Consider the following 57,296-nt stretch of genomic DNA (forward strand, 5'->3'; position numbering starts at 1 on the left):
CCAGATCGGCCCCTGGCGCCGGTAGCGGCCGGGCACCGGGTCGCCGTCCGCGTACCAGCCGACGCCGAAGCCGTCCGCGTTGACCGTGCCGTACCGCTGGCGGCGCGGCGCCCAGGACTGGCGCACCAGGGAGTGCGGCGGCGCGGAGAGCACGGTCCCGAGGGCCACCGGATCGCCCACATAGGCGATATGACGGCACATCAGGCGTCCCTCGCGGTGCGGAACCCGGAGAAGATCTGGCGCCGCACCGGCAGGTCCCAGTTGCGGAACGTGCCCCGGCAGGCGACCTGGTCCACGGCGAACGAGCCGCCGCGCAGCACCTTGTGGCCCGGTCCGAAGAACACGTCCGAGTACTCCCGGTAGGGGAACGCCACGAAGCCCGGATAGGGCAGGAAGTCGCTGGAGGTCCACTCCCACACATCGCCGATCAGCTGACCCGCGCCGGAAGGCGCCCGGCCCGCCGGATACGCGCCGGCCCGGGCCGGGCGCAGATGGCGTTGGCCCAGATTGGCGTGCTCGGGTGTCGGGTCCGTATCGCCCCAGGGATAGCGCAGCGAACGCCCGGTGGCGGGATCGTGCCGGGCGGCCTTCTCCCACTCGATCTCGGTGGGCAGCCGCCTGCCCGCCCAGCGCGCGTACGCGTCCGCCTCGTACCAGCTGACGTGCAGAACCGGCTCGTCCTCGGGCACCGGCTCGGTCACCCCGAACCTGCGGCGCAGCCACTGCCCGGCGTCGCGGTGCCAGAACAGCGGTGCGGTCAGACCGTGTTCACGGACCATGTCCCAGCCCTCGGGCGCCCACCAGCGGGGGTCGGTGTACCCGCCGTCCGCCATGAACCGCTGATACGCGCCGCAGGTGACGGGCGAGGTGTCCAGATGGAACGCGGCCACCTCCCGCCGGTGCGCTGGCCGTTCGTTGTCCAGGGCCCACGGCTCGGCGGAGGTGCCCATGGTGAACGGGCCTGCCGGGACCAGGACTTCACCGGGCAGGGACCCGGCGTCGGTGGGATCGGGCGGCGCGGGTGCGGTCAGCGCGGCCGGGCCCGAGCGGAGCTGATGGGTGATCAGCATGGTCTCGTCGTGCTGCTGTTCGTGCTGGGCGATCATCCCGAAGGCGAACCCGGCCCGCTCCAGCGGCCGCCCGCCCTCGTGGAGCGGGGCGGCCTCCAGGATGTCCAGGGCCCTGCCCCGGACGTCGGAGGCGTACGTCCGCGCCTCGGCGGGCGCCAGCAGCGGCAGCGAGGGCCGTGCGGAGCGGGGGTGCTCGAAGGCGTCGTACAGCCCGTCTATCTCCGGGCGCAGCGCCTGCCGGCCGCCCACGGCCCGGAGCAGCCACTGCTCCTCCTGGTTGCCGATGTGGGCCAGGTCCCAGACGAGCGGGGACATCAAGGGGGAGTGCTGGGCGGTGAGTTCGCCGTCCTCCACGCTGTCGGTCAGGGTGGCGGTGCGCGCGCGGGCGGTCAGCAGCGCGTCGAGGGCGCGCCGGCGCAGCGCCTCGGGGTCGTGGCTGCCGGGGGCCGGCGGGAAGCCGTCCGCGGCGGGTGCGGAGGGGGCACGGTCGTCGGTCATGCTGAGGTCACCCTTCCGGAGTGCGGCGGAGCGGCCGGCCCGTTCGCGGGGCCGTCGGGGGAGCCCGTCAGCAGGGACAGGCCGGCGAGAGCGCCCGGTCGGAGCAGGTCGTCGGCCGGACATCGGCCCCGGGCCACATACCGGTCGTTGAAGGCCGCCACGGTGTTCCGCACCGGCTCACTCGCGCCCATCCGGTCCAGCGCGGTGAGCGCCGTCTCGAAGCAGACGACGGCCGCCGCCCTCAGCTCCGGATCGGCCAGGCCCTCGCGGGCGGCCGTCGTCCAGAGCGGGTTGCGCGGAGCGGCTGCGGAACCCGCCGACTCGGCCAAGGGCTTCACGGTGCGGTACACGGTCTCGGCGGCCTCCGGGTCGTCGAACAGGGCGGTGGCGACGGCGAGCGGCACCAGCCACCCGTCGGCGCCGCTCTGCGCGTCGATCATGCGCAGTTCGAGGTGCCCGCGCGGCCGGACCGGCGGGAAGAGGGTGGTGATGTGGTAGTCGAGATCGGCCTGGACCGGCGGGCGGGGCGCACCCGTGCGGATCCACTCCCGGAAGGTGAGGCCCTCCGGTACGTCCCAGGGGCCGTCCTCGCGGCGCACGCACATCACGGTCGTGTCCAGCACGTGCGAGGCCCACGCCTCGCGCGGCGGAAGTCCGCCGCCCGGCGCCAGCGTCCGTACGGGGTCGAGATCGGCCCACAGGGACTGCCGGGTGGACTTCCAGCCGGTCCGGCGGCCCTGCTGGAACGGCGAGTTGGCGAACGCGGCCACCAGGACGGCACCGAGCAGATGGGTGAGCTGCCAGCGCCGCCCGTAGCCGAGCGGTCCCGGCTCCTCCTCGCCCGCATCCAGACAGACCTGCACGGAGGCGGAGGTGCACATCATCGCCCGCCCGGCCGGACCTGCCCGGTCGAGCGCCGCCTCCATCGCGTCGTAACGCGGCTCGCGCAGCCTGCGGTGCGGCGTCTGCCACGGGTCCACGCCGAGCCCGACCGGTGCGAGCCCGGCCCGGCCGAGCGAACCGCGGACGGCGGCCAGATCCGCCGCGGTCGTCTCGATGCACTCCATCAGGGAGCCGGCCGGCTGTGAGCTGAGCTCCAGCTGCCCGCCCGGCTCGAACGTCAGTGCGGCGCTCAGGGGCAGTTCACGGAGCGCCGCGACCGCGCTGTCGAGCCGTTCCCCGTCGACGGGGACGGCGGGATGTTCCCGGTCATGGATGAGCCATTCGAGTTCCACCCCCACGATGCGAGGGGGACCCGTCTTGAAACATATGCCGCGCAGTAAATCCTGTGCCGCACCCTCGTCGAGGGGTGCGGTGTCCAGGCGTGGGCCGGGGCCGCCGGGTGTGTCCGAGGACATGGGGCGCCTCCTTCTCAGTTGCGTACCTACCACCCAAACCCGTACCCCGGGATCGCACAAGAGTGCCCCCGAGCCACCGGAAAAGCGGTTGCCGCCGCACCGCTTCCACGACCAGCATGCGCCGTACGCTGCACACCGGCGAGCGCCGGTCAGCTCCAGCCGTACCGCTCCCGCAGCCGCCCGGTGACGGAATCGAACCGGTCCCGGTCCAGCGCGCACGCCTCGCGCCGCATGCCGTCCTCGTGGACCCGCAGCACCCGGTCCAGATCGACCCAGGACTGCCGGCCGGAGCTGTCCCAGGGACCGGCCCCCAGCGCCACCCACTCGTGGTCCATGTCGTGCCGCTTGCTGGAGAGCTGGACGGCGAGCAGCGTCCCCGCCGGCTCCCGGGCCACGACGAGCACCGGCCGGTCCTTGCCGCGGCCGTCGTTCTCCTCGAACGGCACCCAGGTCCAGACGATCTCGCCCGGATCGGGGTCGCCGTCACGGTCGGGCGCGTACGAGGTGCGGACCGGGCCGACCTCGTGGGGATCGGCCTGGACGGTGGCGGTCGGACCGGTGCTGCCGGGAGGTACGGGCGGGCTGTCGGTGCGCTGTGCGCTGTGGTGGAACGTCATCGCAACACCGTAGGACGTGCACGGCCCGATCCCGGGAGCGGGTCCGCCGAACGGGGGCCGCGGCGAGCCGCCGCGGCCCGGCGCCCCCGGCGCAAAGCCCGGCCCGGCGGATCTGGAAGACTGCCGGACGCCATGAGCCAGTTACCCAAGCAGCCCGCCGAAGTCTCCGTCCCGACCAGCGCGGATGTCGCGCGCCTCGCCGGAGTCTCCCGGGCCACCGTGTCGTACGTCCTGAACAACAACGCCACCGTCCGGATCAGCGAACCGACCCGGCACCGCGTCAGGGAGGCCGCCACACAACTCGGTTACGTCCCGCACGCGGCCGCCCGCAGCCTGCGCGCCGGACACAGCCGCCTGGTGCTGCTGCCCTCCGGCCATATACCGGCGGGCCCGCTGCACCAGCGCTTCTTCCAGGAACTCCAGGCGGGACTGCGCCGCCTGGACTACACCGTCGTCCAGTACGGCAGCGCCGGCCTCGCCGACGACGAGGCGGTCCGGGCCTGGGCCGAACTGCGGCCTGTCGCCGTCGTCGTCCCTCCCGGCATCACCCTCACCCCGCACGGCACGGACGTCCTCACCCGCTCCGGCGCCAAGGCGGTGATCACGCTCGGCCCGGAGCCGGTGGAGGGCGCCCACGGACTGGTCATGGACCAACGGCGGGTCGGCGCCAGCGCCGTCGGCCACCTGCTGGCCCGGGGCCGCCGCCGCATCGGGGTGGTCATGCCCCGGGAACCCGGCCTGGAGCCGTTCTCGGGACCCCGCCTCACCGGGGCCCGGCAGACCGCGGAACCGGCCGGGGCCCACATCCTGCCCCTCCCGCTCCGCTACGACGAGGAGTCCGCGGCGGAGCTCGCGGAGCGCTGGCCGGAACTGGGCCTGGACGCCGTGTTCGCGTACAACGACGAGTACGCCATGCTCCTGATGCGGGCGCTCCAGGACACGGGCGTCGAGATACCCGGGGACACGGCGGTCGTCGGAGCGGACGACCTGCTGCTCGGCAGACTGCTGCGGCCCCGCCTCAGCACCGTCCGGATGGAGCTCGCCATGGAGCACGCGCTCGCCGAGACCATCGACCGCCTCGTCCACCACCCGGGCACCGCCCCCGTCCACCACGACCTGCTGCGCACCAGCGCCGTCCACCGCGAGTCCAGCTAGGCCCTGATCCGCCGGAGGCGTCCTGGACCGCCCCGGGCGCGACGACATGCGCGGTGACCGGCGGATGTCTAGCGTCGGGTCCATGAGTCATCCGCAGAGTTACGAGCTCCTCCTGATCCCCGACCACAGCAGGACGCGGACCGGAGCCCCCGGGCGGCCGATCCGCTCGGCGGTCGTGGCCGCCACCGGCGATACGGGGGCCTCGGGCTACCCCCGGTACGCGGGAGAGGGCATGGAGGCGGACATCGACCCGGAGACCCGCACGGTGGAGGCCGTGCTGATCGACGGCGACGAGCTGGACCCCGGCATGTCGGTCCAGGTCGCCGAGGGGAACCGCCCGACCGGCTGAACGGACAGCCGTACCCGGACACGACGGACGGCCGCTCCCGGGCACGACGGAAGGGCCCCGACCGCACGGCACCGCTTGTGCGGTGCCGGATCAGGTCCCTTCGGTTCGCGCCGTGCGCCGGTACGGCGGCTACTGGGGCTCCGGCTGTCCCTGCCCGGCCTCCGCCGCCCGCTTCTGCTCCTCCACGGACTTGCGGACCTCGTCCATGTCCAGCTTCCGGGCCTGGCCGATGACGTCCTCCAGGGCCGCCTCCGGCAGGGCGCCGGGCTGCGAGAACACCGCGACGTTGTCCCGGACGATCATCAGCGTCGGGATGGACCGGATCTCGAAGGCGGCCGCCAGCTCCTGCTGCGCCTCCGTGTCGACCTTCGCGAAGACCAGATCGGGGTGGCGCTCGGACGCCGAGTCGTAGACCGGCGCGAACTGTCGGCAGGGGCCGCACCAGGAAGCCCAGAAGTCGATCAGGACGAAGCCGTTGTCACTGACGACCTGATCGAAGTTTTCCTTGGTGAGCTCTACGGTGCTCATGCTTCAGATACCTCTTCCTGTGCCCGTTCGGACCTGTTCCGGCACAACGGTGACTGCACTTGCGCTATTCCGCCTGCCCATGTGGCCGGGGCGCACACTCACGAGGACACTGTTTCCATGACAGATGCAGCGACTGACGCGGTGGACGTTTCCGAGTACGACGTGGTGGTCATCGGTGCGGGTCCGGTGGGGGAGAACGTGGCCGACCGGGCCCGCGCCGCCGGGCTCAGCACGGCCGTGGTGGAGTCCGAGCTGATCGGCGGCGAATGCTCGTACTGGGCCTGCATGCCGAGCAAGGCCCTGCTGCGGCCGGTGGTCGCGCGCGCCGACGCCCGCCGCGTCCCGGGTCTGAGCGCCGCCGTGCAGGGCCCCCTCGACGTACAGGCCGTCCTCGCCCACCGGGACGACGAGGCCACCCACTGGAAGGACGACGGCCAGGTCGCCTGGCTGGAGAGCGTCGGAGCGGACATCTACCGCGGTACGGGACGCCTCACCGGCCCCCGCGCGGTGTCCGTCACCGCCCCCGACGGCACCGTGCACCGGCTCACCGCCCGGCACGCCGTCGCCGTGTGCACCGGCACCCGGGCCGTCGTCCCCGGCCTGCCCGGCATCGCCGAGGTCCGCCCCTGGACCAGCCGCGAGGCCACCAGCGCCAAGGAGGTGCCCGGCCGGCTCGTGGTCGTCGGCGGGGGAGTGGTCGGCGTGGAGATGGCGACCGTCTGGCAGGCGCTGGGCGCCGAGGTGACGCTGCTGATCCGCGGCAAGGGCCTGCTCCCGAAGATGGAGCCCTTCGCGGGCGAGCTGGTGGCCGAGGCGCTGAAGGAGGCCGGCGCCACCATCCGTACCGGCGTCTCCGTCACCGCCGTGCACCGGCCCGCACCGGACGCACCCGTCACCGTGGAGCTGGACGACGGCGGCCGGATCGAGGCCGACGAGATCCTCTTCGCCACGGGCCGGGCGCCGCGCACCGACGACCTGGGCCTGGAGACGGTCGGCCTGGAGCCCGGCTCCTGGCTCACGGTGGACGACAGCTGCCGCGTCGAGGGCACGACCTGGCTGTACGCGGTCGGGGACGTCAACCACCGCGCTCTCCTCACCCACCAGGGCAAGTACCAGGCCCGCATCGCGGGCGCCGCGATCGCCGCCCGCGCCCAGAAGGTCCCGCTCCTGGAGACGGACCGCTGGGGCGCCCACGCGGCCACCGCCGACCACGCGGCCGTCCCCCAGGTCGTCTTCACCGATCCCGAGGCCGCATCCGTCGGCCTGACCCTCGCCGAAGCCGAACACGCGGGCCACCGCGTCCGCGCCGTCGACTACGACCTCGCCTCGGTCTCCGGCTCCGGCCTGTACGCCGACGGCTACCGGGGCCGCGCGCGGATGATCGTGGACCTGGACCGGGAGATCCTGCTCGGCGTGACGTTCGTCGGCCCCGGAATCGGCGAACTCCTGCACTCCGCGACGATCGCGGTCGCGGGCGAGGTCCCCATCGACCGGCTGTGGCACGCGGTTCCGGCGTACCCGACGATCAGTGAGGTGTGGCTGCGGCTGCTGGAGACGTACAGGGGGTGAGCCCTGCCGGGTGGCCTGTTCAGGCGGCCTCCGCGGGCGCTGCTTCCTCCACACTGCGGGAGTCCGTGAGGCTCAGCGCGCCGGCCGTCGCGATCAGGCCGACGGCGACGGCGAGCACGGCGTAGGCGATCCGCTCACCGTGGAAGAAGGAGGCGACGAGGTCGCTGCTCCACACGCCGGCCGGGAGCTGGGTGGTGACCAGCGCGGCGATCAGCGTGCCGATGGTGGCGGTGCCGACGCTGGTGCCGACCTCCTGCGCGGTGTCGTTGAGCGCGGTGCCCATTGAGGTGCGGTTGGCGGGCATCGCGTCGACGAGCGCGACCGCACAGATCGTCATGACGGTCCGGAGTCCGATCGTCATGAGCACCATGCAGAGCGCGATGACGAGGTAGCCGTGCTCGACGCCCCAGGACAGTCCCGCCAGTGCGACGGCCAGGCAGGCCGCGCCCACCAGGCAGGCGACGCGGTGGCCGTAGCGGCGGGCCAGCCCCTCGGACACGGGCGTCGCCAGCAGCATGGTCACGATCAGCGGCAGGTTGGCGAGGCCGGCCCGTACGGGGCTCCAGCCGTACGCGTACTGGAAGTGGAGGATGAGCCCGAACATCACGCCGGCCATCGCGATGGACGTACCGATCTGCGCCACGATGGCGCCGCGGACCGTGCCGTCGGAGAACAGGCCGAGGTCCAGCATGGGGGCGGGGCTGCGGCGCTCGTGCCGGATGAAGGCGGTCGCGGCGACGACCGCGCCCGCGACCGAACCGATGGTGAGGACGGAGAGCCAGCCGTTCTCGACACCGCTGGTCAGGGCATAGCAGGCGAGCCCGATGGCGGCGAGGCTCAGCGCGGCGCCCGGTATGTCGAGCCGGTCGCGGGTCAGGTCCTCGGGCCGGTCGGCCGGGACGCCGAGTCGGACCCCGATCCAGGCGATCACCGCGATCGGGGCGTTGACGACCAGGAGCCACTCCCAGCGCACGTGGGCCAGGACTGTGCCGCCGATCAGCGGTCCGAGGATGAAGCCGGACATGCCGACGACGATCATCAGCGTCATGGCGCGCATCCGCAGCGCCTTGTCGTCGAAGAGGCGGAAGACCAGCGAGTTCGTGATCGGGGCCATCGCCGCGGCGGCGATGCCCAGCGCGGCGCGCAGGGCGATGAGCTCACCTGCGGTGGTGACCCAGACGACGCACAGGCTCAGCGCGCCGAACACGGCGAGCCCGACGAGCAGGACGCGGCGTCGGCCGAGCCGGTCGGCCATGGAGCCCGCGGTGAGCAGCAGACCGCCGAAGGTCAGCGAGTACGCGCCGGTGACCCATTGCAGCGCGGTGGTCCCGCCGCCGAGGTCGCGCCCGATGGTGGGCAGCGCGATCGACAGCAGGGTGTTGTCGACCATCTCCACGAAGAAGGCCAGGCAGAGGGCGGCGAGTGGGATCCACGCGGCGCGCAGGGAGGGATAGGTACGGGAGGCGGGGGGTTTCAGCATCGCGGTCGTCATGGCGGCGCTCCTTTCTATCGAACGCCGCTCGACTATCGAACGGTGTTCCATGCGGTACGATAGAACACCGTTCGATAGAGATGCAAACGAAGGGCAGAGGCCATGCCGCGCCACCAGAACCGTGGAGCCGCGGGCGGCCGCCGCCGGGCTTCGCACTCCATGGAGTCCGTGCTCACCGAGGCGGTGGCGCTGCTCGACGAGGCGGGTCCTTCGGCGCTGACGTTCCGGGCCCTCGCGCAGCGCCTCGGGGGCGGCGTCGCCAGCATCTACTGGTACGTCGCGAGCAAGGACGAGCTGCTCGACCGCGCCACCGATCACGTCATCGGCGGCGTCCTCGCCGACATCGAGGCGATCGAGCCCGGCGACGACCCGATCGACGACCTGCGCGTGATGTCACTGACCCTGTTCGACGCGATCCTGGTGCGGCCCTGGCTCGGGAACTACTTCATGCGCAACACCGACGTCCAGGGCAACGCCCTGCGCCTGTACGACACGCTGGGGCAGCCGACCCTCCGGCTGAAGCTCACCGCGCGCCAGCGGTTCCACGCCGTCTCGGCGATCACGACGGTCGTCGTCGGCTCTGCGGTCGACCTGGGGCAGGAACCGCCGCAGGAGGTTCTCGAGGGTGCAGTCGGCCGCGACGAGTTCCTCGGCCGCTTCGCCGCGACGTGGCGGGAGCTCGATGCCGACGACTTCCCCTTCGTGCACGAGATCGTCGACGAGTTCGACGGGCACGACGACATCGAGCAGTTCCGCGCCGCGCTGGACCTGACCCTCGCAGGGTTGCGCCTCCAGGCCGACGCCTGAACGATTCGCCCGGCCGACGCGAGGCCGGCCGTGCAGCGGCGGAGCGCCGGGCGGGGTGGAGCGATCGCCGAGGAACTCCCTTCCAGTACGCACCGTCGGGGAGTTCGGCGCCTATGACCAGGCTCAGTCTCCGTGCCGCCACACTCCGGGAAAGGACGACGAGTTCTCCGACCTCGTCGGTGACGGGCCGGTCCCGGAGGATCTCGCCCCTCACCGGGCACCGTACGCCGCTCTCGCCCGGCACTTGGCCCGGCGGAGGTGCGAGGTCAGCACTGACCGGCCCGAGCGGGCGGCGGCCTTCTGCGCGGAGACGAAGGAGTGGCCCCAAGGGAGTGGCCGGCCGGCATGAAGAAGTCCTGGCTCGGCCCGGCATCCTCCATGGAGTGGGCTCTGCAGTGCATCTGACGCATCGGAGCGTGCCAAAAGGTGTGCCTTCGCGGGGGCTGCCGAAGCAACGAATCTGACCCGTATGTCCACCTGTTTAGTCAGCATATTGACCTATTTAATGATCACGATCGCACATCGCTTCGAACCGGGCGCTTGATTCGGGTCAGGATCATGCATTGGGGGCGGTCAGAATGTAGGCAACTTGTAAGAACATGCAGTTAGTCGGAGGAATCGTGACAAGCAGTTGGGGGCGGCAGATACCGCCCCTCAGATCTACCGGTACTGCCCGCAAGGCCAGACGCATCGCAGTCGGTCTCACCGCTGTCCTGCTGGCGCAAACGGCGCTGGTGTCGACGGGATCCGGTGCGGCCTTCGCCGTCAGCCCCGCGGGAACGAGCACATCGGCTGCGGAGTCGGTCTTCGCTTCGCCCGGCTCCGCCCCGGCCGGAACGGAGAAGGCCGCGTCGACTGCCGACTCGGTGGCGGCCGGCCTGCTGATGGCCCGTCTGCAGAAGCGCCGGATCGAGGTGCTCCCGGAGCGTACGGCGACCACCACCACCTACGCCCTGCCCGATGGGTCGCTGGAAACCGCGCTGTACGCCGGGCCTGTACGCACCCGGGTGGACGGCCGCTGGAAGGACATCGACACCGCGCTGGTCGACTCCGGCCCCTCGCTGGAGCCCAAGGTCGCGGCCGCCGATGTACAACTCTCCGACGGCGGTGACAAATCGCTCGCCTCGGTGGCACGCGGCGACCACTCCTTCGGCATGCAGTGGTCCACGCCCCTGCCCACGCCCGAGGTGAAGGGCGACACGGCCTCCTACGACTTGGGCCGCGGCCAGACCCTCACCGTGACGGCGCTCTCCCAGGGCTTCTCGCAGAACGTCGTCCTGGACAAGCCGCCGGCCACAACCCCCGTCTACCGCATCCCTCTCGTGCTCGGCGGCGGTCTCAAGCTCTCCAAGGCGAGCACCGGCCGTCTGCTGCTCAAGGACACCGCGGGCAAGCTCGTGGCCGAGGCACCGGCACCGATGATGTGGGACGCGTCGGTGAATCCGGCGTCCGGCGAGTCAAAGCACCTGGCACCCGTGGCCACCACGGTCGAGACGGCCGCCGACGGCGCCCAGACCATCGTGCTGAAGCCCGACGCGGCCTACTTCGAGCAGGGCCTCACCTATCCGGTGACCGTCGACCCGACGTCCACCCTCGCGGCTTCCACCGACACCTGGGTGGCGACCAACTATTCCGACTCGCAAGTGTCCTCCACAGAGCTGAAGTCGGGCACGTACGACGCGGGCACGACCAAGGCCCGCTCGTACCTCAAGTTCGACGTGTCCCCGTTCAAGGGCAAGCGCGTCATCAGCAGCAAGCTGACGCTGTACTCGTACTACGCGTCGACGTGCGCCACGACCGGAGCGGGCACCCAGGTACGGCGGGTCACCTCCGCCTGGGACTCCTCGGCCATCACCTGGGGCGCCCAGCCTTCGACGACCGCCGACGGCGCGGTGACCAACAAGGCCGCACTGGGCTACAACTCCTCCTGCCCGGCCGGCGACATGTCCTTCGACGTCGCCCCCATCGTCCGGGCGTGGGCGGCGGGTTCGGCCAACCACGGCCTGCGCATCGCCGGGGTGAGCGAGACCGACTCGACGACCTGGCGCCGCTTCCGCTCGGCCAACTACGTCTCCGGGAACGGCTCCACCGAGCCGCACCTCACCGTGACGTACAACTCCTACCCGGCTGTTCCCACGGCCACGACCATCGTGCCGTCGGCCGTGAACAGCTACAACGGCAGGCGGTACGTCACCTCGCTCACGCCGATGCTGACGGCAGGGGTGAAGGACCTCGACGGCTCGAAGACCAAGGCGCAGTTCGAGATCACCGCGGACCCCGCGTTCGCGGACACCACCTACGCGTACACCGCGACCTCCGCCGAGGTCGCCTCCGGCAGCACGGCCAAGTTCACGATCCCGGCGGCCAAAGCCTTCCCCGCCGGAGTCCACCTGCGCTCCCGGGCCCGGGCCTACGACGGCACGGACTACGGCCCGTGGACCGGGTACACCACGTTCACGATGAACACGGGCAAGCCGGCTGCTCCGAAGGTGTCGTGCGAGACGTACGAGGAGAACGGCTGGACGGCCAAGGCCGACGGGCCGGTCACCTGCACGCTCGACACCGAGTCCACGGACGGGGCCGGCTACTGGTGGGGTCTGGACGACCCGGCCGTACCGCACAAGCAGCTCGACACCACCAACGGCAACGGCGGAGACGCCGCGAAGATCGCCATCACCCCGGGTGACGGCTGGCACACCCTCTACGCCAAGACCGTCGACTCCGGCGGCAACCTCTCCACGGCGTCCACCGCCTATCAGTTCGGTGTGGGCGAGGGCGGGGCGGCCGTACTGTCGCCCGGCGACGGCGCGGAGACCGCCCGGCGGCTCACCCTCGCCGCCAAGGGACTGACGTCGTACACCGGCGTCACCTGGCAGTACCGCCGGGGCGGAGAGGACACCTGGCGTACCGTCCCGGCCGCGGACGTCACAGCATCCGGCGATGCGGTCACCGCCTGGCCGGTGAAGGTGACCGGCGGCGTCGCCACTCCTCTGGTGTGGAACGTGGTGTCCACCCTCAAGGAGGACGGCGGCATCGAACTGCGCGCCCAGTTCACCAACGGCACCACCAGTGGCCACACCCAGACCACCGAGGTCACCCTGGACCGGGACGCGGGCAACGCACCCTCGAGCGGCATCGCCACAGGTGAGGTCAACCTGCTCACCGGCGACTTCACGCTGACCGAGCCGGACGCGTCCGCCTTCTCCGTCCAGATCCAGCGCACCTTCTCCTCGCGCACCAACGACACGGACACCGAGGGGCAGGCCGAGATCTTCGGGCCCGGCTGGACCTCGTCGATCAAGGGCGAGGAGAGCGGATCGTTCACCCAGCTCCGCAAGACCTCGGACACCTCCGTCGAGATCCTCGACGCCGACGGTTCCAGCCTCGCGTTCACCGCTGCCGCCCGCTCCACCTGGGCCCCGCAGCCGGGCCACGAGTCCCTGGTGCTCACCGGCACGCTGAGCGGCAACTCCTTCACGCTGAAGGACAACCAGGCCAACGTCTCCGTGTTCACCAAGGCCGGGGCCTCCGCCACCACATGGCCGCTGGCCTCCACCGCCTCCGCGGTGGACGACACCCAGGTCACCTTCGTCTCCGAGACCGTCGCGGCCGCCGGCCGCCAGCTGGCCCGTCCCAAATATGTGATCTCGCCCAGCGAGGCGGTCACCGCCGCACAGTGCCAGGCCGACCCGGCCCGGCGCGGCTGCCGCGTCGTGGAGTTCGTCTACGGCGACCGCTCCACCGCTTCCGGTGACAGCCTGGGCGACCGCCAGGGCCAGGTGCAGGCCGTACGCCTGTGGGCCACGGCCCCCGGAGCTGCCGCGTCCACGGCCGAGGTCATCTCCCGCTACGCCTACGACGCCAAGGGCCTGCTCCGCGAGGTGTGGGACCCGCGCATCGGCACCACCCTCAAGACGGCCTACGCCTACGACTCCGACGGCCGCGTCAGCACCCTCACCGAGGGCGGCCAGCTGCCGTGGACCTTCACCTACGGCAAGGCCGGCTCGGCCCTGACCGCCGGCGCGGGCATGCTCCTGAAGGCCTCACGTCCCACCCTCGCGGAAGGCTCGGCCACCACCACCTCGGGAACCGCCGCGACCACCGTCGTCTATGACGTACCGATCGCCACCGATCGCGCGCCCCACCGTATGGACAAGGCCACCGTGGCCACCTGGGGACAGGACAACGCACCCACCGACGCCACCGCGCTCTTCCCGGCCGGATCGACCCCCGCCTCCAGCACGGGCTCCGACCTCAAGGCGAACGACTACGCGACGGCGACCATCACCTACCTCAACGCCGACGGAGAGGAGACCAACACGGCTTCGCCCGGCGGCTCGATCACCACGACCGAGTACGACGCCTACGGCAACACCGTCGCCGAACTGAGCGGGTCGAACCGCGAGATCGCTCTGCGCGCCGACGACGACACCGCCGCCGCGCTCGGCCTCACCGATCTCTCCGGCGCCGAGCGCGCGGAGCGCCTCGCCAGCACCTCGGTGTACTCCGCCGACGGCGAGCGGCTTCTGCACGAGTACGGTCCGCTGCACCTGGTCACCCTGACCGGGGAACTGACCGGCATCACCGCCGAAGCCACCCTCCCGGCGGGCTCGGTGGTCCCCGCTCGCGCTCACAACAGCTACGTCCACGACGAGAACCGGCCGGCGGACGCCGCGGTGTCCGACCAGGTGACCACCACCGCCACCGGCGCCGCCATCGAGGGCTACGCCAAGGACGCGGACCTCCGGACCGCCTCGGTCACGTACGACTGGGCGACCGGCCAGGTCCTCTCCGGCAAGGACGGCACCAGCGCCACGGCACGCACGGCCTATGACGCCAAGGGCCGGGTGCTCAGCACCCGTACCGCCGGGTCGGACGGCTCCGACGCCGGTACCCTGCGTTTCACGTACTACACGGCCGACGGCTCCGGTGACTGCGCCGCCCGGCCCGAGTGGGCGGGCATGCTCTGCCGCACCGCCCCCGCCGCCTCCGTAACCGGAGGAGGCGGCAACCCGAAGGACCTCATCACCACCCGCTACACCTACGACCGCTCGGGCCAGGTGGCCATCAGGAGCGAGACGGCGAACGGCAGCACCCGGGTGACCACCATCGTGAGGGACACCGCGGGCCGCACCGTGAAGACGTCGGTCGTCGGCGGCATCGGCGAGGCGGTCGAGGACACCACCTTCACCTACGACAAGGCCACCGGACAGCCCGCCACCCGGAGCGCCGGCGGTCAGACCATCGCCTACGCCTACGACGCCCTCAGCCGTCCCGTCTCCTACGACGACGGCACCGGGAACACCACGACCACGGCGTACGACGTCCTCGACCGGCCGGTGCGCGTCACCGATTCCGCGCCCTCCACCGTCACCTACGCCTACAACGCGGCCGGCCAGGTCAAGGAGATCACCGACTCGGTCGCAGGCTCCTTCGGCGCCACCTACGACGCCGACGGCAGGCTCACCGGTGAATCACTGCCCGGCGGCTACACGCTCACGGTGACCACCGACACGGCGGGCAAGGAGACCGGCAAGGAGTACACCGACCAGGCCGGGACCCCGGTCCTCTCGGACGTCATGGGCACAACGGTCCACGGCGACCAGGCGCAGCACACCCAGACCGACGGCTCCACCACCGAGAGCGCCTACACCTATGACGCCACCGGCCGCCTGGCCACGGCGACCGACACCACAGCCGGAGGCTGCACCACCCGCGTCTACACCTTCGACGCCAACAGCAATCGCACCGCGCTGACCACCACGTCGGACGACTGCGACAGCGGCACCGACGACACGACGCGCACCACCGCCTCCTCCGCCTACGACAGCGGCGACCGGCTCACCGCCACCGGCATCGAGTACGACGCCTTCGGCCGCACCACCACCAGTGGCGCGAACACGATGACGTACTACGCCAACGACCTGGTCAGCAGCGAGAGCACCGCCGACCGGCGCACCGTCCGGTACCTGGACGCGGCCGGCAGGCTCGCCCGCTCCACCGAGCAGGTCAAGCAGGACAACAGCACCTGGGCCGACGGTGAAAGCATCACCAGCCACTTCGCCGACGACGAGGACAATCCGACCTGGACGGCCTCGTCCAAGGGACGGATCACCCGCTCCGTCACCGGGCCGGGCGGACGGCTGTCCGCGCTCACCTCGGGCACCGGCGACACCGTCCTGCAGCTCTCCAACCTGCACGGCGACGTCGCGGTCCAGCTCCCGCTGGACCCGGCCGCCGCCCCCGTCGTGCAGCGCTACGACGAGTACGGCAAGCCCCTCGACGGGACCGCCTCCGCCACCTACGGGTGGTTGGGCACGTACCAGCGCGACAGCGGTACCGCCAGTGGCGTGGTCCTCATGGGTGTCCGTCTGTACGACTCCGCGACAGGCCGCTTCCTGTCCGTCGACCCGGTCCAGGGCGGCAACGACAACAACTACGAGTACTGCCGGGGCAACCCGGTCTCCTGCCTCGACCTGAGCGGCGAGTACTCCTACGGAGCCTCCTACAAGATCGGCTACTTCTACAGCTCGGCCAAGAGCGTCTTCAAGTGGATGCGCAACCACTTCTGGGTCTTCCCGCTGACCGGCTGCGGCTCCACCCTCAACAAGGGGGAGCGCTGCAACCTGGCCTACGGCAAGGGTCCCGTCAAGGTCATGAAGATCTACTCGACGGGCTGGAAGTTCAAGTCGCTCAAGGGGCACGCCGAGGGCAAGGACAAGAACATCAAGTTCTGGCTGGGCAAGAAGTACGGGATACTCCAGCTGAACGTGAAGGCATGGGGACCCAACAACACCTGGTGCAATCGGAACAAGCCCTGCGCCAAGGCGAACAACGTCTTCGCCAAAGTAATGTGGGGCCTTTTCGCCAACAACATCAGCTGGTACGCCCCGCGATGGTAACGAATCGGCATGACCGAGAAAGGAACAGAAACGTGCGAAGCACGACGACGAGTCCGCTGATCCGCACCGCCGGAGCAGTGGCCCTGGTCGGGGCGGCGCTTCTGCCGGGACTGATCGCGGCACTTCCCCTCGCGTTCAACGGCGCGCAGCACACGCTGAGCGCTCTGGGCCGAGCGACCATGCCCGAGGGGGCGACCGCCTCACTGGGGTGGGGCGTCGCCCTGCTGACCGCGGCGGTTCTGCCCTTCGTGGCAATACCGGTGTCCCTGTTCATAGCGCGGGCCAGGCACCTGCCCCGTGACCGGACGGTGCGGGTCTGCGCGGTAGCGGTCCTTGTGTGCAGTCTGGTGTCCTGCCTGGTTGCAGCCGTGTCGGCAGGCGTCTGACGGCGGACCGGCGCAGCGGTCGGGGCCGGGGGCCGGGAAATGATTTCCCGGCCCCCGGCCCTTTTTTCATGTTCCCGCGGCCGGACCGAAGAGGACGACCGATGGGGATATACGCCCCGAGCATGTCGTCCCCGGCCAGGTGCTCCGCCTTTCTGCGGTTCTCCCTCCATCGAGTTCACCCTTCGCCCCAGGGGTCATCCGGTAGCGGGAATGCCGGACGGAGAAGCTCGATCGACAACGCGGAGAGGGAGAGGGCAGGTTGGCAGGGGGGGAGAAGCCGTGGTCGGCCGCCGGGCAGTGGGTGGGCCGGGAGTGGGCGGAGGTGCGGTGGTCCGTCCGCAGTGCGCGCGAAGTGGCCGGACCGGAGCGGGACACGCTCGTCCAGTCCCTCAAGGCAGCGGCGGCGGCGATCGCCGCGTGGGCGGTGAGCGGGTGGTGGTTCCAGACGCCGATGGCCTTGTTGGCTCCGTGGACGGCGATCGCGATGGTCGGCAGCACGGTCTACCAGTCGGTACGTACGGGGACCCAGCAGTTCGCCATCATTGCCCTCGGTACCGTGTGGGCCTCCGGGGCGATGGCTTTGACGCGTGATCGGACCATGGCCGCGATGCTGCTCACGCTGCCGTTCATGATGCTGCTCGGCAACTACCGCCGCTTCGGAAACCAGGGCATCTACGGTGCCACCACAGCGCTCTTCGTGATCACCGCCGGAGTGTCCAGCACCTCCACGGTGGGGCACCGGCTCCTGGAAACCCTGATCGGTGCGGCCATCGGCCTCCTGGTCAACGCGTTCGTCCTGCCACCCGTCCACCTGCGCAGCGTCCGTGAGCGAAGCCCGTCACCGGGCGATGGAGAAAGCGCGCTGGAACCCGGGAGGCCGCCTGCGCCGCACCGGCCCCAAGCCACCGCCGTACGCCGAGGACATGCGGTGGGGCCGTGTCTGCACCCGTGTCCTCGCGATCACCCGCACGCTCGGTGGAATCGGCGACGACCCAGAAATCGCGCAGCCGCCGCCGGACTTCTTCCACCAGCTGTCCGACGTGCTGGGCCGGACCGTGCGTATCTGCGCACTGGAGGCAGAACTGCTCACCTCTTCCGCGCCGGACACCTTGCGTGATGACCGGGAGGCGGCCTCCAGGGAAGCCTGGGCCGGCCTCGACTCGCTCACCGACACCTTCCACCGGCTGGAAGGAACGGCGGCGGCCGTCGGCGGGGGGCTGCTTCTCGAGACACGACAACTGGTCACCGAGCTCGATTCCACCTGAGCGAGCACCACCGGGTCCGCAGGATCAGCCGCCCACGAACGCGGAAGGGCGGGTGACGCCGAAGGGCTGGTGGGCGGGGCGCGCCCACATGCCCGGCGTAGCCGCCTGCCGGAGACTGGGAGTGCCGACAGGCTCAAGGTCCCAGGCGGTCACGTACGACAGAGGCAAGGAGCGGTATGCGCCCGGAACAGGACGACGCGGACTCCCTGCCTCGGCGCGGCGCCGCAGGCATGGAGCAGGCGGCGGACGGCACGGAGCAGGTCACGGAGGGCACGGAGCAGGCTGCGGACGGTTTCGAGGTCGACGAGGAGGTCCAGCACGCCCTGGACCGGCTCACGCTGCTCATCAACGCGGCGGAAGCCCTTTCCAGCACACTCGACGTGGACCAAGGGCTCCGCCGGCTCTGCCGCACGATCATCCCCGGCCTCGCCGACTGGTGTGCGGTCGACCTGCTGGACGACCGAGGGCGGCTGCGCAGGCTCGTCGTCGAGCACCGGGACGCCGACGTGACATCCCCGGGCCTGGACGAAGGGCTCCTGCCGGCGGCCGAAGGCTCGGCGGCGTCGGTCGCCCGCGCGCTGCTGGGCGTGGGCCCCGTACTGCTCACGGATTTCCCCCCGCCGAAGGACACGGACGACCCCCTGTACGCCCGGGAGAAGGAACTCTTCGAGCGGCTCGCGGCCGATACGGCGGTGGTCGCCCCGCTGAGAGCCCGGCGCCAGGTGCTCGGCGTGCTGACCCTGGCCCGTACCCGCAGCGAAGCCCCGCTGACCGAGGACACCCTGTCCCTGGTCGAGGATCTCGCCCACCGGGTGGCGCTCGCCGTCGACAACGCGCGCCTGCACGCCGAGGCGCGCCACACGGCCGAGCGTCTGCAGCGCTCCCTGCTGCCCGACCTGCCCACGGACGGGCCGCTCGACGTGGTGGCCCGGTACCGGCCGGCGAGTGCGTCCGCCCGGGTCGGTGGCGACTGGTACGACGCGTTCGTGATGCCGGACGGCGCGATGACACTGATCATCGGCGATGTCGCGGGACATGATCTGCGGGCAGCGGTCATGATGAGCCAGACCCGCAACATGCTGCGCGGGATCGCCTGCGACCGCAAGGAACCGCCCGGCAAGATCCTCGCCCGGCTGGACGCGGCCCATCACATCCTCTATCCCGACCAGACGCTGACCTGTATCTACGCACTGGTCGAACGGCTGGGCAGGGACGAGCCATGGTTGCTGCACTACGCGGTCGCGGGCCATCCCGCCCCGCTGCTGGTGACGCACGACGGTGAGACCCGATTCCTCACCGGCGGCCGCAGCGTCATGCTCGGGGTGGATCCCGAGGGCCACCGCCCTGCCGCGACCGACACCCTTCCGCCCAGCTCGACCGTACTGCTCTACACGGACGGCCTCGTCGAGCGCCGTGAGGAGGACCTGGGCCGGGGCCTGGCCCGCCTGCGGCAGCATGCCGCGGCATTGGCCCGTGAGCCGCTCCCGACGTTCTGCGACGAGATCCTGGAAGGCATGGCCGGGGGAGGCTCGGACGACGTCGCCCTGATCGCGGTCAGAACGGCGCCCCCGCACGCCGGACCCGCCGTGGCCACCCCCTGAGCCGGGACGGAGCGGATGTCGCGATGTCCGTCATGACGTGGACGCGTGCCGGGCCTCGACCGCCGCGAGGACCCGGTCCCTGGCCAGCTGCCGGGCCTCTCGGAGCTTCAACTCCGCCAGCAGCAGCGGCAGGTACCAGAGCCAGCCCCACAGGCTGAACGAGACCGCTCCACTCCCGACGAGCACCTCGTTGGTGGCGAACGACAGCACGAATGCCGCCACGTAGGAGACGACCCGGTAGCGGTGCACCACACGAAGGGGAGCGTGGCGGCGGGAACTCAGAACCTCCAGCGTGGCCGCGACCTCGGCGGCTCGCAGGTCCTCGGGGTGGGCGTCGGCCGGTGCTCCGTGCGCCTCCGCACGGCTGACGTCGGCGCGCAGGGAAGCATGCTCCGCCCGCGCCCGGTCGGCCTTGGCCCAGGCGTCCTCCCAGTAGCCCCGGCCCGCCCACCCCAGGGCCGCCTCGACCTGTGCGGCCTGGGGCGTGCCCGGCGGGGCGAGTTCGGCGATCCGCTCCTTGAGGGCCTGTGCCCTTCGCTGCCGCCCCGGGTACTCCCAGCTGTCGGAACGCAGGCACAGCTCCAGGTACGAGACCAGCAGTCCGAGGTCGTCGGGCCAGTTGCGCAGCCCCTCCTCGTACACCGCCTCCGCTTCGGCGTCGTGGTCGTCGTCATCCTCCGCCGCGTGCGCGAGGCCCAGCCACCGTTGGAGCACCGGACCGGGACCCGTCTCCGCGAGCCCCTGACCGGCCGCCACCCGCACCTGAGCGTAGCCCCCCACGGCGAAGAGCTCCTCGCACCGCCTCGCGTATGCCTGCACCGTCATGCTTCCCCCTGATCACTGCGGAACCCTCGGACAGCTCGTGCGCCGGGCCAGGATTCTTGCAGGTCGGGGGCCGACGGTGTCCGGCAGGGACACCGGACCCGCCCGCCGGCCGGTCAGCCGGTCACTTCGCCTGGGCGAGCCGGACCGCGTCGGGACCGGCCGGGAACCGCAGCTGGCCGGTCGTGTCGTGCACGGCCCGCCATACCGTCTCGGCGACATCGCTCTCCTCGGTGAACAGGTCCTGGCCCGTGAACGAGCCCATGGCCTCCTTCGCCCAGGGCGCGTAGGGGGCCGGGACCAGCTCGTCCAGTGAGGCGCCGTTCGTCGCGTTGGCGGCGAAGTTGGTCGTCAGGCAGGCGCCCGGCTCGACCGTCTTGGCCTGTACGCCGAAGGGCGCCAGCTCCAGTGCGAGGGACGCGGTGAACCCCTCGACGGCCATCTTGCTCGCCTTGTACACGGCCGAGAGCGGCATGTGGCCCAGCACCACGCTGGAGGTCACATTGACCACCACGCCGGAGCCGCGCTCACGGAACCGGGGCAGCACCGCCTGGGTCGTCGCCATCACACCGAACGTGTTGGTCTCGAAGACCTCCCGCACGCGTGCCATGGGCATGCCCTCGAACACGCTGATCGAAGGGATGCCCGCATTGTTGACCAGGACGTCGATCGGCCCCGCCGCCTCGAACGCGGCGGTGATGGACGCGGCATCGGTGACGTCGAGCTGGATGAGGCGGATCCGGTCCGACTCGGGCAGGACGCCCGCACGCGGCGTACGCATCGTGGCGATGACGTTCCACCCCTGGGCGTGGAAGTGTAGGGCGATCTCCCGCCCGTATCCGGACGAGGCACCAGTGATCAGAACGGTCTTCATGCCGTGCTCCTTCGCGAGGTGGTGGGATCCGCACGGGGCAGGCACTTTTCTGCTCCGTGGAAGAATCAGTGATCCCATTGAATCGCTCTGACCTGGTCACTTGGTAGAACTATTCTCGCTCGCTCTTGCACGATTCTCTCTTTGGTGCACGTTCGCTCAGGGCAGGGCACCCGCAGGGATGCGTACGGTGCCCCGCAGGCGGGCCGCGTCCTGGCTCGGCGGCATGCCGAACTGGCGGCGGTATTCGCGGCTGAACTGCGACGGGTTGTCGTAGCCGACGCGCTGACCGACTCCGGTGACGTCGCCCGGGGAGGTGGTGAGCAGCAGCCGGGCCTCCTGGAGCCGGATCTGTTTCTGGAACTGGATGGGGCTCATCGCGGTCACCGCCTGGAAGTTGCGGTAGAAGGCGGAGACGCTCATGCCGGACATGCGCGCCACGTCCTCGACCCGGAAGGGCTCCGCGTAATGCTCGCGGATCCAGCGCACGGCCCGCGAGACATGGCTCAGGCCGCTGTCGGCGAGGCCGAGCTGCCGCACCGTCGCGCCCTGCTCGCCGGTGATCAGCCGCCACAGGATCTCGCGCTTGACCAGTGGGGCCAGTACGGCGCGGTCGCGGGGTTCGTCGAGCAGCCGCAGCATCCGGACCACCGCGTCGAGCAGCGCGGGCGGGGCGTCGCTGACGGCGATCCCCGAGGGGGCGCCCGCCCCGGTGCGCGGGATGTCGCCGGGGCCGGCCTGCAGCAGGAGTTCGGCGACGGCGGACGGCTCCAGCGTGAGGCCGAAGCCCAGGGCCGGACGGTCGGCGTCGGCCCGGGTGAACTGGCCGGTGACGGGCAGGTCGACGGATGCGACGAGGTACTGCCCGGCGCCGTACTCGTAGACCCGGTCGCCCAGCGCGAGGCGCTTGGCGCCCTGGGCGATCACCGCGAGGACGGTGCCGGACGTGGAGGGCTCCGGCGGGTCCGGCCGGTCGACCCGCGAGATGAGGACGCCGTCGATGGCGGTGGTCCAGTCGGGGCGGGCATGCCGGGCCAGCAGCGTGCGGAGTTCTTCGAGGCGCATACGTCCATTGCAGCACTCTTCGGCGCTCCGGATCCCGTGAGGGCGAGGATCGTGCAAGTAGAGGAGAGCATCGTTCTAGTGTTTCAGCAGGTCAGCAGGGTTTTGTGGAGTCAGCACACTCCAGCGGTGCCGTGCTTGTCGGGGAGTTGTTCCCCTTCGGCCGTCCGGTACCGCACCTGACCGGCTCCGCCCATGAAAGGCGATGACCATGACCACAGCGCGCCCCGCCCTGGACCCGGAACTGCGCGAACTGCTCGGCGGCATGCCCCTGATGACCCGGCTCGACCCGGAACTCCTCGGGCATCTGCGCAAGCTCCCCTCGACCCCCGTCGAATCCCTGCTCGCGCACCGGCAGGTCGACCGGCGCGAGGTCTCCGTGCCCGCCGAGGACGGTGCCGCGATCGCCCTGTCGGTCTTCAGCCCCGCGAACCTCGATCGCACCGCCGCCGCCCCTTGCGTCTACTGGATGCACGGAGGCGGCATGGTCATGGGCGACCGCTTCTCGCAGATCGACATCCCCCTGGAGTGGCTCGACGAGTTCGGCGCGGTCGTGGTCTCCGTGGAGTACCGGCTGGCACCGGAGGCCACCGGCACGACCCTCGTCGACGACTGCTACCGGGGACTGCTCTGGATCGCCGCACACTCCGAGGAGCTGGGCATCGCCCCCGCCCGGATCGTCGTCGCCGGAGCCAGTGCGGGCGGCGGTCTCGCCGCCGGTGTCACCCTGATGGCCCGCGACCTCGGCGCTCCCGCGATCGCCGCGCAGATGCTGATCTGCCCCATGCTCGACCATCGCAACACCAGCGTCTCCAGCCGTCAGTACTCCGGCGTGCCCGGCGTCTGGACCCGCGAGATGAACGAGTTCGGCTGGCGCGCCGTCCTGGGCGACCTCGCCGGCGCCGAGGTGTCCGGGTATGTCTCACCGGCAGTGGCCGAGGACCTGTCGGGCCTGCCGGCCGCCTACATCGACACCGGCTCCGCCGAGGTCTTCCGGGACGAGGACACCGACTACGCCTCCCGTATCTGGGCGGCCGGGGGCCAGGCCGAACTGCACGTCTGGGCGGGTGGCTTCCACGGGTTCGACGCCCTCTATCCGCAGGCGGGCATCTCGGCCACGGCCCGCCGGACCCGCACCGACTGGCTCGGCCGGATCCTGCCCGCCCCGACCCCCGGGTGACGGGCACACCGGTGATCGGGCCGCGGGCGGCTGCTTATGCTGTGCTGGTGACACCGGGAGCGGGGCAGGAGAAGGAACTGAGGGCCGATGCGGCCCGTAACCGCGCCCGGATTCTCCAGGTCGCCCGCGCCCGGCTGGCCGCCGGTGACAACTCGCTGCAGCTGAACGCCGTCGCCCGGCTCGCCGGGGTGGGCGTCGGGACGGTCTACCGGCACTTCCCCAACCGCCATGCCCTGGTGGAGGCGCTCTCGGCGGAACGCCTGCGGGAACTGGTCGATGAGGCGCAGGCCGCCGCCTCCGCCGACGACCCGCTCACCGGCCTGCGCCGGCTGCTCGGCTTCGCCCTCGACCGCATGCTGGACGACCCCGACTTCGCGGCCGTGCTGGAGTCCGCCGGGGACACCGGTGCGCAGACGTCGGACATGAAGGCCGAGCTCGACCGGGCGGTCACGGGCCTGCTGGACGGCGTCCGGCTGACCGGTGCCGTCCGCAGCTCCGTCGAGGCCGACGATGTGCGCCGTCTGCTGTGCGGCGTGGCACATGCGGTGCGCTCCGGGAGCGGCGAGGTCAAGGACCTCTACCTCGACGTCCTGCTGCAAGGGCTGCGCCCGCCGCGCTGACGGCGGCACACCTCAACCCGTTCCCGTGTCCGTACGCGGAGGCTGCGGAAAGCCCCTTCGGGATGCCGGCCACACCCACCCACGCCAAACGGATAGCTATCCGATTGTGTTAGCGTGCCCACAACGAAACGGATAGGAATCCGTTTGTGGCGCGGTGAAGGGGTGGGCATGAGTCGACGGGCGATAGTGACGGCAGGGACCGGAGGCATCGGGCTGGAGACGGCGAAGGGGCTCGCGCGGCACGGCTACGCCGTCACGGTGGTCGGCCGCAACGCCGAGCGGGGCGCGAGCGCCGTCGAGGAGATCGCGGCGGTCGCGAACGGAGGCGCCCCGCGATTCGTCGCCGCCGACCTGGCATCCCTCGACAACGTACGTGCGCTGGCAGCGCAGTTGGCGGCCGACGGGCCATTGGGGGTGCTGGTCAACAACGTCGGCGCGATGTTCGCCCAGCGGCAGCGGACCGTCGACGGCATCGAGGCGTCGTTCGCCGTGAATCACCTCTCGCCGTACCTGCTGACCGAGCTGCTGCTCGACCGGCTCCGGGCGGACGCGCCGAGCCGGATCGTCAACGTCTCCTCCGCCGCGATCAAGACCGCCAGGCGCACCTTCGACGCGGTGGAACCCCCGGGTGGCTACTACGGGTTCCACTGGTACGGGCGGGCCAAGCTCGCCAACCTCGCCTACACCGTGCACCTGGCCGAACGCCTCCGTGGCACCGGGGTGACGGTCTTCGCGGCCGACCCCGGGGGCGCCGCCACCGACATGACCGACGGCACCATGACATCACCGAAGATCGTCTCCCCGCCGCTGCGCCTGCTGTGGCCGCTGGTCCGCCGTACCTTCGAACGCTCCACCGCCGGGCCCGCGTCGGTGGCCGCCCGGTCGTCCGTCTTCGCCGCCACCGCCGACTCGCTCGACGGACGGACCGGCCTCCTCGTCGGCCCCGAGGCCCGGCCCGTACCCCTCTTCCGCGGCGCCGCCGACCCCCGGGCCATCGAGAACGTTCTCCGGCTGAGCCGGCAGCTGGCGCCCCTGAACAGCGCCGGGCACGGCGTACGGCACCCGTAGCTCCAGGTGGGTGCAGACCGGTCAGACGATTCGGGTCAGCCCCTCGATCGCCGACTGCGCCCATTCCTGCGCCCCCACCGCCGTACCGGCCGCCACTCCGGTCGCGACGGGGGCCAGCACCCCCTTGAGCACGGCCAGCGCGCGGCGGACCCGGCTCTCCTCGGGGGTGGCCGGGCCGCTGATCGTCGCGAGGACCTCGTCCGCCGCGGCCGCGGCGTCCTCACGGTCCCGGTCGGCGAGGCCGGCCCCGGGCAACTGCTGGAGCAGGTCTTCGACCAGTGCTGCGAGCGCCTCGAAGCCCGGGGCCACCGTGCTGTTGTTCTGCTGGTTCTGCGTGACCGATTCGTTGTTCCAGGCGAACTGGGCGTTGGAGACGGCGGCGTTGAACACCGGGCCATCGTAATTGTGCACGTTCTCACGGTCGTTCATCTGGGGTTTCGCCCTCTCCGGTCTGCTGCTGGACGGCCTCGTTGTTGTTCCACGCCAGCTGGACGCCGTGGACCTCGGCGTTGAAGACCGGCGCGTTGAAGTTGTTGACGATGGTCTGGGGCGGTACGACGGGCTCCGTGTCCTGTTCGACCACCGGCAGCGATGTGCGGAGGGAGACGAGCTCGACAAGGCCGTTGTGCCGTACGCCATCGCCTCGCGTCCCCTCCACGGAGCAGTCCGCCAGCCGGCCGGCGGACCTGTCCCCGAAGCTCACTCCGACGACCGCGCAGTCGGTGAACTCGCTGTCCGCGACGTCCAGATGGGCGGAGTCGCTGCCGCCGAGGCCGAGCGTGCCCGAGCCGGTCACGGTGAGGTTCCTCGCGACGAGCCTCCCCTTGCCGAAGGCGATGACCCCGCACCTGCTCACTGCCTTGACCGTGCAGTCGTGCAGGTGCAGCTGGGCCTGCTCGCCGACGCCGAAGCCCAGCGTTCCGCGCTCCGCCGACACGTTTCGCAGTCTGACCCGTGACTGGCCCAGGACCTCGGCGGCGGACATGTCGAAGTCCCGGAACACCGCGTCGGTGATGTCGGCCGTGGTGCCGCCGTTCCCCAGGGTCTCCACCTGTGACGGGCAGCGCTCGACCCGGATGTGCTCGAACACGGCGTTGCTTCCGTCGCGGACCCGCAGGGCGACGCTCGTCAGGTCCTCGATCACGACCCGGGTGAAGCGGCCCCGGGCGGCTTCGGTCACGGCGATTCCGACGTTGCCCCCCGAGATGCGGCAGCCGTGGACCTCGGGGGAGCCGCCCTCGGTGGAGAACACCGCCGCGTTGCCCGCGTCGGACACCTCGCACTCCTCGAACCTGCCCCGCCCCGAGGCCCGGACGTTGATGCCGGTGTCACGGCACCGGGCGAAGGTGCATCCCCGCACCACCGGGTCGGCGCCGCTCGCCACCGCGATCCCGTGCTGGGCGTCGGTGACGCGCGTGCTGTCCACGGAACCCCGGGACTGCTCGATGAAGCCGATCCCCTCGGCGTGCACCGCGTCGATGGTGCAGCCCGACACGGTGAGCTCCGCCTGCGTGTCCGCGATGACGGCCGCGAGCCCGGTACCGGTCAGCTCGCACCCGGTGACCTCGGCCCGCGCACCACTGACGCGTACGCCGTGGATCCTGCTGCCCTCGACACGGCTGTCCCGGACCGTGACATCGGCGCCTTCGATCACCGCGATCGCGTTGTCGACGGCGTCCGTGAACCGGCACCGCTCGACGAGCCCGCGCGCCCCGGAGAAGAGCGTCCGGCCGTGCAGGACCACGCTGTCCCGCAGCGTGACGGAGGTGTTCGGCCGCGCGTGCACCCCGATGCCGCTGTACGCGCGGATCTCCGCCCGGTCGAGCGTCAGCGTCCCCGCGTGGCAGCCGACGACATCGGCGTCGCGGCCGATCAGCACGAGGCCGTCGACACCGACCGTTCCGTAGGCGTCGAGGGCGGGTCCGCGGGCCCGGCCCACCACCACGGAGCCGGGCCCGCCGGACGCGACCAGCCGGACCTCTCCCCGGACGGTGAGGGCTTCCTCGTACCGGCCGGGCGCGATCTCGATCAGCGCCGCCCGTCTCCGCCCTGCCGCGGCCAGGAGCGCGGACGTGATGTCGGGGTGGACGCCACGACCGCCGCGCGGCGAGACGACGTACTTCGCGACCATCTCCGCTCCCCCCACGGCGCATGCTTGGCGCCGCCGATGCTACCTGAGCGGCCGTCACCGGGCCGGTCACCGCGGGCCGGCGCCGAACCGCGCCGTCCGCGGTCACCGCCGGGCAGGACGGATGCCCCCGTCCGGGGCGTCGACCCGGACGGGGGCACCAGGAGCGGAGATCAGCGCGCGGGCCGCAGCTCCAGCGTGCAGCACTTCACGCTGCCGCCCGCCTTGAGGAGTTCGGAGAGGTCCACGCCGACCGGGCGGAAGCCGCGGTCGCGCAGCTGCTCGGCGAGAGCCGTCGCGTTCTGCGGCAGGACCACGTTGAGCCCGTCCGACGTGGCGTTGAGCCCGAACACCGCGGCGTCCTCGGCCGAGGCGAGGACGGCGTCCGGGAAGAGCCGTCGCAGCACGGCGAGGCTGCCGGGGGAGAAGGCCGGCGGGTAGTAGGCGACGGTCTTCTCGTCGAGCACGGTGAGGGCGGTGTCCAGGTGGTAGTAGTCGGGGTCCACGAGGGTCAGCCCGATCACCGGGCGGCCGAAGAACTCCTGGGCCTCGTCGTGGGAACGGGGATCGCTGCGGAACCCGGTCCCGGCGAGCAGGACGTCGCCCACGAGCAGGTAGTCGCCCTCCCCTTCGTTGACGACGCTCGCGGTACGCAGGTCCGGGAACCCGTTGGCGCGCAGCCAGTCGTGGTACGCCGGTCCCTCGGCGATGCGCTCGGCGTCCCGGAAACGCGCCACCAGGGCGCGCCCGTCGACGACCGTGGCGCCGTTGGCGGCGAAGACCATGTCGGGGAGACCACGGACGGGTTCGATGGTGTCGACGGTGTGCCCGAGGCTCAGGTAGACCTCGCGCAGTCGCTCCCACTGGGCGATGGCCAGCGGAGTGTCGACAGGCTTCTTCGGGTCCATCCACGGGTTGATGGAGTAGACCACGTCGAAGTAGGTGGGCCGGCACATGAGGTAGTGCCGGGCACGTGCGGTACGCATGGGTGAGGGTCCCGATCGTCAGGGGCGGCCGGTGAGATAGCCGCCCATCGAGGTGAAGTACTCGGTCGCGGGAAGTTCGCGGCCGTCCCCGGTCCGTACGCGGGTGATGGCCAGACCGTGGTTGCGGCCGGTTCGGGCATCGGCGCCGGCGACGATCACGACGCCGTCGCCCTCGCGGTAGAAGATCCGGCCCGGGGTGCCGCCGTAGCGGCCCTCGGACACGACAGCGGAGACGACTTCGAGCCGCTGCCCCTTGTGGAAGGTGAAGGCGCTCGGGTACGGAGCGGACTGGGCGCGGATCAGACGCTCCAGGTCCTGCGCCGGCCAGGTCCAGTCGATACGGATGTCCTCCTCGGCCCGCTTGTGGAAGAAGCTGGCCTTCGACCGGTCCTGCCGGGTGAACTCGGTCTGCCCCGAGGCGATCAGGCCCAGCGCCTCGGTGGTGACCGGGGCGATGAGGTCGACCGTACGGTGGAAGAGGTCGGTGGTGGTGTCCGTCGGACCGACAGCCACCGACCGCTGGATGACGATGTCGCCCGCGTCCAGCTCCTCGTCCATCAGGTGGGCGGTGACCCCGACTTCCGGCTCACCGTTGATGAGCGCCCAGATCAGCGGCGAGAAGCCCGCGTAGGCGGGCAGCAGGGAGTCGTGGATGTTCAGCGTGCCGTGGACCGGCAGGTTGTAGATCTCCGGCGGCATCCACGTCCGCCAGTTGTTGGCGACGATGATGTCCGGGGCCACCTCCTTGAGGCGGTCCACCAGTTCGTCGTCCGGCCGGTTGCGGATGATCACGGGGATCCCGTGCTTCTCCGCCAGGTCGGCCACCGAGTCGCTCCAGATCTTCTCGTAGGCGTGCTCGCTCTTCGGGTGCGTCACGACGGTCACCACGTCGTGCTCGGAGTCCAGCAGCGCTTGCAGGGTGCGATGCCCCCAGGTCTGGTAACCGAACATGACGACCCGCATGGAGGTGCCTCCTTGGAAGAGCGATGGACCGGCGCCTCAGTAAAGCAAGCCTTACCTAAGAGCACAACGTCCCATGATTCACAGCACGGTTGACGGCTCAGGTCGGCTTGAATCGCACCCTGGCATCGACAGGAAGGGACCTGCGGGTTAGCTTGGCCCGGCCCGCTCTCCGGCCGCGCGCCGTGGGCCCGACCGCGACGGGGAGGGACCTCCCATGCTCTGTACGAGGCTGACGAACGCCCGCATCCTCACGATGGACCCGCACCACCCCGTCGCCCGTGACCTGGGCATCTGGCGGGGCCGGATCGTCGGCCTGGACGAGGCGGTGACCTCCCTCCCGGCCCGCGAGGTGATCGACCTCCAGGGCGCCACCGTGCTGCCCGGCTTCATCGACAGCCATGTCCACCTGGCCTGGGCCGGGTTGAAGGCCCGTACGCCGAGCATCGCCCCCTGCGAGCGGATCGAGGACATCCTCGCCGTCGTGGACGAGGCCGCCCGCCGCCCCGCACCTCCCGGCGCCTGGCTGGATGTCGCCGGGTACGACCAGCGGGCGCTGGGCCGCCATCTGACCGCTGCGGAGCTGGACCGGGTCAGCCACGGCCGCAAGATCCTCCTGATGCACGACTCCGGACACGCCTGCGTCGTCAACACCGCCGTCCTGGAGCTGCTGCCGGCCGATGTGGAGCACGAGAGCGGCTTCCTGGCCGAAAGTGCCATGACCGCCGCCCGCCGGCTGCGGCTGCCGTACTCCCAGGAGGAGCTCGCCGACGCCATCGAGCACGCCGCCCGCGCCTGCCTCGCGGAGGGGATCACGGCCTGCGCCGAGGCCGGCATCGGCGGCGGGCTGCTGGGCCACAGCCCCGTCGAACTCGGCGCCTACCAACTGCTCCGCGACCGGGGCCAGCTGCCCCTGCGCGTCCAGCTCATGGCCTCCGGAGACACCCTCCGTACCCGTGCCACCCACCCCGACGACGGCTTCACCGAGGCCCTGGACCTCGGGCTGCGCACCGGATTCGGCGACGACTGGCTCTCCCTGGGAGCCCTGAAGATCTACACCGACGGCGGCATGATGGCGCGCACGGCCGCGCTCACCTCCCCGTACGAAGGGACGGACGACACCGGCCGGTTCCAGGACGACCCCGAGCGGCTCACGCGCCTCATCGTCGACGGCCACCTCGCCGGATGGCAGCTCGCCGTCCACGCCATCGGGGGCCACGCCGCCGACCTCGCGCTGGACGCCCTGGAACGCGCCCAGAAGCTGAAGCCCCGGCCGGACGCGCGCCACCGCATCGAGCACGCCGGGCTGATCCGCCCCGACCAGCTGCCCCGCTTCGCCGCGCTCGGCGTGAGCGCGGTGGTCCAGCCCAACTTCCTGCGCTACTTCGGCGACGACTACGCGACGGTGATGGGGGAGCGGCGGGCCGGCTGGATGTACCGGGGCAGGGGGTTCCTGGACCACGGCGTCACCCTCGTCGGCTCCTCCGACCGGCCCGTCACGGACGGTTCCCCGCTGCGGGCGGTCCAGTTCATGGTCGAACGGGCCTCCGTGTCGGGCCGGATCATCGGCGGGGAGGAGACGATCGGCGTCGATGAGGCCCTGCGTGCCTACACGGTCGCCGGCGCCCACGCCTGCCGCTGGGACGACTCGGCGGGCACGCTCTCCCCGGGCAAGCGCGCCGACTTGGCCGTCCTCGGCGACGATCCGCACCGGGTGGACCCCGCGCGGATCGGTGACATCGAGATCGTGACGACGTTCGTGGACGGCCAGGACACCCGGGAGGCTCTTCCGGCTTGAGGGGTCCGGCCGGGGGCGCTGCACGCATCTCCGGCCAAGAGATCAGGGAATCACTTCCTTTTTCGTGTTATTCAGGGCGAATAGGGACATCGGCCCCGTAGGTTGGGGAGAACCGCCACTCGACTGGCGTCCCACGTCACCCCGACACCGCGACCGGACGAGCGCCGGGCCTCCGCCGTTCCACCGGTCGCCCGGCGCCCCGCGTGCCGCTGTTCACGAACGAGGAAAGGCAGGGCAGGTGAACGTGCTTGGGATCATCGCCTCCGGTGTGGCCGCGCTGTTCATCACGGTCGTACTCGCCAAGGGCGTCCGCCGTACGGCGCTCGGTTCCGCAGCCGGCCGCGACCCGGGCGGGCGCCCGTCGCGTGCCGGGGTGGTACGCAGACTTGGCGGCGCGACCCTCGTCCTCGGCGTCGGTGCGGCTGCCGCCGCCGGCTGGGGACTCGGTGCGGCGGGCGACCACGGACGCGCCGTCACCGGGCTGCTGGCCGGGGCCGGGACCGTCGCCGCCCTCGGACTCGTCCACGATGTGCGGCCGCTCGGGATCCCCCTGCGGGTGGCGGTCCAGACGGCCGCCGCCACGCTCGCCGTGTGTCTCGCCGGCTTCTCACCGGTGGCGGGCGTCCTGGCCGTGATCTTGATCGTCCTCGTCACCAGCGCCTTCGCCCTGCTCGACACCTCCGACGGGGTGCTGGCGACCGTCGCCGCCGTCACCGCCGCCGGGCTGCTCGCCTGCGCCGCCGTCGACGGCCGGTCCGGGCTCGCGCTGCTGCCCGCCGTGCTGCTCGCGGGGCTCATCGGCTTCCTGCTCCACAACTGGCACCCCGCCCGCATCCGCCCCGGGGCGTGCGGCTCGCTGTTCACGGGATTCCTCCTGGCGGCCTCCGGCGTGCTGATCCACGTGGCGGCGCCGCCGGAGCGCACCGCGTGGGCGGCGCTGCCCGTGCTGGCGACCGTGGCCCTCGCCGACGCCGCCCTCGTCCTGGCGTCCCGGCGCCGCGCCTCGCGCCCGCTGCTCCAGGACGGCGGCGACCACATCACGCACCGCCTGCGCCGCATCCGCGTCACCGTGCCCGGAACGGCGGTCGTCCTCGGACTGTGGGCGGGCGTGGCGGTGGCGACCGGCACGCTGGTGTACGCGGGGGTGCTGCACCCCGCGCTCGTCCTCGTACCACCGGCGGGCAGCGCCCTGGCCGTCCTCGCCCTTCTCAGGATCCCGGTGTACGTCGCCCCGCCGAAAACCGCCCCACCGGCAGGCGCGGCACCGGGAAGCGTCAGGCCGGGAAGCACCGCATCCGCGAGCGCCGAACCGGCCAGGACCACGGCCGGACGCCCCACCGTGCCCCCGCCGCCCACCGGCCGCCCCGCCGTCGGCATCACCGCGGACAGGCGCTGACGCGGGGGCGGGCGGGGAGCCGACGGAGGCCTTCACGTCCGCCACCGGCCGATCGTGGCCCGGGCCGCCGTCCGCGCGTACGGGGACACCATCAGGAACGGCGCCCACGGCCAGGTGTGGCGCCGGCAGTACACCCACCACTGGCGCGGCGGCAGCTCCCGTACGGAGGTCACCCGGCGCAGCGCCTCCCGCACGCCGATCCCCGGCTCCCTGGAGCCGGGGGAGTCCGGCCCCTGCGCGCACACGCCGACGGGCGACGGGGCGACGAAGGCGGGGGCTCCGGCCCGCCGGGCGCGGAAGCCGTGGTCGTAGTCGCCCATCCGGTGGCCGAAGACCTTGTCGGTGTCCCCGACCAGCTCGTGCACGGCCCGCGAGAGCAGCACCACCCGCCCGTCGTACGTGTCGCACGGCTCCGGGCGCTCCCCGCCGGGCTCCACCAGCGTGAGGGACCGGCCGCGCCGCCCCGAGTACACCGTGGACCCGGCCGCGCCGAGGACCGCGCCGACGACGACCGCCCCGGGTCCGACCGTGTCCGCCGTGCCCAGGAGGGCGGCGAGGGCGTCCGGGAACAGCTCCACCTCGTCGTCGAGCCACAGCTGGTGCGTCCACCGGTGGCTCGGGCCGCCCGGTCTGCCGCTGTGCGAGCCGCCCCCGCCTCCGCCGCTGCGGCTGTTGCGGCTCGCGATGCGCATCGCCCGGTTACGGGGGACGTCCGCGCCCACCGACATGACCTCCACGGACGGGTGGAGCAGGCGCACGGCCTCCGGAGTACCGTCGGTGGAGCCCGCGTCCACCAGGTGCACGCCGAGCGTGGCGTGGGACGGAAGCCCGCGCTGGCTCTCCAGGGCGCTCAGCGCCGACAGGGTCCTCGCGCGCCGGTTGTGACTCGTCATCAGCACGGCCAGGTGGACGGAGTGCACGGCGGAGCTCCTCACTGCACGAATCTCATCATTCATGCATAAAAGCCGATAATCCGCATAGGCTGAGTGAGTGAGCGCCGCACCGATGGAGACCCCGTTCCCGCCCGAGCCCGGTCCACTCACCCCGGGCCGGAGCCGCCGGGCGGTGCGGGTGGTGGCGTTCGTCCTGGCCGCGCTCTCCGTGATGACGGTCGCGCTGACCTCGACCGTCCGCGCCACCGTCCTGTCGCCGGGCTACTACCGGTCCGTCCTGGACGAGGAGTCGGCCTACGACCGGCTCTACAGCGAGGTGCTCGTCGACCCCGCGATCGCCCCCGTCACCCGCGACCTCCTCGCCCACCTGCCCGTGCCCGAGGCGCTGGTCACCTCCAACATCAAGGTCGTCCTGCCGCCGGCCACGGTCCGCTCGCTCACCGACCAGCAGATCCACGCGCTCACCGACTATCTGCGCGGCGACACCGACGAACTGCGGCTGAACGTGGACATCGACCCGGTGCTGCGGAACCTGGCCGACCTCGCCCGCATCTACTTCGGCGACCTGGTGGCCAACCTCCAGGACCGCGACGAGCCCGACTTCGCCCGCTTCACCGACGACCTCACGACCGCGCTCGAAGCCCTCGGGGAAGGCCGCGCCCCCACCCTTCCCGCCCTGCCGCTCACCACCGACCAGGCGGCCCGTGCCACCGACGCCCTGCTGACCCTGGTGCCCGAGCGGGAACGGGCGGCCCTGCGCCCCGAGGTGGAGGTGGCCCTGGGCAGGGGAGACGTATCGACGGCGCTGGCGACGACCGCGGCCGCCGCACTCGCCGACGGGTCACGGACCGCGGCGGCCGACCTGCGCACCACACTTCAAGGGGGTACGTGGGACCTCACCGCGACCCTGACAGCCGCGGGCAACGACCTCGACGTCCTGGAGCAGGCCCGCGAGCGGGTCCAGTGGCTGACGTACCTCCAGGTCCTAGCCACCGCCCTCGCCCTGGCCTCCCTCGCCGTTCTCTGGTCCACCGGCCCCGGCGCCTCTGCCCGGCGGCTGATGGTGCTGGGGCAGGCGGTCGCCTGCGGCGGGATCCTCGCGGCGGCCGCCGTCCTGCTCACCCGGCTGGTCACCGGGGGCCGGTTCCTCACCACCCGGCCGTCCTGGCCGCCGAGCGTCACCGCCCTCGTCGAGGACCTCCAGCGCAACGCGGTGGACCAGGCGGTGGCCACCGGACTGACCGCCGCCCTCACCGCCCTCGTCGGCGGGGCGCTCCTCACCGCCACCGGCTGGGCCTTCCTGGTGCGCCCCCGCACCCTGCCGAGGCCCACCGCCGTACGGGGCGTGGCCGCGGGCGTGACCTGCGCCGCGCTGGCGGGCGCCCTGCTCGTCCCGCCCGTACTCGGCCCGTCCGCGCCCCGCCGCTGCCAGGGCAGCAGCGAACTCTGCGAGCTGCGGTACGACGAGATCGCCCACCTCACCGCCCACAACGCCATGTCCACCACCGCCGACCGGTTCATCGGCCCCCTCCAGGACCCCGACATCACGACCCAGCTCGACACCGGCGTCCGGGCGCTCCAACTGGACACGTACCACTGGGAGAGCCCGCAGGACATCGCCGCCCGGCTCGACAACCCCGAGTTCACGCCCGAGCAGCGCCGGCTGGTCTCCGCCGCGATCGACAAGGCCAATCCGCCCCGCGAGGGCCTCTGGCTCTGCCACAGCGTCTGCCGGGCCGGGGCGATCGAACTCGGCCCGGCGCTGGAGGACATCGGAGCCTGGCTCCGCGCGAACCCCACCGAGATCGTGACGCTGATCGTCCAGGACGACATCGGCGCCGAGGAGACCGAGGAGGCGTTCCGCCTGGCCGGGCTCGACGAACTGCTCCACTCCCCGTCCGAGGACCCCGACGAACCGTGGCCCACGCTGGAGGAGATGATCGACAGCGGCCGGCGGCTGGTGGTGTTCGCCGAGAAGGCGGACGGCCCGGCGCCCTGGTACCGCAACTTCTACCGGTACGGGATGGAGACCCCGTTCGCGTTCCGCAGCCCCGACGAAATGAGCTGCCGACCGAACCGGGGCGGCACCGGCAAGCGCCTCTTCCTGCTCAACCACTTCGTCACCGACGGCGGTGGCAGCCGGCTGGACGCGGGCCGGATCAACGCCCGCGACTGGCTGCTGGAGCGGGCGCGGGCCTGCGAGGCCGAACGCGGCAGCCCGGTCAACTTCGTCGCCGTCGACTACACGACCGTCGGCGACGCCCTCGGGGCCGTGGAGGAACTGAACACCCGCCGTGCGGAGGAAGGCCGCTGACCCGGCGTCACCAGCGGCGAGCCGACTCCCGCACGAACCCCGGGGCGGGTGTCGGAGGCTCATGAGAGGCTTTGTTCTCGGCGGCTCCGCACCCTGAGGACGGTGCCGCACGACGGCCGAAAAGAACGGGGAACCCGCGCACATGACCGCTCCGAGCGACCCTGCACCGCCCAGTGCCCCCTCAGCCGCGCCGTCGCCCGGCGCCACCTCCGTCCCGCCGGGGGCCGGACGGCTGCTGGCCGTGAGCGACCTCCACGCGGCGGTCACCGACAACCGGCCCATCGTGGAGTCCCTCCACCCCACCTCCGAAGCGGACTGGCTCATCGTCGCGGGCGACGTGGCGGAGCGCCCCGACGACATACGCTGGGCGCTCGCCCTCCTCGCGGAACGTTTCGCCAAGGTGATCTGGACGCCCGGCAACCACGAACTGTGGACCCTGGACAAGGACCCGGTCCGACTGCGCGGGCAGGCCCGGTACGAACACCTCGTCCAACTCTGCCGCGAACTGGGCGTGCTCACGCCCGAGGACCCGTTCCCACTGTGGCCCGGTCCCGAGGGGCCGGTGGCGATCGCGCCGCTGTTCCTCCTGTACGACTACACCTTCCGCGCCCCGGGGACGCACACGAAGGAGGAGTCGCTGGCCGTCGCCCACGAGTCCGGCATCGTCTGCAACGACGAGTACCTCCTCCACCCCGACCCGTACCCCACCCGCGACGACTGGTGCCGGGCCCGGGTCGCGGAGACGGAGCGCAGACTCGCCGCGCACGACCCGGAGATCCCGCTCGTCCTCGCCGGACACTGGCCGCTGGTCCGGGAACCCACATCGGTCATGTGGTACCCGGAGTTCGCCCAGTGGTGCGGCACCGAACTGACCGCCGACTGGCACCGCCGCTTCAACGTCACGGCCGTCGTCTACGGACACCTCCACATCCCCCGTACGACCTGGTACGACGGCGTGCGCTTCGAGGAGGTCTCCATCGGCTACCCGAGGGAGTGGCGCGAGAGGGGCCACCCGCGCGGCCTGCTGCGCCAGATCCTCCCGTACGAGCCGGAGTCCGCGGCCCCCGCCCGTTCCGGCACCGCCACCTCCGGAGGTTCCCTGTGATCGAGCGGCTGCTGCCCGGTGACGTCTCCTGCGCCGCGACGCGCGAGGAGACCGTGCCGGACGGAACCCTCTTCCCCGAGGAGGAGGAACTGATCGCCAGGAGCGTGGCGAAGCGCAGGAACGACTTCGCGACGGCGCGGGCCTGCGCTCGGCGGGCCATGGGCCGACTCGGCCTGGAACCCGTCGCCGTACTCCACGGCAAGCGCGGAATGCCCCTGTGGCCCGACGGGATCGTCGGCAGCCTCACGCACTGCGACGGATACCGGGCGGCGGCGCTGGCGCGTGCGGCGGACGTGCTGTCGCTGGGCGTCGACGCCGAACCGCACGCCCCGCTGCCCGAAGGCGTGGGGGAGCTGGTGGTGCGCCCCTCCGAACGCGAACGGTTCGCCGGGTCGCGGGCCGGGGAGGAGGGCGGGATCCACTGGGACCGGCTGCTGTTCAGCGCCAAGGAGAGCGTCTTCAAGACCTGGTACCCGCTCACCCTCACCGAGCTCGACTTCGACGAGGCGGACCTGACCTTCCGCCGGGATGATGACGACCGGGCGGGGGGCCCGGCTGCGAGCGGCACCTTCACCGCGCGGCTGCTGCGCACCGATCCGGCCGTGCCGCCGGTGCTGGACGGGCGGTGGCGGGTGGAGGACGGCATCGTCGCCACGGCGGTGCTGCTGCGGCCCAACTGGCGGGACGGGCCGGCGGGTTCGGGAGCCGGGTGGGTTCAGGAGTCCTGAGGGGCGGCGAGCGGCCGTCCCAGCCGGACGTTCCAGCGGCCCGACCGCCCGCTGAGCTCCGTGAGGACCAGGGGCGCGACGTCCAGCCGCCAGAACGACTCCAGCGGCAGCGACAGACCGTGCACGACCGCCGCCCGTACGACGGCGGGCTCGGCGACCGCGAGGACGCTCCCGCCCCCGCCGCCGGCCCCGTCCAGCCAGCCGCCCACCCGCTCCACCAGGTCCCGCAGCGACTCGCCCCCGTGCGGAGCCGCCGCGGGGTCACCGATCCAGGCGGCCACCGCGGCGGGTTCGGCGGCTCCCACCTCGTCGAGCCGGCGGCCGCTCCACCGCCCGAGGTCCCAGCCGTTGAGCGCCGGTTCGGGCCCCGGGGCGAGACCGAGCGCGGCGGCGGTTCCCACGCACCGCTCGGAAGGGCCGCTCAGGACCAGGCCGGCCCCGGGCACCGCGGGGGCCGCCGCCCTCGCGCTCCGCTCCCCGGACCGGTCCAGCGGGGCATCGCCGTCGAAGCGGGCCTCCCGCAGCGCCGCGTTCATCGCCGGTGAGACCAACATCACCCGTACTGTCATGTTCCTGCCTCAAGTCGTTCCGTGGAGACCTCAACGCCCGTGACCGGCGGGCGAATCGGGCCCCGAAGATCTGCAGATTGCACCATGGCGGCGCCTGCGTACAGGCGGTATGGTCACGTCGACCATGACGACGGTGTGACGGAAGTCCGGTGCAAATCCGGCACGGTCGCGCCACTGTGAACCCGTACCTGTGCGGGAAGTCAGACCCGGCACCTTCGTCCGTTGCACCACGACAGGGACGCGTGTTCCCACAGGAGGTTCCGCCATGGCGCAGTCCGCCGCCCCCGCAACGGGGGCACCTGCGATCACCCCGATCTCGGCGAAGGCCATTGCCCCCTGGGCTGTCTTCGTCGGCATCCTGGCACTTGTGCTGCTCTACTTCGTCGGCGCCGAACAGGGCGCCACCGCGCTCATCTCGGGCGAGGGCGTTCACGAATGGGTCCACGACGGCCGTCACCTGCTCGGCTTCCCCTGCCACTGAGCCACCTGCGGCATCCGGCAAGCAAGGGAACTGGGAACAAGGGAAACAGGGAACGTCTCGTGAACTCCATATCTGTCAGAGCTCTGCTCGTGCGCGGCATGCTCGCGGGCCTGATCGCGGGCGCGCTGGCATTCGCCGTCGCCTACTTCCTCGGCGAGTCCCAGGTGGACGCCGCCATCGCCCTGGAGGAGGCGGCGAGCCACGACCACGGCGCCGGTGGCGGCGAGGAACTCGTCAGCCGCACCATGCAGGCCACCGGCGGACTGGCCACCGCACTCCTGGTCTTCGGCGTCGCGGCGGGCGGGATCGCCGCCCTCGTGGTCTGCTACGCGCTGGGCCGCATCGGCAGCTTCGGCCCCCGGGCCACGGCCGCACTGATCGCGGGCGCGGCCCTGCTCACCGTCTACATCGTGCCGTTCCTGAAATACCCGGCGAACCCGCCGGCCGTCGGCAACCCCGACACCATCGGGAAGCGCACCACCCTGTTCTTCCTGATGGTCGCCCTCAGCCTGCTGCTGGCCGTCGCCGCCGTGATCATCGGCAGGCGGCTCGCACCGGGCCTGGGCAACTGGAACGCGACGATCGTAGCGGCCACCGGGTTCGTCCTGGCGATCGGCCTCGCCTACGCCTTCCTGCCCTCGTTCGACGAGGTCGGCAAGGACTTCCCGGGCAGCCTGCTGTGGAAGTTCCGGCTCTCCACGCTCGCCGTCCAGAGCACGTTCTGGGCCGGCTTCGGCCTGGTCTTCGGCTACCTCGCCGACCGGCTGCTGCTCTCCTCGGACGGCGCCGACACGCCCCGTGTGGCGACGCCGGTGGGCTGACCGCCCGCGCTCCGTACAGAACCCGCCGGGGTGTACCCGGCGGGTTCTGTCGTTCCCGGTGTTCCCGGTGTTCCCGGTGTTCCCGGTGTTCCCGGTGTCTCCGGTGTCTCCGGCAGAGGTAGCGGTGCTATCCGCCCGGCGGCCGAGAAAGGTAGCGGCGATACGGTATAAGTGTTAGCGTTGATATCACCGGGTTTCACGGAACCGCCGCGACCCCTGTCGCCAGGAGCAACGTCATGACCGAACAGTCCGCATCCACGTCCGCGCCCACCACCGACGCCCCCCGCCGCGTCGCCGTGGTCACCGGAGGATCCCGGGGCATCGGCCGGGAGAGCGCCGAGCGGCTCGCCGCCGACGGCCTCGCGGTCGTCGTCAACTACGCGGGCAACCGGACCGAGGCGGAGGCGGCCGTCGCCGCCATCACCGCTGCCGGCGGCGAGGCGATCGCCCACCGCGCGGATGTGGCCGACGAGGTCGCCGTCGCCGGGCTCTTCGACGCCGCGGAAGAGGCGTACGGCGGTGTCGACGTGGTCGTCCACGCCGCGGGTGTGATGGCGCTCGCGCCGCTGGCCGAGCTCGACCTCGACGTGCTCGACCGGATGCACCGCACCAACATCCGCGGCACCTTCGTCGTCGACCAGCAGGCCGCGAGGCGGGTGCGCACCGGCGGGGCCGTCATCAACTTCTCCAGCTCCGTGCTGTCGCTCGCCCTGCCCGGCTACGCCGCCTACGCCGCCACCAAGGGGGCCGTCGAGGCGATGACCCTGATCCTCGCCCGCGAGCTGCGCGGGCGGGACATCACGGTCAACGCCGTCGCCCCCGGGCCGACCGCCACCGCCCTCTTCCTGGACGGCAAGGACGAGGAGACCGTCGCACGGATGGCCGCCCAGCCCCCGCTGGAGCGGCTGGGCACCCCGCAGGACATCGCCGAGGTGGTCTCCTTCCTCGCCGGCCCCGCCCGCTGGGTCAACGGCCAGGTGCTGCGGGCCAACGGCGGCATCGTCTGAGCGCCGTGTCCCGCCTTGATAGCGTCCGTCCGATGAGTAGTAGTACGAGCACACGGACCCGCATTCTCCATGTGGCCGCCGAACTGGTCGGCAACTCGCCCGACGGCGACATCTCCACGCGCGCCGTGTGCGAGGCGGCCCAGGTCGGCGCCCCGGCCCTCTACCGCCACTTCGGGGACAAGGAGGGCCTCCTGTCGGCGGTCGTCGACCACGGCTTCGAGCGGTATCTCGCGACGAAGCGTGAGCGCGACGAGACCACGGACCCCGTGGAGGACCTGCGCCGCGGCTGGGACACCCATGTCGAATTCGCCGTACGCAACCCGAACCTCTACCGGCTGATGAACTCACCGGCGATGCGCACGCCCCCCGCGGCGGCCCTGGAGTCGCACCGCATCCTCACCCGCGACCTGGAACGGGCCGCCGCCCGGGGCCGGATACGCGTGGCGCCCGAGCTCGCCGCGCAGATGGTCATGTCGGCCAATGTGGGGGTGGCGCTGATGCTGGTGGCCCGCCCCGCGACCTTCGACGACGCCGAGACGTCCCGCCGGGTGCGCGACGCGGTGTACGCCTCGATCCTCACGCCCGAAGCGGGACCGAGCGCGCCGGAGGAGACCGAAGTCCCCTCGGCGGCGGCCCGGTTGAGCGCCCTGCTGCGTGAGGCGCAGGGGTCGGGGCTCAGTACCGCCGAGGCGGCGCTGATGAAGGAGTGGCTCGACCGGGTGGCGAACACCCGCCCCGGGGGCTGAGCGCGGACAGTCCCGGCCCGCCCCGGCCCGTGTCTCCGACCGGTTCGGTGGGCGGGACCGATCGGCGAAGCCACAGAGGTGGGGTCCGGTCAGGACGGTACGGGGGAGGGGGCGTCGTGATCGCGCAGCCCGTCCTCCATGAGGCGAGCCGTGTTCTGGACGATCCTTCGCAGGTCGTCGCGCACCTCGTGCTCCTTGCTTCCGTACGGGCCGTACGCGGTCACCGAGAGCAGCAGGTCGCCGTTCCACAGGAGGAGTGTGCGGCCGGGACGGCCCTGGTCGTCGTCCGGCTTCCCGTACGCGGCCTCGTGCACCCGCTCCGGCCCACGCCCGTGCGCCCGGTCCAGGTTTTCCTTGACGAGGTACGCGCGGCGGGCGGGCTCGGCCTCCTCGTAGACGGCGGCGGTCGTGCTGAGCTTCCAGAACTCCCCGTCCGGGCCCGTGACATCGGCCAGACAGTTTGTCTGCCGGAAGCGGGGGCGGGCACCGTTCTCGCCGATGTCCTCCCTGGCGTCCGGGTCGGCGGAATCGGTGGTGGTGCCCAGGGCGAACCCTTTCGTGGGCGCCGCGCTTGCGAGCAGTGCACAGGGGCTGCTGGTCCAGCCGTGCACCCCCGGTGCGCGGGCGACGAGCTTGTCCCCGCCCCCTGCGCCGTCCTGGCCGCCCCCGGAGCAGCCGGACACGGCCACCGCCGCCGAGGCGATCAGCGCGGCCACCCGCGCCTTCCGTAAGGAGGCCACCCCCGCCCTGCGTAACTCCGCGTCCCTGGATCTGCGCATTCCCCCACCCCTTCGTCCCGGAAAGCTCATTATCGGGTGCTCGTACCAGCGGGTAAAGGAGGACAGGGCCGCACCGGATCGGTGCGGCCCTGTCGCCGGATCAGAGTTCGCCGTCCCGTGGCGCGAAGTCGCCTTGGAACGCGGCGGCCATCCGCAGTTGCGTGGCCGCCTCGGCCTGCCGCCCCTGGCGCTCCAGGGTCCGGCCCAGCATGAGGCGCGCGTAACTCTCCACCGGGTCGAGCTCCAGGACCGCCCGCAGCTCCTCCTCCGCCGGCCCGAGCCGGGCGGAGTGGTAGTAGGAGCGGGCCAGCAGCAGCCGCGGCGCGACCTGCTCCGGCGCCTCCTCGACGAGCCCGCCCAGGATCCGGGCGGCCGTGAGGTACTCCTTGGCCTCGAAGAACATCTGCGCCCGGTCCCACCGGTCGGCGGCCGTGCCGAACTCGTAGTAGGTCTCGTTCACGTGTCCTCCTCGTCATCGGGCGGGCCGCCCTCTCGGTGCGGGGCCCCGGGCCCCCGTCCCGCCGTACGTTCAGCCATGACAACACCGCATAATGGTTGAACATTCCACTAAAACTTTGGCGTGGGGACCGGCGCTCCACGCCCGTACGGGAATAGGTTGAGCGTCATGAGCAATCTCGATCGCCAGGCCACGCCCTCCGTCTGCGGAGGACGCGGCTTCGTCGTCGCCGAGCCGGTCCGTGAACTCCTCAACCCCCGCCGCGTCCCGCTCGGCGAGTCCACCGAGGTGCGCCGTCTGCTGCCCAACCTGGGCCGCCGCATGGTCGGGGCCTGGGCCTTCGTCGACCACTACGGGCCGGACGACATCGCGGACGAGCCCGGCATGCAGGTGCCGCCCCACCCGCACATGGGCCTCCAGACCGTCAGCTGGCTCCACGACGGAGAGGTCCTGCACCGCGACAGCCTGGGCAGTCTGCAGACGGTGCGCCCCCGCGAGCTGGGCCTCATGACCTCGGGCCGTGCCATCAGCCACTCCGAGGAGAGCCCGAAGCCGCACGCGAGGTTTCTGCACGGCGCCCAGCTCTGGGTGGCCCTCCCCGACGCGCACCGCCATGTGGAGCCGCACTTCCAGCACCACACGGACCTCCCCGCCGTGACCGCCCCCGGTCTGACCGCCACCGTGATCCTGGGCGAACTGGACGGAGCGGCATCACCCGGCACCGCCTACACCCCGATCGTCGGCGCCGACCTCACCCTGACCGGGGGCGCGGAGGCCCGTCTCCCGCTGGACCCGGACTTCGAGTACGCGGTCCTGTCGATGTCGGGAGAGGCCGAGGTCGACGGCGTACCCGTACTGCCCGGCTCGATGCTCTACCTCGGCTGCGGCCGCACGGAACTGCCCCTGCGCGCCCTCTCCGACGCGGGCCTGATGCTCCTGGGCGGCGAGCCGTTCGAGGAGGAGATCGTGATGTTCTGGAACTTCATCGGCCGCTCCCACGAGGAGATCGCCCAGGCCCGCGAGGACTGGATGACCGGTTCGAGGTTCGGCGACGTCAAGGGCTACGACGGCGGCAGGCTCTCCGCTCCGGAACTCCCGCCGGTGGCACTGAAGCCGCGGGGGAGGGTGCGCTGATCCGGGCGCTTTCATAGTTCAGTTCGGCAGTGCGGGCGCTTCCGTAGTTCAGTAGACGTCACGTACGTACCGCTTGTCGGTGGCCAACTGCGCGACGCAGGCGGCCGCCGCGTCCTGGTCCATGCCGCCGTGTGCGGCGACGATCTCGTGCAGGGCCCGGTCGACGTCCTTCGCCATCCGGCCCGCGTCGCCGCAGACGTACAGGTGGGCGCCGTCCTGCAGCCACCGCCACAGGCGCGGGCCGTGCTCGCGCATCCGGTCCTGCACGTAGACCTTGTTGCGCTGGTCGCGGGAGAAGGCGACGTCGAGGCGGTCCAGGTGGCCGGAGGCGACGAAGTCCTCCAGGTCCTCGCGGTAGTAGAAGTCGGTGGCCTCGTGCTGCTCGCCGAAGAACAGCCAGTTGGGGCCGGTGTGCCCCCTGGCCAGGCGGTCCTCCAGGAAGCCGATGAACGGTGCGACACCGGTGCCCGGACCGATCATGATCATCGGTGTGGTGGATCCGGTGGGCGGGCGGAAGTGCGGCGAGCGCTGGACGTACACCTGCACCGGACCGTCGTCGGCGCAGTCCGCCAGGTAGGTGGAGCACACGCCCTTGCGGTCCCGCCCCAGGTCATTGGTGTAGCGGACGACCGAGACCGTCACGCGGACCTCGGCGGGGTGGGTGAGGGGGCTGGACGAGATGGAGTACAGGCGGGGCTGGAGCCGCTTGAGGACTTGCGCCCACTCGGCCGCCGAGGCCCGGACGGGAAAGGCGCCGATGACATCGGCGGCCTGCCTGCCCCAGCTCCACTTGGCCAGCTCACCCTTGTTGTCCGGGCGCAGCAGCTGCCGGAGGTCGCGGTCCCCGGTGCGGGCGACGACGAACTTGAGGAGGTCCGGGGTGATGCGGGCTATGTCGAAACGGGTGCGCAGGGCCTCGCCGAGCGGAATGCCGGTGCCGTCGGGGAGGTCGATGATCTCCTCGGGGTCCAGGCCGGTGAGCGCGAGCCATTCGGCTACGAGCCCCGAGCCGTTGGCCGGCCACACGCCGAGGGCGTCCCCGGCTTCGTAGGCCAGCTCTCCGCCACGGGTGTCGAAGGCGAACCGCCTGACCTCCTTCTGCGATCCGGGCAGGCTGAGCAGCCGGTTCCCCACGAGCAGCGTGGCGAACGGGGACGCCTTGGAAGGCCCGGCGGCCGCGACGGGTGCCGGGGCGGTCGTCGGCTGCCGGTCGGCCGGCGCGGCGAGGGCGGTGGTGACCCGGTCGAGCCACTGCCCGGCGGCTTCGTCGTCGCCGGGCTCGCAGTCCGTACGCGGGTGTAGACGGGTCCCGCCGAGTTCCGTGAGGCGTTCGTCCAGGCGGCGGCCGTGGCCGCAGAAGTCCTCGTAACTGGAGTCGCCGAAGGCCAGGACGGAGTAGCGCACGCCGTCCAGCCGGGCGGCGTCGGGGGCGCTGAGGGCGTGCCAGAAGCCCGCACCGTTGTCCGGGCTTTCGCCGTCGCCGAAGGTGCTGGTGACGACGAGCAGGTCCGTGTCGGCGGTGAACTGCCCGGGCGCGGCGTCGGCCATGGCGAGCAGGGCCGGGGCATGTCCGGCCCTGGTGAGGCCGGCGGCCGCGTCGGCGGCGAACTCCTCGGCGTTGCCGGTCTGCGAGGCCCACAGCACGATCAGCTGCCGGGACGGGGCTGCCTCGGGGCCGGCCGATGCCTGGCCCGGAGAGTCATAGGCGGGTCCGGCGGCGCTCCCCGGAGGAGGTTCGGCGGCGGTACGGGAGAACATGCCCGCCAGTACGCCGTCCACCCACAGAGCCGTCGCGGGAGCGAAGGGCGCGGTCGGGGGCAGTACGGGAACACCGCCGGGCGGTGCCTGGGCGAGACCGGCGAGGTATCCGGACAGGTACCGCCGCTCCGGCTCCGCCAACGCCGGTCCGGTCAGGTCGGGCAGACCGAGAAGGGCGGCGAGAGCGGGTACGGCCGCGGCCGCTCCGCCGACCTGTGCCACGGCCACCGGGTCGGCCTGGGCGGGGTTGGCGAGGGCCCGTGGCTGCTGGGCCGGGACGGGCGGGGCCGCGGTCTCCGGCGTCGGCACGGCCTCCTCGGGCCGGGCGGCGGCGACCACGCGCAGCGCCACGGCGCAGGCCTTGAACCCGGGCTGGAACGAGACCGGATCGACGGCGTCGCTGGTGACCGCGTTGATGCTGAGGTACTCCCCGAACAGGTCGTTCCAGTGGAACGGTGCGAAGCAGTTCCCGGGGAGCACGCGGTCGGTGACGACGGCGGGCAGCACGGCCCGCCCGCGCCGGGAGGCTACCTCGATGTGGTCCCCCTCCCCGGCTCCCATGGCGGCGGCATCGTCCGGATGGAGTTCGACGAACGGGCCCGGGTCGAGTCTGTTGAGCCGGGCGACCTTGCCGGTCCTGGTCAGGGTGTGCCACTGGTGCTGCAGACGGCCGGTGTTCAGAACGAACGGGTAGTCGTCATCGGGGAGTTCCGCGGCGGGCAGGTGCGGGCGGGCGAAGAACCGGGCCCGGCCCGACGGGGTGGGGAACGCCAGCCGGGGTCGGGTGCCGTCCGCGTGCTCCAGCAGGTTCTGGCTCCGGCCGTCGTTGAGGTAGCGGATCGGGTTGCGGTCGTCGCCCGCCGGGGATGCGGCGGGCCACTGCACGGGGGTCTCGCGCAGCCGCTGGTAGGTGACGCCACGCAGGTCCCAGCCGGTCTTCGGGTTCCAGGCGCGCTTGAGCTCCTCGAAGACCTCCTCGGCACTCGTGTACGTGAAGGCGTCGGCGTACCCCATCGCGCAGGCCACCCGGGCGATCAGCTGCCAGTCCGGCAGCGCCTGGCCGGGCGGATCGACGACACCCTGGACGAGGGTCAGGTTCCGCTCCGAGTTGATCATGACGCCGTCGGACTCCGCCCACAGCGTGGCGGGCAGGACGACATCGGCGTAGGCGTTCGTCTCCGTGTCGGCGAACACGTCCTGCGTGACGACCAGCTCGGCCGCCTCAAGGCCGGCGATGACGGTCCGGCGGTTGGCGACCGAGGCCACCGGGTTGGTGCAGATGATCCAGCACGCCTTGATGTCCCCGGCCGCCATCTGCTCGAACATCTCGACCGTGCCGCGCCCCGCCTCGGTGCGGAGCGTGCCCGCCTCCACACCCCACAGATCCTCGATGAAGGCCCGTTCCTCGTCCACGAGGACCGATCGCTGACCGGGCAGCCCCGGGCCCATGTAGCCCATCTCGCGGCCGCCCATCGCGTTCGGCTGGCCGGTCAGGGAGAACGGTCCGGAGCCCGGGCGGCAGATCGCCCCCGTGGCGAGGTGCAGGTTGACCAGGGCGTTGGTGTTCCACGTGCCATGGGTGGACTGGTTGAGCCCCATCGTCCAGCAGCTCATCCACTCGCCCGCCTCACCGATCCACCGGGCGGCCTGCCGGATGTCCGCCTCGGGAACGCCGGTGATCCCGGCGACCCGCGCCGGGTGGTGGTCCGCGAGGAAGGAGGGCATCTCCTCCCAGCCGTCGGTGAACTCGGCGATGAATTCCTCGTCGGTGTGCCCGTTCTCCACGAGGAGGTAGAGGATGCCGTTGAGGAGTGCGAGGTCGGTGCCCGGCTCGATCTGGAGGAAGAGGTCGGCCTTGTCGGCGGTGGCGTTGCGCCGCGGGTCGACGACGATGAGCCTGGCCCCGGCCGACTTGATCCGCTCCATCATCCGGAGGAAGAGGATCGGGTGGCAGTCGGCCATGTTCGCGCCGATGACGAAGAAGACATCGGCCCGGTCGAAGTCCCGGTAGGAGCCAGGGGGGCCATCCGCACCCAGGGAAAGCTTGTATCCGGAGCCCGCGCTCGCCATGCACAGGCGGGAGTTGGACTCGATCCTGCTCGTCCGTACGAAGCCCTTGGCGAGCTTGTTCGCCAGGTACTGCGCCTCCAGGGACATCTGTCCGGAGACGTAGAGAGCGAGCGCGTCGGGTCCGTGCTCGTCCACGATCGCGCGCAGCCGCCCGGCCACGGCCGTGATCGCCGCGTCCACGTCCGCCTCCACGGGATCGGCACCCCGCTCCGCACGGATGAGGGCCTTGGCCGCCCGCCCAGGGGCGGCCATCATGTCGGCGCTGGTCGCCCCCTTCGTGCAGAGCCTTCCGGAGTTCGCCGGATGGGTCCTGTCACCGGAGACCTTCTTGGCGATGCGCCTGCCGGTGGAGGCGTCACGGCCGATGTCCAGCAGGATCCCGCAGCCGACGCCGCAGTACGAGCAGACCGTCCGCACACTCTCCACCTCTGCCTTCACCCCTGCCTCCGGCTTCGTCAACGAGGCTTCCTTCCCGTCCGCACCGTCCGCACCGTCCTCGCCCCGCGTAAGCCGGGCGGGCTGCGGCAGGGGTGGGACGCTCCCACGGCCAAGATCGTAGGAAGAGCGCATTACCGGCCCGTCACGCCCTGCGGTCATCGTGTGTAAACCCGGCCGCACGCCGCGTCGGCCCCCGTTGTGAGCCGCCGTCCGTCGCCGTCCCCGCGAGCGTCACCTGGGCGGTCCCTCCGTCCCCTACAACTCGGGTATCACGCAAGGCTGTTGCGTCATTCCCAGGGTGGAGAGAAGTGCGCCCCGGTGAGGGATCCGCAGGCGCGGCCCGGTCCTGAATGATCTTCCGTGTCCGAAACACGCGACCGGAAGGATCGATATCGTGCGCAGACGACGTCTCGCGCCCCTGTTGGCCGTGAGCCTCACGGCAACGCTGGCTCCCGTGCTCGCCACCTCGACGGCCGCCGCGGCCCCGGCCGCCGCCCCCTCGGCCGCCTCCTCCCCCTCCGCCGCCAAGGGCGGTGCGCTGGACCGGTACACGAAGCAGAAGCCCAAGTGGAAGCGGTGCGAGGCCGCCGCTCCGGCGGAGTTCCAGTGCGCCACGATCAAGGTCCCGCTGGACTACCGGGCGCCCGGGGGCAAGCGGATCGACCTGGCCATATCCCGGATCAGCAGTACCGGGCCCGGCAAGCGCCACGGCGTCCTGCTCTCCAACCCCGGCGGTCCCGGCGGCCAGGGGATCTACATGCCCCTGGCGTTGCAGGAGGAGCTCCCCGAGGCCGCGCTGCGGAAGTACGACCTCATCGGCTTCGACCCGCGCGGGGTGGGCCGGAGCACTCCGGTCACCTGCGATCTGACCCCGGAGGAGGAGAACTGGCTGCGGCCGTACAAGAAGGAGACGTTCACCAAGGACGTCGCCTGGGCGCGCAAGGTCGCGGACAAGTGCCGGGAGAAGTCGGGCGCCGTGCTCCCGCACATCACCACCCGCAACACCGCCCGTGACGTGGACCTGCTCCGCGCGGTCCTCGGCGAGAAGAAGATCTCGTACCTGGGCTACTCCTACGGCACCTACCTGGGCGCCGTCTACACCCAGCTGTTCCCGGGCCGGGCCGACCGGTTCGTCCTCGACAGCGCGGTCGATCCGGCGCGCGCCTGGCGCGGCATGGTCCAGTGGTGGGCGGAGGGCGCCGAGCCCGCGTTCGACCGGTGGACCGGGTGGGCCGCCGCGCGTTCGGAGACGTACGGCCTCGGTGACACCCCGAAGAAGGTCGACCGGACCTTCTGGGAGGTGGTCGCGCGGGCCGACGAGCAGCCCATCGAGCTGGACGGGCTGCTGATCTCCGGTGACGACATCCGCGGCGGTATGCGGGGAGCGGTCTTCAGCCCGCAGTCCGCCACCGAGGCGTTCGTGGAGCTGAAGAAGGCCGCGGACGGCGAGACCGCCTCCGCGAAGAAGCTCGCGGCGTTCACCGGGTCCGCGGGCACCGGGAGGGCGCGCGAGGCGGCCGAGGTCCCGCAGGACAACATGACGGCGAGCTTCTGGGCTGTGGTGTGCGGTGACAACTCGGCCGCGTGGCCGCGAAACCCCGAGCGCTACCGGCAGGACGCCATCGCGGACAAGGGCCGCTACCCGCTCTTCGGCGACTTCGCGTCCAGCATCAAGCCCTGTGCGTTCTGGAACAGGTCCGTGGAACCGGCGACCGAGGTCGACAACAAGGCCGGCTCCCTGATCGTCCAGAACGAGTGGGACTCGCAGACCCCGCTGCCCAGCGCCCAGGCTCTGCACAAGGACCTGAAGCGCTCCAGGATGGTCACCGTCCTCGGCGGCGAGGGCCACGGCGTCTACCCGAGTGGCAACGCGTGTACGGACGGTACGGTCACCGGCTACCTCCTCACCGGGAAGCTTCCGGCGAAGGACGTGACCTGCCGGGCGACCGCCGGGTCGAACGCGGACGCACGGGAGAACCAGCAGCGGGAGGAGCTCCCGGGGTCGCCGCTTCCGGAGCGGGCCCCGGACCGCTTCTGAGTCCGGTCGTACGGGCCGTGGCCGCAGGGTTCACGGCCCGTACGGTTCACGGCCCGTACGGTTCACGGCCCGTACGGTTCACGGCCCGTACGGTTCACGGCCCGTACGGTCCATGACCGCGTGGCCTCTTGACGGCGGGGCCCGCCCCTTCGCCGCCTCAGCCCACTAGATCGTGCGGACCCACCGGGTACGCCTCAAGGCCGGGCGCCGCCAGCAGCTCGGCGATCAGCTCCGGCGACCCGCCGACATAGGTGCTCGCCAGGTCCACGTCCCCGCCGACACACCACGCGCGGTCCTCGGGCCACCACAGGTCGGGCAGTTCGACGAACTCGTCCAGGGCCACCGGCGACACGACGTCCGCCAGCGCCCCCGAGAGGAGCACCTCTTCGCGGCCGGGCGTGAGGAAGACGGGGAAGCGGTCGAAGTCCCACCGGCCGTAGCCGTGCCACAGGCCGAACCAGCAGCTCTCGGCGGTGGCTGTACGGCGGGCCAGTACGGGGATCAGCGCGCGGGCGACGTCCGGCGGGGTCGGCCCCTCTGCCGCGGGTTCGTCCCAGACACCGGGCAATCCGGGCTCCGTACCGTTCAGGTTGTCGACGTCCACGCCGATCAGCTCGTGCCAGCGGGTGCGCGGGCCCGGCGTCCGCCCGTACGCGGCGCCCACGTCGGCCCAGCTCACCGGCCGCCCGTCCAGCGCCGCAGGGTGCAGGACGCGGGTGTACGCGGCGAAGCCGGGGGCGGCGACCCCCGCCACCCGGCCGAAACCGCCCTCGGCCTCGGTGCGTCCGGTGAGCCACGCGGCCGGACCGAGCCCGTCGGCGCGCACGCGCAGGCGGCCGTAGTGGTCGGGCGCCGCGTCGCGGTCCACCCGGAAGGAGTCGTCCATGGCTCAGGTCCCGCCCGTCCGGTCGGGCCGCCCGGCCAGCTCCGGCGGCCCTGGTCTCGGTCAGCATCGTAGCCAGGCCGGTGCCGGCCCGGGGTGTGGCCGTAGGCCCGGCGGAAGACGTCGATGAAGGCGCTGGCGGACGACCACCCGCACCGGTGCGCCACGGTGGTCACCGGGGTGTCCTCGGCCAGCAGCACCAGGGCCTGGTAGAGGCGTAGTTGGGTGCGCCACTGGGGGAACGTCATGCCCAGCTCGGCGGTGCAGAGCCGCGACAGCGTGCGCGCACTCGCACCGGCCTCCCGGCCCAGGGCGTCCAGGGTGCGCCGGTCCGCGGGGTCGGCGCGCAGGATGTCGCAGATCCGCCGCAGGCGCGGGTCGGACGGGGCCGGCAGCTGGACCGGCTGCTGCGGCGAGGCCGCCAACCGGTCCAGCAGCACGGCCCGCAGACGGCGGCGCTCCGGGCTGTCGTCCGCCGGGGTGGTGGTGTGGGCGATGATCAGCTCCCGCAGCAGCGGCCCGACGGTCAGCACCGACGGGGCGTCCAGCCCGAGCGGGTTCTCCGTGGCGGGCAGGCCGAGGAGTCGCAACTCCATTGCCCCATGGGCGCGGTGGGCGTGCACGGTTCCGGCCGGTATCCAGATGGCCCGGTTCGCGGGCGCGATCCACGTACCGGCGTCGGTGGTGACGGCCAGCACGCCGCGTGCCGCGTAGACGATCTGGTGGTCGTCGTGGCGGTGGGCGTCGATGTCCGATCCCGGCGCCAGCCACCGGGTGCGGGTGGGGGCGACCGGCTCGTGGCGGATCTCCGTCATGGGTTGTCGTTATATCGGAAGTCCGACAGTCGCCGCGTGGCGACGATGGACGGGTGGCGAAAAGCAAAGCGATCACCCTGCTGTCCATCGGGCATGCCTGCGTCGACGTCTACCAGGGAGCCGTGGCCGCCCTCGTCCCGTACTTCGTGGCCGAACGCTCCTACACCTACGCTGCGGTCTCCGGCATCGTGCTCGCCGCGTCCCTGCTCTCCTCGGTGGCTCAGCCCCTGTTCGGCCTGGCGACCGACCGCCGGGCGATGCCCTGGCTGCTGCCCGTGAGCACCCTCGTCGCCGGCTCGGGGATCGCCCTGAGCGGGCTGGGCGGCTCCTACGCGCTGACCCTGCTGTTCATGGGCATCGGCGGGATCGGCGTAGCCGCGTACCACCCGGAGTCCGCTCGCGTGGCGCGCGTCGCCGGCGGGGGCAGCCACACGGCGATGGGCTGGTTCTCCCTGGGCGGCAACCTCGGCTTCGCCCTCGCGCCCGTCCTCGTGGCCGTGGTCGTCGGCATCGGCGGGCTGGGGCTCACCCCGCTGCTCGCGCTCCCCGCTCTCGTCGGGAGCCTGCTGACGCTGCCCGTACTGCGCGGCCTGGAGCGCATGACGTCCGCCGCCCCGCGTACGGCCACGGCCGCCGCGGCTCCGGACGACGTGGCCTCGTTCGTGAAGCTCGCCCTGGCCGTGGTGTGCCGGTCGATCGTCTTCGTCGGCCTGAGTACCTTCATCGCGTTCTACGTGCGCGAGCGCACCGGCGGGGGAGCGGCGGCAGGGACCGCGGCCCTGGTCGTGCTCTACCTCGGCGGCGCGGTCGGCACCGTCCTGGGCGGCGCCCTCGCCGAGCGCCGGGACCGAGTCACGGTGGTGCGCCGGTCCTATCTCCTCACGGTGGGGGCGGTTGCGGGGCTCGTCCTCCTCCCCGGTCCGGCCCTCTACGTGTGCGTCGCGCTGACCTCGGCGGGCCTCTACGTGCCGTTCTCGCTCCAGGTGACCCTGGCTCAGGACTACCTGCCCGGCCGGGTCGGCACGGCCAGCGGCATCACTCTGGGGCTGACGATCAGCATCGGTGGCCTGTTCAGCCCGCTGATCGGCCGGCTGGCGGACGCCACCTCCCTGCAGACCGCCCTGACACCGCTCATCACCATGCCCGCGCTGAGCTGGCTGCTGTTCCGCAGCCTGGCGGAACCGGCCCCGCCGAGCGCACCACGCCCGGTGACCGGAGGCGGGCGCGCCAGCCGCCGGCGGTGAGCCCGGTGGCTGTGGGCCCGGAGTAACTCGTCCGCGACCGGGCCGTGATTCAGGTGGCGGCCGAGTCCCGGGCGGACAGTTCTTCGGCCAGTTCCATGCAGCGCAGGCGGGCCGGGGAGAAGTCGTAGGGCATCTTGCCGATGGCTTCACGTGCGCTCATGGAGCCGGCCTCCCGGCTGCCGGAGCTCAGGCCGGCCTCGTCCTCGCCGTCATCGGCGGTAGAGGGGTGCAAGGTGTCCCAGGCGTCGAAGAGGGCATCGTCGTCCTCACTGAGGCCGGACTCCTCGATGACGGCCTGCAGAGCGCATTCGAAGGCGTGCCGCTCGGCGGCCACGTGCCACCCGCGGATCATCGGCGGCGACGCTGTCGTCGAGTGCCTCCTCGGCGTCATCGATGCGGTCGGAGTCCTCCCGCAGAGCGGGATGCGTGGCCAGGGCGATGAAACGGGTGGCCTGGAGGGCCGCGCCGAGCGGGCCGAGGATCCGCTCGGTGACCAGCAGACCGTCCAGGTCCGCCCGGCGCAGGGAACCCTCGGGCAGGCTCCTGAGGCGCTCGGTGACGAAATCGGAGAGCAGGTCCACCGGACCACATGCCGCTACGGAAGGTGCAACCCGGAACAGGGCCTACCGGCCTACGGGCCTTCGTCCGCCGGAAGGGCGTACAGGCGGGGGAGGTTGACCACGATCGCCTCCTGGGTCGAGCGGGCGATGACGACCACGGCCTCCTCCGAGGGGTCGGGGTTCTCCTCCCGGTGCGGCACGAACGGCGGGACGAAGATGTAGTCGCCCGGTGACGTGCGCAGCCGTACCTCCTGCGGCTCCTCGCCCGAATCGTCGAGGAACACGAACTCCGGGTGCCCGCTGACCACATGGATCGCCGTCTCGGACGCGCCGTGGTGGTGGTCGGAGGAGGAGGTGGAGGGCGCCACATGGGTCTGGCCCATCCACAGCTTCTCCGAGCCGGTCGTCCTCCCGCTGATGGCCGCGAACCGGCGCATCCCGCCGGTCTGGGCCGTGTCACCGTCCAGCGAGTCCGCGCGGATGTGGTGCAGACGGGTGTGCAGCGGAGCCGTGGGGCGGTCCTGCGGGGTGTCGTGGAGGTGCGGGTGGAAACCTTCGCCGGCGGTGGTCAGGGGCTCGCTCATGGCGGGGACGCTAAGGCGGCGCACGAAAGGATGTCAATAGGTGTCCTTTGCGGTTCATCTGCGGCAATGTTGCTGACATGTAGGAGCGGAATCGTGCGGAGGCCGGGCCTCCGCACGGCCCTTCGGGCATGATGAGCGCCATGCATATCTCCGCGAAAGCGGACTACGCCACCCGGGCCCTCCTGGAGCTCGCCCGTGAACCTGGCCGTCCGCTCACCTGCGAAGCCATCGCCTCCTCGCAGGAGATTCCCTTCCGTTTCCTGAAGTCCGTGGTGGGCGAGTTGCGCAGAGCCGGGCTCGTGCGCAGCCAGCGCGGCTGCGAGGGGGGTTACTGGCTCGGCAGACCCGCCGACGAGGTCACCCTCCTGGACGTGGTGCGCGCCATCGACGGCGACGTCCTCACCCTGCGCGGCGAACCGCTCGACGGGCTCGGCTATCCCGGTCCCGCCGCGCCCCTGCCGGGCGTGTGGCGGCAGATCGAGGCGGGCGCGGCCGCGGTCCTCGGCGGGCTGACCCTGGCCTCGCTGCTGCCCGCCGTGGCACGGGAACGGCACTCCGAGGTCGGCGCCGCATGACCGTCGCACCGGACCCGGACGGCCCGCTCGCGCTGGAGGTGGTGGAGTACACCGATCCGCTCTGCCCCTGGGCCTGGGGCTCCGAGCCCGTCTTCCGCCGGCTCCGGGCGGCGCTGGCCGGCCGGAGCCGCTGGCGGCGCGCGTACGCCGTCCTCTTCGACGACGACGACGATCCACCGCCCGACCCCGCCGCCGAAACCGCCTGGTACGCAAGCCATCTGGCGGACATCGGCGCGCACACGCTGGCGCCCCGCGCACACCGGCTGAGCCGGGTGGCGGCGAGCTCCTGGCCCTCCTCGCTCGTCGCCAGGGCCGCCGAGCTCCAGGGCCCCGAGATCGCCGATCGGGTGCTGCGCCGGCTGCGCGAGAGCGTCTTCGTCCTCGGTGAACCCGCGGACACCGAGGCGCTCGCCCTCCGGTCCGTACGGGGGGTGCCGGGCCTGGATCCCGGCCGGCTGGAGCGCGACGCCGCCTCCGCCGGCGTACGGGAGAGTGTGCGCGCCGACCGGGCCGAGGCGCGCCGCCCGGTCCCCGAGGTGCGCTCCGTACGCGAGGAGTCGCCGCACCCCGGAGCGGCGAAGGAGACCCCCGGCGGCGAGGTCCGGTACGCGCTGCCGACCCTGCTGTTCCGGACCCGGTCCGGCTACCGGGTGGTGCCCGGCTGGCGGCCGTACGAGGCGTACGCGGCCGCCGTCGAGGAGCTCCGCCCGGGACTGCTCCAGGAGGCCCCGCCGCTCGCCCCGGCCCCGGCACTGGACCGCTACCGCAGCCTGACCGGGCCGGAGCGGCTGGTGCTGGCCGAGGGCGCCTGGCCGCCGCCTCACGCGGTGCGCGTGGACACCGCGCAGGGGCCCGTGTGGCTGCACCCCGATGACGCCCAACACCACCCCGCAGCACGGCAGTAGCGCCCCACAACGCCCTGAGCTGCGGTCGAGTGCCGTTCCACCGAATGAGACACCAAAAGGTGTCCATTGACATCCGGGGCCGCATGCCACCAGGATGTGCCGCATGCTCACGACGCACCCCGGCGTGATGTGCCGCTACGTGGACCTGCGGCGCACCTCCAGCGCTCTCTGTCGCTGACCGACCGCCACTTCGGCCCACGGGCGTTCCCCGATCGCCGACCGCAGCCCCGCTGACGGTCGTCACGCCGATCGGACCCCGTCTCCTCCGCGTCCCTCCCGCGCTTCCTCGCACCCTCAACGGCCTTCGCCGTGCGCCCCGTTCGTGACCCCGTCACCGTCGACCGTCATGAACCGCACCGGCGCCGAGGCTCCCGCCGCCCTGCCCGGATGCCCACGCACCCGGTTCCGGCACGGGTGCCGGCCGCTCCCGGTCCCGCTCCGACCGCCCTGTACCGGGCCGGGGCCCATCACAGAGAGAACACCCAGATGTCCGCACGACTGACGAACCCCCGCCCAGGACTCCGCGTCCGGCCCGTCCGACGGGCCGGGGGCCTGCGGGCCACCGCCCTCGCCGCCCTGCTCGTCCCGGCCCTGAGCGCCTGCGGCGGGGACGCCTCGTCCGCGACCGGCAACGCCACGCTGAAGTGGGCCTCCTCCTACTTCCCGGCCCACTGGGACCCGGTCGTGTCGGGCAGCGGCGCCCAGTTCCGTCAACTCGCCCTCGTCTACGCCTCCTTGACCCGCACCGACGATGAGGGCAAGGCCGTTCCGGACCTCGCCGAGAGCTGGGAGTACAACGACAAGGGCGACCGGATCACCTTCAAGCTGCGCCCCGGCCAGAAGTTCAGCGACGGCGAACCGATCGACGCCGCCGCGGTGAAGGCGGCCATCGAGCGCGCCCAGAAGCAGAAGAACTCCGCGCTCTTCGGTGACCTCACCTCGATCGGGAAGGTCGAGGCGAACGGTCTGGAAGCCACCCTGAACCTCACTCAGATCGACTACCAGATACCGCAGTTGCTCGGTCAGCGGGTGCTCCAGATCGCCAGCCCCAAGGCGGCGGAGAACCCCAAGAAGCTGGACCAGAACCCGGTGGGGGCCGGGCCGTTCGTGGTCGAGCAGCTGGTCCCGGGCACCAAGGCGGTCCTCAAGAAGAACCCGGACTACTGGGACGCGGAGAACATCCACATCGACAACGTCGAGCTGGTCTCCGCCCCCGACGCCTCGACGGTCGTCTCCGGTCTGCGCACCGGCGTCTACAACTTCGCCGACATCGACCCGAGTCAGGCGGACGCGGCGAAGAAGGCAGGGCTCGACGTCTTCGTCCAGCCCGGCTTCAACGCCGCCAACCTGTCCCTCAACGTCAACAAGGCACCCTTCGACAACGACGAGGTCGTGGACGCCGTCCGGCACGCGGTCAACCGCGAGGAGTTCGTGCAGAAGCTGACCTTCGGCTACGGCGAGGCGACCGACCAGCCGTTCCCGAAGGGGTACGTGGCCTACGACCCGAAGTCCGAGAACGCCTACCCCTACGACCCCGCCAAGGCGAAGAAGCTCCTCGCCGAAGCGGGCCACAAGCCAGGCGACCTCAAGCTGAACCTCGTCATCCCGTCCGAGGACCCGCAGGCCGAGATCGTCCAGTCGCAACTGGCCGCGGTCGGCATCACCGTCACCATCAAGATCGACAAGAACTGGGCCACCCCGTTCTTCGCGAAGGACCTGACGTTCTCGCTGTACGGGACCACCGGCCGCGACTCCGCCGCCCAGACCCTCACCGCGCACTTCGGCCCCAACGGCCCGCTCAACCTCTCCACCCCGTACGAGCCGGCCGGCTTCGAGGAGGCCGTGGCCAAGGTCCGCCAGACCCCGCTGGACTCGCCCGACTACGCCGAGACCCTGCAGGCGGC

46 protein-coding genes and 3 pseudogenes (2 of these 49 running past the window's edge) are annotated in these 57,296 nt (G+C 71.9%); 27 read left to right on the forward strand and 22 right to left on the reverse strand.

All coding sequences use genetic code 11. The features are described 5' to 3' along the window. The 4 genes from egtC to IE264_RS11280 form a co-directional block, all read right to left on the reverse strand. Positions 1–201, reverse strand: partial view of an ergothioneine biosynthesis protein EgtC gene (gene egtC / locus IE264_RS11265; protein ID WP_032759261.1) — the 5' portion only. The gene continues 555 nt to the left of window position 1, outside the view; 201 of the gene's 756 nt are visible here — the first part of the coding sequence; its start codon is at positions 199–201; its stop codon lies beyond the left edge, outside the window. Beyond that, positions 201–1,568, reverse strand: coding sequence for an ergothioneine biosynthesis protein EgtB (egtB, locus tag IE264_RS11270; RefSeq protein ID WP_032759260.1), 1,368 nt, complete (start codon positions 1,566–1,568; stop codon positions 201–203). Before egtB ends, egtC begins: the two co-directional genes overlap by 1 nt. Next, positions 1,565–2,926, reverse strand: a complete 1,362-nt coding sequence (gene egtA, locus IE264_RS11275; protein ID WP_032759259.1) for an ergothioneine biosynthesis glutamate--cysteine ligase EgtA — start codon at positions 2,924–2,926, stop codon at positions 1,565–1,567. The genes egtB and egtA overlap by 4 nt, the downstream gene beginning before the upstream one ends. Before the next feature lie 149 nt (positions 2,927–3,075). Beyond that, entirely contained in the window at positions 3,076–3,543 is a 468-nt protein-coding gene (locus IE264_RS11280) for a type II toxin-antitoxin system PemK/MazF family toxin (RefSeq protein WP_015612917.1), read from the reverse strand. A gap of 132 nt (positions 3,544–3,675) precedes the next feature. On the opposite strand from IE264_RS11280, the gene IE264_RS11285 reads away from it, so the two are divergent. Together IE264_RS11285 and IE264_RS11290 are read left to right on the forward strand one after the other, a co-directional pair. Beyond that, entirely contained in the window at positions 3,676–4,698 is a 1,023-nt protein-coding gene (locus tag IE264_RS11285) for a LacI family DNA-binding transcriptional regulator (RefSeq protein WP_032759258.1), read from the forward strand. Positions 4,699–4,780: 82 nt separating this feature from the next. After that, the gene (locus tag IE264_RS11290; protein ID WP_032759257.1) at positions 4,781–5,047 is read left to right on the forward strand and encodes a hypothetical protein; all 267 of its coding nucleotides are present in this window, start codon (positions 4,781–4,783) and stop codon (positions 5,045–5,047) included. Positions 5,048–5,176: 129 nt separating this feature from the next. Here IE264_RS11290 and trxA read toward each other — a convergent pair whose 3' ends face one another. After that, positions 5,177–5,575, reverse strand: a complete 399-nt coding sequence (gene trxA / locus IE264_RS11295) for a thioredoxin (protein ID WP_015612920.1) — start codon at positions 5,573–5,575, stop codon at positions 5,177–5,179. Between the two features lie 117 nt (positions 5,576–5,692). Here trxA and IE264_RS11300 point away from each other — a divergent pair, with 117 nt between their 5' ends. After that, the gene (locus IE264_RS11300; RefSeq protein WP_032759256.1) at positions 5,693–7,144 is read left to right on the forward strand and encodes a dihydrolipoyl dehydrogenase family protein; all 1,452 of its coding nucleotides are present in this window, start codon (positions 5,693–5,695) and stop codon (positions 7,142–7,144) included. A 19-nt stretch (positions 7,145–7,163) separates the two neighbouring features. Here the strand turns inward: IE264_RS11300 and IE264_RS11305 are convergent, their stop codons facing one another. After that, positions 7,164–8,636 carry an MFS transporter gene (locus IE264_RS11305; protein WP_032759255.1) on the reverse strand — a complete coding sequence of 491 codons (1,473 nt, stop codon included), beginning with the start codon at positions 8,634–8,636 and terminating at the stop codon, positions 7,164–7,166. Between the two features lie 159 nt (positions 8,637–8,795). On the opposite strand from IE264_RS11305, the gene IE264_RS11310 reads away from it, so the two are divergent. The 6 genes and pseudogenes from IE264_RS11310 (at position 8,796) to IE264_RS11335 (ending at position 19,597) form a co-directional block, all read left to right on the forward strand. After that, the gene (locus IE264_RS11310; RefSeq protein WP_032759254.1) at positions 8,796–9,443 is read left to right on the forward strand and encodes a TetR/AcrR family transcriptional regulator; all 648 of its coding nucleotides are present in this window, start codon (positions 8,796–8,798) and stop codon (positions 9,441–9,443) included. A 734-nt stretch (positions 9,444–10,177) separates the two neighbouring features. Then, positions 10,178–16,345, forward strand: a complete 6,168-nt coding sequence (locus IE264_RS38390) for a DNRLRE domain-containing protein (RefSeq protein ID WP_267884121.1) — start codon at positions 10,178–10,180, stop codon at positions 16,343–16,345. 32 nt (positions 16,346–16,377) lie between these two features. Next, on the forward strand, positions 16,378–16,731 hold the full coding sequence (locus IE264_RS11320) for a hypothetical protein (RefSeq protein ID WP_099129835.1): 354 nt from the start codon (positions 16,378–16,380) through the stop codon (positions 16,729–16,731). A 424-nt stretch (positions 16,732–17,155) separates the two neighbouring features. Continuing rightward, positions 17,156–17,464, forward strand: a pseudogene (locus tag IE264_RS37905) (aromatic acid exporter family protein); the annotation flags it as partial. Positions 17,465–17,555: 91 nt separating this feature from the next. Then, a complete protein-coding gene (locus IE264_RS37910) occupies positions 17,556–17,996 on the forward strand; it encodes a hypothetical protein (RefSeq protein ID WP_229887506.1) in 441 nt (146 codons plus the stop codon). 176 nt (positions 17,997–18,172) lie between these two features. Beyond that, a complete protein-coding gene (locus tag IE264_RS11335; RefSeq protein ID WP_015612927.1) occupies positions 18,173–19,597 on the forward strand; it encodes a PP2C family protein-serine/threonine phosphatase in 1,425 nt (474 codons plus the stop codon). 30 nt (positions 19,598–19,627) lie between these two features. Here the strand turns inward: IE264_RS11335 and IE264_RS11340 are convergent, their stop codons facing one another. The 3 genes from IE264_RS11340 to IE264_RS11350 all read right to left on the reverse strand — a co-directional run bounded on the left by IE264_RS11340 (position 19,628) and on the right by IE264_RS11350 (position 22,355). After that, positions 19,628–20,422, reverse strand: coding sequence for a hypothetical protein (locus tag IE264_RS11340; protein WP_032759252.1), 795 nt, complete (start codon positions 20,420–20,422; stop codon positions 19,628–19,630). 121 nt (positions 20,423–20,543) lie between these two features. Further along, complete coding sequence (locus IE264_RS11345) at positions 20,544–21,293, reverse strand: SDR family oxidoreductase (RefSeq protein ID WP_032759251.1); 750 nt, start codon at positions 21,291–21,293, stop codon at positions 20,544–20,546. A gap of 156 nt (positions 21,294–21,449) precedes the next feature. Continuing rightward, positions 21,450–22,355, reverse strand: coding sequence for an AraC family transcriptional regulator (locus tag IE264_RS11350; protein WP_032759250.1), 906 nt, complete (start codon positions 22,353–22,355; stop codon positions 21,450–21,452). A gap of 208 nt (positions 22,356–22,563) precedes the next feature. On the opposite strand from IE264_RS11350, the gene IE264_RS11355 reads away from it, so the two are divergent. The 3 genes from IE264_RS11355 to IE264_RS11365 all read left to right on the forward strand — a co-directional run bounded on the left by IE264_RS11355 (position 22,564) and on the right by IE264_RS11365 (position 25,220). Continuing rightward, entirely contained in the window at positions 22,564–23,532 is a 969-nt protein-coding gene (locus tag IE264_RS11355) for an alpha/beta hydrolase fold domain-containing protein (protein ID WP_032759296.1), read from the forward strand. 47 nt (positions 23,533–23,579) lie between these two features. After that, positions 23,580–24,152, forward strand: a complete 573-nt coding sequence (locus tag IE264_RS11360; protein ID WP_032759295.1) for a TetR/AcrR family transcriptional regulator — start codon at positions 23,580–23,582, stop codon at positions 24,150–24,152. 168 nt (positions 24,153–24,320) lie between these two features. Beyond that, positions 24,321–25,220, forward strand: a complete 900-nt coding sequence (locus IE264_RS11365) for an SDR family NAD(P)-dependent oxidoreductase (protein ID WP_032759249.1) — start codon at positions 24,321–24,323, stop codon at positions 25,218–25,220. Positions 25,221–25,241: 21 nt separating this feature from the next. Here the strand turns inward: IE264_RS11365 and IE264_RS11370 are convergent, their stop codons facing one another. From IE264_RS11370 to IE264_RS11385, 4 genes are all read right to left on the reverse strand, one after another. Then, entirely contained in the window at positions 25,242–25,631 is a 390-nt protein-coding gene (locus IE264_RS11370; RefSeq protein ID WP_229887492.1) for a hypothetical protein, read from the reverse strand. A gap of 4 nt (positions 25,632–25,635) precedes the next feature. Further along, positions 25,636–27,351 carry a right-handed parallel beta-helix repeat-containing protein gene (locus tag IE264_RS11375; protein ID WP_032759248.1) on the reverse strand — a complete coding sequence of 572 codons (1,716 nt, stop codon included), beginning with the start codon at positions 27,349–27,351 and terminating at the stop codon, positions 25,636–25,638. Between the two features lie 170 nt (positions 27,352–27,521). Further along, positions 27,522–28,334: a dimethylargininase gene (gene ddaH, locus IE264_RS11380; protein WP_015612936.1), complete on the reverse strand. Its 813-nt coding sequence runs from the start codon at positions 28,332–28,334 to the stop codon at positions 27,522–27,524. An 18-nt stretch (positions 28,335–28,352) separates the two neighbouring features. Beyond that, complete coding sequence (locus IE264_RS11385; protein ID WP_015612937.1) at positions 28,353–29,297, reverse strand: methionyl-tRNA formyltransferase; 945 nt, start codon at positions 29,295–29,297, stop codon at positions 28,353–28,355. Between the two features lie 214 nt (positions 29,298–29,511). Between IE264_RS11385 and IE264_RS11390 the strand changes: the two genes are divergently transcribed. Both IE264_RS11390 and IE264_RS11395 read left to right on the forward strand, forming a co-directional pair. Continuing rightward, positions 29,512–31,092 carry an amidohydrolase gene (locus tag IE264_RS11390; RefSeq protein WP_032759247.1) on the forward strand — a complete coding sequence of 527 codons (1,581 nt, stop codon included), beginning with the start codon at positions 29,512–29,514 and terminating at the stop codon, positions 31,090–31,092. 238 nt (positions 31,093–31,330) lie between these two features. After that, complete coding sequence (locus tag IE264_RS11395; protein WP_032759246.1) at positions 31,331–32,488, forward strand: MraY family glycosyltransferase; 1,158 nt, start codon at positions 31,331–31,333, stop codon at positions 32,486–32,488. A 32-nt stretch (positions 32,489–32,520) separates the two neighbouring features. On the opposite strand, the gene IE264_RS11400 is transcribed toward IE264_RS11395, so the two are convergent. Continuing rightward, a complete protein-coding gene (locus IE264_RS11400; RefSeq protein ID WP_032759244.1) occupies positions 32,521–33,408 on the reverse strand; it encodes a glycosyltransferase family protein in 888 nt (295 codons plus the stop codon). Between the two features lie 85 nt (positions 33,409–33,493). Here IE264_RS11400 and IE264_RS11405 point away from each other — a divergent pair, with 85 nt between their 5' ends. The 3 genes from IE264_RS11405 to IE264_RS11415 all read left to right on the forward strand — a co-directional run bounded on the left by IE264_RS11405 (position 33,494) and on the right by IE264_RS11415 (position 37,528). Beyond that, positions 33,494–35,695 carry a PI-PLC domain-containing protein gene (locus IE264_RS11405; protein ID WP_190167636.1) on the forward strand — a complete coding sequence of 734 codons (2,202 nt, stop codon included), beginning with the start codon at positions 33,494–33,496 and terminating at the stop codon, positions 35,693–35,695. Between the two features lie 142 nt (positions 35,696–35,837). Next, on the forward strand, positions 35,838–36,800 hold the full coding sequence (locus IE264_RS11410; RefSeq protein ID WP_032759242.1) for a metallophosphoesterase family protein: 963 nt from the start codon (positions 35,838–35,840) through the stop codon (positions 36,798–36,800). Next, a complete protein-coding gene (locus IE264_RS11415) occupies positions 36,797–37,528 on the forward strand; it encodes a 4'-phosphopantetheinyl transferase family protein (protein WP_032759241.1) in 732 nt (243 codons plus the stop codon). The genes IE264_RS11410 and IE264_RS11415 overlap by 4 nt, the downstream gene beginning before the upstream one ends. Here IE264_RS11415 and IE264_RS11420 read toward each other — a convergent pair. Then, on the reverse strand, positions 37,516–38,097 hold the full coding sequence (locus tag IE264_RS11420) for a histidine phosphatase family protein (protein WP_015612944.1): 582 nt from the start codon (positions 38,095–38,097) through the stop codon (positions 37,516–37,518). The two genes, IE264_RS11415 and IE264_RS11420, sit on opposite strands and share 13 nt — an antisense overlap. Positions 38,098–38,362: 265 nt before the next feature. Here IE264_RS11420 and IE264_RS11425 point away from each other — a divergent pair, with 265 nt between their 5' ends. The 4 genes from IE264_RS11425 to IE264_RS11440 all read left to right on the forward strand — a co-directional run bounded on the left by IE264_RS11425 (position 38,363) and on the right by IE264_RS11440 (position 41,152). After that, positions 38,363–38,578, forward strand: a complete 216-nt coding sequence (locus IE264_RS11425; RefSeq protein ID WP_015612945.1) for a CbtB domain-containing protein — start codon at positions 38,363–38,365, stop codon at positions 38,576–38,578. Positions 38,579–38,637: 59 nt separating this feature from the next. Next, positions 38,638–39,399, forward strand: a complete 762-nt coding sequence (locus IE264_RS11430) for a CbtA family protein (protein WP_015612946.1) — start codon at positions 38,638–38,640, stop codon at positions 39,397–39,399. 236 nt (positions 39,400–39,635) lie between these two features. Continuing rightward, positions 39,636–40,406: an SDR family oxidoreductase gene (locus IE264_RS11435; protein ID WP_015612947.1), complete on the forward strand. Its 771-nt coding sequence runs from the start codon at positions 39,636–39,638 to the stop codon at positions 40,404–40,406. A 32-nt stretch (positions 40,407–40,438) separates the two neighbouring features. Beyond that, positions 40,439–41,152 (forward strand): TetR/AcrR family transcriptional regulator, encoded by a 714-nt coding sequence (locus tag IE264_RS11440; protein ID WP_032759240.1) that lies wholly within the window; start codon positions 40,439–40,441, stop codon positions 41,150–41,152. A gap of 89 nt (positions 41,153–41,241) precedes the next feature. Here IE264_RS11440 and IE264_RS11445 read toward each other — a convergent pair whose 3' ends face one another. Both IE264_RS11445 and IE264_RS11450 read right to left on the reverse strand, forming a co-directional pair. Further along, positions 41,242–41,931 (reverse strand): hypothetical protein, encoded by a 690-nt coding sequence (locus tag IE264_RS11445; protein WP_051821963.1) that lies wholly within the window; start codon positions 41,929–41,931, stop codon positions 41,242–41,244. A 100-nt stretch (positions 41,932–42,031) separates the two neighbouring features. Next, the gene (locus IE264_RS11450; protein ID WP_032759237.1) at positions 42,032–42,391 is read right to left on the reverse strand and encodes a tetratricopeptide repeat protein; all 360 of its coding nucleotides are present in this window, start codon (positions 42,389–42,391) and stop codon (positions 42,032–42,034) included. 165 nt (positions 42,392–42,556) lie between these two features. Here IE264_RS11450 and IE264_RS11455 point away from each other — a divergent pair, with 165 nt between their 5' ends. Further along, on the forward strand, positions 42,557–43,522 hold the full coding sequence (locus IE264_RS11455; protein ID WP_015612951.1) for a pirin family protein: 966 nt from the start codon (positions 42,557–42,559) through the stop codon (positions 43,520–43,522). Between the two features lie 48 nt (positions 43,523–43,570). Here IE264_RS11455 and IE264_RS11460 read toward each other — a convergent pair whose 3' ends face one another. Continuing rightward, the gene (locus tag IE264_RS11460; RefSeq protein ID WP_051821962.1) at positions 43,571–47,809 is read right to left on the reverse strand and encodes a bifunctional nitrate reductase/sulfite reductase flavoprotein subunit alpha; all 4,239 of its coding nucleotides are present in this window, start codon (positions 47,807–47,809) and stop codon (positions 43,571–43,573) included. Between the two features lie 373 nt (positions 47,810–48,182). Between IE264_RS11460 and IE264_RS11465 the strand changes: the two genes are divergently transcribed. Beyond that, a complete protein-coding gene (locus IE264_RS11465; protein ID WP_032759234.1) occupies positions 48,183–49,826 on the forward strand; it encodes an alpha/beta hydrolase in 1,644 nt (547 codons plus the stop codon). Between the two features lie 157 nt (positions 49,827–49,983). Here IE264_RS11465 and IE264_RS11470 read toward each other — a convergent pair whose 3' ends face one another. Both IE264_RS11470 and IE264_RS11475 read right to left on the reverse strand, forming a co-directional pair. Beyond that, positions 49,984–50,505 carry a hypothetical protein gene (locus tag IE264_RS11470; RefSeq protein WP_190167627.1) on the reverse strand — a complete coding sequence of 174 codons (522 nt, stop codon included), beginning with the start codon at positions 50,503–50,505 and terminating at the stop codon, positions 49,984–49,986. Positions 50,506–50,783: 278 nt separating this feature from the next. Further along, a pseudogene (locus tag IE264_RS11475) lies at positions 50,784–51,524 on the reverse strand (AraC family transcriptional regulator); the annotation flags it as partial. A gap of 53 nt (positions 51,525–51,577) precedes the next feature. On the opposite strand from IE264_RS11475, the gene IE264_RS11480 reads away from it, so the two are divergent. Further along, positions 51,578–52,768 carry an MFS transporter gene (locus tag IE264_RS11480; protein WP_032759232.1) on the forward strand — a complete coding sequence of 397 codons (1,191 nt, stop codon included), beginning with the start codon at positions 51,578–51,580 and terminating at the stop codon, positions 52,766–52,768. Between the two features lie 49 nt (positions 52,769–52,817). Here IE264_RS11480 and IE264_RS11485 read toward each other — a convergent pair. After that, positions 52,818–53,343: pseudogene (locus IE264_RS11485) on the reverse strand (MerR family transcriptional regulator); the annotation flags it as partial. A gap of 56 nt (positions 53,344–53,399) precedes the next feature. Continuing rightward, positions 53,400–53,912: a cupin domain-containing protein gene (locus tag IE264_RS11490; protein WP_015612959.1), complete on the reverse strand. Its 513-nt coding sequence runs from the start codon at positions 53,910–53,912 to the stop codon at positions 53,400–53,402. A gap of 140 nt (positions 53,913–54,052) precedes the next feature. Here IE264_RS11490 and IE264_RS11495 point away from each other — a divergent pair, with 140 nt between their 5' ends. From IE264_RS11495 to IE264_RS11505, 3 genes are all read left to right on the forward strand, one after another. Further along, complete coding sequence (locus tag IE264_RS11495) at positions 54,053–54,487, forward strand: RrF2 family transcriptional regulator (protein ID WP_032759292.1); 435 nt, start codon at positions 54,053–54,055, stop codon at positions 54,485–54,487. Further along, positions 54,484–55,392 carry a DsbA family oxidoreductase gene (locus tag IE264_RS11500; protein WP_032759231.1) on the forward strand — a complete coding sequence of 303 codons (909 nt, stop codon included), beginning with the start codon at positions 54,484–54,486 and terminating at the stop codon, positions 55,390–55,392. The genes IE264_RS11495 and IE264_RS11500 overlap by 4 nt, the downstream gene beginning before the upstream one ends. Positions 55,393–55,878: 486 nt before the next feature. Beyond that, positions 55,879–57,296: the 5' portion of an ABC transporter substrate-binding protein gene (locus tag IE264_RS11505; RefSeq protein WP_032759229.1), read on the forward strand. The gene runs 145 nt beyond the window's last position; the window shows 1,418 of its 1,563 coding nt (coding positions 1–1,418); the start codon lies at positions 55,879–55,881; its stop codon lies off the right edge, out of view.

The organism is Streptomyces microflavus, from assembly GCF_014650075.1.
In the GTDB taxonomy this organism is placed as follows: Bacteria; Actinomycetota; Actinomycetes; order Streptomycetales; family Streptomycetaceae; genus Streptomyces; species Streptomyces microflavus.

What these genes read in the sequence shown, in the direction of transcription:
- egtB (WP_032759260.1), bottom strand. Translation starts at nt 1,568, where the DNA reads ATGACCGACGACCGTGCCCCCTCCGCACCCGCCGCGGACGGCTTCCCG.
- IE264_RS11495 (WP_032759292.1), top strand. Translation starts at nt 54,053, where the DNA reads ATGCATATCTCCGCGAAAGCGGACTACGCCACCCGGGCCCTCCTGGAG.
- IE264_RS11405 (WP_190167636.1), top strand. Translation starts at nt 33,494, where the DNA reads ATGGAGACCCCGTTCCCGCCCGAGCCCGGTCCACTCACCCCGGGCCGG.
- IE264_RS11365 (WP_032759249.1), top strand. Translation starts at nt 24,321, where the DNA reads ATGAGTCGACGGGCGATAGTGACGGCAGGGACCGGAGGCATCGGGCTG.
- IE264_RS11310 (WP_032759254.1), top strand. Translation starts at nt 8,796, where the DNA reads ATGGAGTCCGTGCTCACCGAGGCGGTGGCGCTGCTCGACGAGGCGGGT.
- IE264_RS11285 (WP_032759258.1), top strand. Translation starts at nt 3,676, where the DNA reads ATGAGCCAGTTACCCAAGCAGCCCGCCGAAGTCTCCGTCCCGACCAGC.
- IE264_RS11455 (WP_015612951.1), top strand. Translation starts at nt 42,557, where the DNA reads ATGAGCAATCTCGATCGCCAGGCCACGCCCTCCGTCTGCGGAGGACGC.
- IE264_RS11440 (WP_032759240.1), top strand. Translation starts at nt 40,439, where the DNA reads ATGAGTAGTAGTACGAGCACACGGACCCGCATTCTCCATGTGGCCGCC.
- IE264_RS11385 (WP_015612937.1), bottom strand. Translation starts at nt 29,297, where the DNA reads ATGCGGGTCGTCATGTTCGGTTACCAGACCTGGGGGCATCGCACCCTG.
- IE264_RS11375 (WP_032759248.1), bottom strand. Translation starts at nt 27,351, where the DNA reads ATGGTCGCGAAGTACGTCGTCTCGCCGCGCGGCGGTCGTGGCGTCCAC.
- ddaH (WP_015612936.1), bottom strand. Translation starts at nt 28,334, where the DNA reads ATGCGTACCGCACGTGCCCGGCACTACCTCATGTGCCGGCCCACCTAC.
- IE264_RS11280 (WP_015612917.1), bottom strand. Translation starts at nt 3,543, where the DNA reads ATGACGTTCCACCACAGCGCACAGCGCACCGACAGCCCGCCCGTACCT.
- IE264_RS11300 (WP_032759256.1), top strand. Translation starts at nt 5,693, where the DNA reads ATGACAGATGCAGCGACTGACGCGGTGGACGTTTCCGAGTACGACGTG.
- IE264_RS11340 (WP_032759252.1), bottom strand. Translation starts at nt 20,422, where the DNA reads ATGACGGTGCAGGCATACGCGAGGCGGTGCGAGGAGCTCTTCGCCGTG.
- IE264_RS11390 (WP_032759247.1), top strand. Translation starts at nt 29,512, where the DNA reads ATGCTCTGTACGAGGCTGACGAACGCCCGCATCCTCACGATGGACCCG.
- trxA (WP_015612920.1), bottom strand. Translation starts at nt 5,575, where the DNA reads ATGAGCACCGTAGAGCTCACCAAGGAAAACTTCGATCAGGTCGTCAGT.
- IE264_RS11355 (WP_032759296.1), top strand. Translation starts at nt 22,564, where the DNA reads ATGACCACAGCGCGCCCCGCCCTGGACCCGGAACTGCGCGAACTGCTC.
- IE264_RS11425 (WP_015612945.1), top strand. Translation starts at nt 38,363, where the DNA reads ATGGCGCAGTCCGCCGCCCCCGCAACGGGGGCACCTGCGATCACCCCG.
- IE264_RS11335 (WP_015612927.1), top strand. Translation starts at nt 18,173, where the DNA reads ATGCGCCCGGAACAGGACGACGCGGACTCCCTGCCTCGGCGCGGCGCC.
- IE264_RS11445 (WP_051821963.1), bottom strand. Translation starts at nt 41,931, where the DNA reads ATGCGCAGATCCAGGGACGCGGAGTTACGCAGGGCGGGGGTGGCCTCC.
- IE264_RS11420 (WP_015612944.1), bottom strand. Translation starts at nt 38,097, where the DNA reads ATGACAGTACGGGTGATGTTGGTCTCACCGGCGATGAACGCGGCGCTG.
- IE264_RS11435 (WP_015612947.1), top strand. Translation starts at nt 39,636, where the DNA reads ATGACCGAACAGTCCGCATCCACGTCCGCGCCCACCACCGACGCCCCC.
- IE264_RS11490 (WP_015612959.1), bottom strand. Translation starts at nt 53,912, where the DNA reads ATGAGCGAGCCCCTGACCACCGCCGGCGAAGGTTTCCACCCGCACCTC.
- IE264_RS11410 (WP_032759242.1), top strand. Translation starts at nt 35,838, where the DNA reads ATGACCGCTCCGAGCGACCCTGCACCGCCCAGTGCCCCCTCAGCCGCG.
- IE264_RS11500 (WP_032759231.1), top strand. Translation starts at nt 54,484, where the DNA reads ATGACCGTCGCACCGGACCCGGACGGCCCGCTCGCGCTGGAGGTGGTG.
- IE264_RS11350 (WP_032759250.1), bottom strand. Translation starts at nt 22,355, where the DNA reads ATGCGCCTCGAAGAACTCCGCACGCTGCTGGCCCGGCATGCCCGCCCC.
- IE264_RS11345 (WP_032759251.1), bottom strand. Translation starts at nt 21,293, where the DNA reads ATGAAGACCGTTCTGATCACTGGTGCCTCGTCCGGATACGGGCGGGAG.
- egtA (WP_032759259.1), bottom strand. Translation starts at nt 2,926, where the DNA reads ATGTCCTCGGACACACCCGGCGGCCCCGGCCCACGCCTGGACACCGCA.
- IE264_RS11305 (WP_032759255.1), bottom strand. Translation starts at nt 8,636, where the DNA reads ATGACGACCGCGATGCTGAAACCCCCCGCCTCCCGTACCTATCCCTCC.
- IE264_RS11290 (WP_032759257.1), top strand. Translation starts at nt 4,781, where the DNA reads ATGAGTCATCCGCAGAGTTACGAGCTCCTCCTGATCCCCGACCACAGC.